The sequence below is a fragment of the Arthrobacter sp. YD4 genome, from assembly GCF_030410515.1.
In the GTDB taxonomy this organism is placed as follows: domain Bacteria; phylum Actinomycetota; class Actinomycetes; order Actinomycetales; family Micrococcaceae; genus Arthrobacter.
Genome location: NZ_JAUHHD010000002.1, coordinates 269775 through 324387, shown reverse-complemented (window position 1 = coordinate 324387; position 54613 = coordinate 269775). Strand labels below are relative to the sequence as shown.

58 protein-coding genes and 1 riboswitch (2 of these 59 only partly in view) are annotated in these 54613 nt (G+C 69.7%); of the genes, 30 read left to right on the top strand and 28 right to left on the bottom strand.

Going from position 1 to position 54613, the window contains the following annotated elements:
- The 3 genes in view from QWJ39_RS05860 to acsA are tightly spaced (each overlapping or abutting the next) and all read right to left on the bottom strand, a layout consistent with a single transcriptional unit that may run on beyond the window.
- Positions 1–214, bottom strand: the start of a protein-coding gene (locus QWJ39_RS05860) for a pyruvate dehydrogenase complex E1 component subunit beta (RefSeq protein ID WP_290256788.1). The gene continues 767 nt to the left of window position 1, outside the view; only the first 214 of its 981 coding nucleotides appear in the window; the start codon lies at positions 212–214; its stop codon lies off the left edge, out of view.
- Positions 211–1209 carry a pyruvate dehydrogenase (acetyl-transferring) E1 component subunit alpha gene (pdhA, locus tag QWJ39_RS05855; protein ID WP_290256787.1) on the bottom strand — a complete coding sequence of 333 codons (999 nt, stop codon included), beginning with the start codon at positions 1207–1209 and terminating at the stop codon, positions 211–213. The genes QWJ39_RS05860 and pdhA overlap by 4 nt, the downstream gene beginning before the upstream one ends.
- A complete protein-coding gene (gene acsA / locus QWJ39_RS05850; protein ID WP_290256786.1) occupies positions 1206–3029 on the bottom strand; it encodes an acetate--CoA ligase in 1824 nt (607 codons plus the stop codon). Before acsA ends, pdhA begins: the two co-directional genes overlap by 4 nt.
- A 178-nt stretch (positions 3030–3207) precedes the next feature.
- On the opposite strand from acsA, the gene pyrE reads away from it, so the two are divergent.
- From pyrE to QWJ39_RS05830, 4 genes are all read left to right on the top strand, one after another.
- Positions 3208–3792, top strand: a complete 585-nt coding sequence (pyrE, locus tag QWJ39_RS05845; protein ID WP_290256785.1) for an orotate phosphoribosyltransferase — start codon at positions 3208–3210, stop codon at positions 3790–3792.
- A 107-nt stretch (positions 3793–3899) separates the two neighbouring features.
- Positions 3900–4673 carry a GAF and ANTAR domain-containing protein gene (locus QWJ39_RS05840; RefSeq protein WP_290256784.1) on the top strand — a complete coding sequence of 258 codons (774 nt, stop codon included), beginning with the start codon at positions 3900–3902 and terminating at the stop codon, positions 4671–4673.
- 84 nt (positions 4674–4757) lie between these two features.
- The gene (locus QWJ39_RS05835) at positions 4758–5300 is read left to right on the top strand and encodes a hypothetical protein (RefSeq protein WP_290256783.1); all 543 of its coding nucleotides are present in this window, start codon (positions 4758–4760) and stop codon (positions 5298–5300) included.
- Positions 5301–5387: 87 nt separating this feature from the next.
- Entirely contained in the window at positions 5388–6425 is a 1038-nt protein-coding gene (locus QWJ39_RS05830) for a thioesterase domain-containing protein (protein ID WP_290256782.1), read from the top strand.
- A gap of 4 nt (positions 6426–6429) precedes the next feature.
- Here QWJ39_RS05830 and QWJ39_RS05825 read toward each other — a convergent pair whose 3' ends face one another.
- A complete protein-coding gene (locus QWJ39_RS05825; protein WP_290256781.1) occupies positions 6430–7293 on the bottom strand; it encodes an HAD-IIA family hydrolase in 864 nt (287 codons plus the stop codon).
- A 52-nt stretch (positions 7294–7345) separates the two neighbouring features.
- Here QWJ39_RS05825 and QWJ39_RS05820 point away from each other — a divergent pair, with 52 nt between their 5' ends.
- Positions 7346–8008 carry a TrmH family RNA methyltransferase gene (locus tag QWJ39_RS05820; RefSeq protein ID WP_290256780.1) on the top strand — a complete coding sequence of 221 codons (663 nt, stop codon included), beginning with the start codon at positions 7346–7348 and terminating at the stop codon, positions 8006–8008.
- Between the two features lie 21 nt (positions 8009–8029).
- On the opposite strand, the gene QWJ39_RS05815 is transcribed toward QWJ39_RS05820, so the two are convergent.
- On the bottom strand, positions 8030–9271 hold the full coding sequence (locus tag QWJ39_RS05815) for an amidohydrolase family protein (RefSeq protein WP_290256779.1): 1242 nt from the start codon (positions 9269–9271) through the stop codon (positions 8030–8032).
- A 161-nt stretch (positions 9272–9432) separates the two neighbouring features.
- On the opposite strand from QWJ39_RS05815, the gene fbaA reads away from it, so the two are divergent.
- Positions 9433–10452 carry a class II fructose-bisphosphate aldolase gene (fbaA, locus tag QWJ39_RS05810; protein WP_290256778.1) on the top strand — a complete coding sequence of 340 codons (1020 nt, stop codon included), beginning with the start codon at positions 9433–9435 and terminating at the stop codon, positions 10450–10452.
- 2 nt (positions 10453–10454) lie between these two features.
- A complete protein-coding gene (locus QWJ39_RS05805) occupies positions 10455–10880 on the top strand; it encodes a DUF3151 domain-containing protein (protein ID WP_290256777.1) in 426 nt (141 codons plus the stop codon).
- Between the two features lie 146 nt (positions 10881–11026).
- On the opposite strand, the gene QWJ39_RS05800 is transcribed toward QWJ39_RS05805, so the two are convergent.
- Positions 11027–11656 carry a uracil-DNA glycosylase gene (locus tag QWJ39_RS05800; protein WP_290256775.1) on the bottom strand — a complete coding sequence of 210 codons (630 nt, stop codon included), beginning with the start codon at positions 11654–11656 and terminating at the stop codon, positions 11027–11029.
- Between the two features lie 160 nt (positions 11657–11816).
- Positions 11817–13037 (bottom strand): cobalamin-independent methionine synthase II family protein, encoded by a 1221-nt coding sequence (locus QWJ39_RS05795; protein WP_290256774.1) that lies wholly within the window; start codon positions 13035–13037, stop codon positions 11817–11819.
- Between the two features lie 364 nt (positions 13038–13401).
- Between QWJ39_RS05795 and QWJ39_RS05790 the strand changes: the two genes are divergently transcribed.
- The 4 genes from QWJ39_RS05790 to QWJ39_RS05775 all read left to right on the top strand — a co-directional run bounded on the left by QWJ39_RS05790 (position 13402) and on the right by QWJ39_RS05775 (position 16971).
- Entirely contained in the window at positions 13402–14691 is a 1290-nt protein-coding gene (locus tag QWJ39_RS05790; RefSeq protein ID WP_290256773.1) for an adenylosuccinate synthase, read from the top strand.
- A gap of 430 nt (positions 14692–15121) precedes the next feature.
- Positions 15122–15580, top strand: a complete 459-nt coding sequence (locus QWJ39_RS05785; protein WP_290256772.1) for a hypothetical protein — start codon at positions 15122–15124, stop codon at positions 15578–15580.
- Between the two features lie 90 nt (positions 15581–15670).
- The gene (locus tag QWJ39_RS05780; RefSeq protein ID WP_290256771.1) at positions 15671–16219 is read left to right on the top strand and encodes an RNA polymerase sigma factor; all 549 of its coding nucleotides are present in this window, start codon (positions 15671–15673) and stop codon (positions 16217–16219) included.
- Positions 16216–16971 carry a hypothetical protein gene (locus QWJ39_RS05775; RefSeq protein WP_290256770.1) on the top strand — a complete coding sequence of 252 codons (756 nt, stop codon included), beginning with the start codon at positions 16216–16218 and terminating at the stop codon, positions 16969–16971. Before QWJ39_RS05780 ends, QWJ39_RS05775 begins: the two co-directional genes overlap by 4 nt.
- Positions 16972–16978: 7 nt before the next feature.
- Here QWJ39_RS05775 and QWJ39_RS05770 read toward each other — a convergent pair whose 3' ends face one another.
- The 7 genes from QWJ39_RS05770 to QWJ39_RS05740 form a co-directional block, all read right to left on the bottom strand.
- Entirely contained in the window at positions 16979–17473 is a 495-nt protein-coding gene (locus QWJ39_RS05770) for a CoA-binding protein (RefSeq protein ID WP_290256769.1), read from the bottom strand.
- The gene (locus tag QWJ39_RS05765) at positions 17473–18828 is read right to left on the bottom strand and encodes an O-acetylhomoserine aminocarboxypropyltransferase/cysteine synthase family protein (RefSeq protein WP_290256768.1); all 1356 of its coding nucleotides are present in this window, start codon (positions 18826–18828) and stop codon (positions 17473–17475) included. The genes QWJ39_RS05770 and QWJ39_RS05765 overlap by 1 nt, the downstream gene beginning before the upstream one ends.
- Complete coding sequence (gene sfnG / locus QWJ39_RS05760) at positions 18828–20012, bottom strand: dimethylsulfone monooxygenase SfnG (RefSeq protein ID WP_290256767.1); 1185 nt, start codon at positions 20010–20012, stop codon at positions 18828–18830. Before sfnG ends, QWJ39_RS05765 begins: the two co-directional genes overlap by 1 nt.
- An 8-nt stretch (positions 20013–20020) precedes the next feature.
- Positions 20021–21988 carry an acetate--CoA ligase gene (acs, locus tag QWJ39_RS05755; protein ID WP_356902891.1) on the bottom strand — a complete coding sequence of 656 codons (1968 nt, stop codon included), beginning with the start codon at positions 21986–21988 and terminating at the stop codon, positions 20021–20023.
- Positions 21989–22044: 56 nt separating this feature from the next.
- Positions 22045–22956, bottom strand: coding sequence for an ABC transporter permease (locus QWJ39_RS05750; RefSeq protein WP_290256765.1), 912 nt, complete (start codon positions 22954–22956; stop codon positions 22045–22047).
- The gene (locus QWJ39_RS05745) at positions 22956–24008 is read right to left on the bottom strand and encodes an aliphatic sulfonate ABC transporter substrate-binding protein (protein ID WP_290256764.1); all 1053 of its coding nucleotides are present in this window, start codon (positions 24006–24008) and stop codon (positions 22956–22958) included. Before QWJ39_RS05745 ends, QWJ39_RS05750 begins: the two co-directional genes overlap by 1 nt.
- Positions 24009–24183: 175 nt before the next feature.
- On the bottom strand, positions 24184–25017 hold the full coding sequence (locus QWJ39_RS05740) for an ABC transporter ATP-binding protein (RefSeq protein WP_290256763.1): 834 nt from the start codon (positions 25015–25017) through the stop codon (positions 24184–24186).
- Between the two features lie 339 nt (positions 25018–25356).
- Here QWJ39_RS05740 and QWJ39_RS05735 point away from each other — a divergent pair, with 339 nt between their 5' ends.
- The 11 genes from QWJ39_RS05735 to QWJ39_RS05685 all read left to right on the top strand — a co-directional run bounded on the left by QWJ39_RS05735 (position 25357) and on the right by QWJ39_RS05685 (position 33601).
- Entirely contained in the window at positions 25357–25782 is a 426-nt protein-coding gene (locus QWJ39_RS05735) for a CoA-binding protein (protein ID WP_290256762.1), read from the top strand.
- A 75-nt stretch (positions 25783–25857) separates the two neighbouring features.
- A riboswitch (SAM riboswitch) is annotated at positions 25858–25947 on the top strand.
- A gap of 139 nt (positions 25948–26086) precedes the next feature.
- Complete coding sequence (locus QWJ39_RS05730) at positions 26087–26899, top strand: ATP-binding cassette domain-containing protein (RefSeq protein ID WP_290256761.1); 813 nt, start codon at positions 26087–26089, stop codon at positions 26897–26899.
- The gene (locus QWJ39_RS05725) at positions 26892–27557 is read left to right on the top strand and encodes a methionine ABC transporter permease (RefSeq protein ID WP_290256760.1); all 666 of its coding nucleotides are present in this window, start codon (positions 26892–26894) and stop codon (positions 27555–27557) included. The genes QWJ39_RS05730 and QWJ39_RS05725 overlap by 8 nt, the downstream gene beginning before the upstream one ends.
- Positions 27558–27593: 36 nt before the next feature.
- Entirely contained in the window at positions 27594–29030 is a 1437-nt protein-coding gene (locus tag QWJ39_RS05720) for an NtaA/DmoA family FMN-dependent monooxygenase (RefSeq protein ID WP_290256759.1), read from the top strand.
- 28 nt (positions 29031–29058) lie between these two features.
- Positions 29059–29931, top strand: a complete 873-nt coding sequence (locus QWJ39_RS05715) for a MetQ/NlpA family ABC transporter substrate-binding protein (RefSeq protein ID WP_290256758.1) — start codon at positions 29059–29061, stop codon at positions 29929–29931.
- A 24-nt stretch (positions 29932–29955) separates the two neighbouring features.
- Positions 29956–31203, top strand: a complete 1248-nt coding sequence (locus QWJ39_RS05710; protein ID WP_290256757.1) for an acyl-CoA dehydrogenase family protein — start codon at positions 29956–29958, stop codon at positions 31201–31203.
- A 113-nt stretch (positions 31204–31316) separates the two neighbouring features.
- Positions 31317–31754: an MmcQ/YjbR family DNA-binding protein gene (locus QWJ39_RS05705; protein ID WP_290256756.1), complete on the top strand. Its 438-nt coding sequence runs from the start codon at positions 31317–31319 to the stop codon at positions 31752–31754.
- Entirely contained in the window at positions 31751–32320 is a 570-nt protein-coding gene (locus tag QWJ39_RS05700; protein ID WP_290256755.1) for a DUF1990 domain-containing protein, read from the top strand. Before QWJ39_RS05705 ends, QWJ39_RS05700 begins: the two co-directional genes overlap by 4 nt.
- Positions 32314–32916, top strand: coding sequence for a hypothetical protein (locus QWJ39_RS05695; protein WP_290256754.1), 603 nt, complete (start codon positions 32314–32316; stop codon positions 32914–32916). Before QWJ39_RS05700 ends, QWJ39_RS05695 begins: the two co-directional genes overlap by 7 nt.
- Positions 32917–32968: 52 nt before the next feature.
- Complete coding sequence (locus QWJ39_RS05690) at positions 32969–33286, top strand: putative quinol monooxygenase (RefSeq protein ID WP_290256753.1); 318 nt, start codon at positions 32969–32971, stop codon at positions 33284–33286.
- Positions 33287–33307: 21 nt separating this feature from the next.
- On the top strand, positions 33308–33601 hold the full coding sequence (locus tag QWJ39_RS05685) for a DUF503 domain-containing protein (protein WP_290256752.1): 294 nt from the start codon (positions 33308–33310) through the stop codon (positions 33599–33601).
- Between the two features lie 38 nt (positions 33602–33639).
- On the opposite strand, the gene QWJ39_RS05680 is transcribed toward QWJ39_RS05685, so the two are convergent.
- Positions 33640–34161: a MarR family transcriptional regulator gene (locus tag QWJ39_RS05680; RefSeq protein WP_290256751.1), complete on the bottom strand. Its 522-nt coding sequence runs from the start codon at positions 34159–34161 to the stop codon at positions 33640–33642.
- 89 nt (positions 34162–34250) lie between these two features.
- On the opposite strand from QWJ39_RS05680, the gene lgt reads away from it, so the two are divergent.
- Both lgt and QWJ39_RS05670 read left to right on the top strand, forming a co-directional pair.
- Positions 34251–35168 (top strand): prolipoprotein diacylglyceryl transferase, encoded by a 918-nt coding sequence (lgt, locus tag QWJ39_RS05675; RefSeq protein ID WP_290256750.1) that lies wholly within the window; start codon positions 34251–34253, stop codon positions 35166–35168.
- Positions 35158–37266 (top strand): transglycosylase domain-containing protein, encoded by a 2109-nt coding sequence (locus QWJ39_RS05670; protein ID WP_290256749.1) that lies wholly within the window; start codon positions 35158–35160, stop codon positions 37264–37266. The genes lgt and QWJ39_RS05670 overlap by 11 nt, the downstream gene beginning before the upstream one ends.
- 93 nt (positions 37267–37359) lie before the next feature.
- Here the strand turns inward: QWJ39_RS05670 and purL are convergent, their stop codons facing one another.
- The 6 genes from purL to QWJ39_RS05640 form a co-directional block, all read right to left on the bottom strand.
- Entirely contained in the window at positions 37360–39693 is a 2334-nt protein-coding gene (gene purL, locus QWJ39_RS05665) for a phosphoribosylformylglycinamidine synthase subunit PurL (protein WP_290256748.1), read from the bottom strand.
- Positions 39690–40448 (bottom strand): phosphoribosylformylglycinamidine synthase subunit PurQ, encoded by a 759-nt coding sequence (gene purQ, locus QWJ39_RS05660; RefSeq protein WP_290256747.1) that lies wholly within the window; start codon positions 40446–40448, stop codon positions 39690–39692. Before purQ ends, purL begins: the two co-directional genes overlap by 4 nt.
- A gap of 1 nt (position 40449) precedes the next feature.
- On the bottom strand, positions 40450–40701 hold the full coding sequence (gene purS / locus QWJ39_RS05655; protein ID WP_290256746.1) for a phosphoribosylformylglycinamidine synthase subunit PurS: 252 nt from the start codon (positions 40699–40701) through the stop codon (positions 40450–40452).
- A 269-nt stretch (positions 40702–40970) separates the two neighbouring features.
- Positions 40971–42164 carry a chaplin family protein gene (locus QWJ39_RS05650; RefSeq protein WP_290256745.1) on the bottom strand — a complete coding sequence of 398 codons (1194 nt, stop codon included), beginning with the start codon at positions 42162–42164 and terminating at the stop codon, positions 40971–40973.
- An 81-nt stretch (positions 42165–42245) separates the two neighbouring features.
- Entirely contained in the window at positions 42246–43232 is a 987-nt protein-coding gene (locus QWJ39_RS05645) for a hypothetical protein (protein WP_290256744.1), read from the bottom strand.
- 291 nt (positions 43233–43523) lie between these two features.
- Positions 43524–43697, bottom strand: coding sequence for a CsbD family protein (locus QWJ39_RS05640; RefSeq protein WP_290256743.1), 174 nt, complete (start codon positions 43695–43697; stop codon positions 43524–43526).
- Positions 43698–44063: 366 nt separating this feature from the next.
- Between QWJ39_RS05640 and QWJ39_RS05635 the strand changes: the two genes are divergently transcribed.
- Complete coding sequence (locus QWJ39_RS05635; protein ID WP_290256742.1) at positions 44064–44249, top strand: hypothetical protein; 186 nt, start codon at positions 44064–44066, stop codon at positions 44247–44249.
- A gap of 359 nt (positions 44250–44608) precedes the next feature.
- Positions 44609–47779, top strand: a complete 3171-nt coding sequence (locus tag QWJ39_RS05630) for a S8 family serine peptidase (RefSeq protein ID WP_290257294.1) — start codon at positions 44609–44611, stop codon at positions 47777–47779.
- Positions 47780–47958: 179 nt separating this feature from the next.
- Here QWJ39_RS05630 and QWJ39_RS05625 read toward each other — a convergent pair whose 3' ends face one another.
- From QWJ39_RS05625 to QWJ39_RS05610, 4 genes are read right to left on the bottom strand one after another with little or no spacing between them, the layout of a single operon-like run.
- Complete coding sequence (locus QWJ39_RS05625) at positions 47959–48369, bottom strand: serine protease inhibitor (protein ID WP_290256741.1); 411 nt, start codon at positions 48367–48369, stop codon at positions 47959–47961.
- Entirely contained in the window at positions 48366–49325 is a 960-nt protein-coding gene (locus QWJ39_RS05620) for a 3-methyladenine DNA glycosylase (protein WP_290257293.1), read from the bottom strand. The genes QWJ39_RS05625 and QWJ39_RS05620 overlap by 4 nt, the downstream gene beginning before the upstream one ends.
- The gene (locus QWJ39_RS05615) at positions 49318–49914 is read right to left on the bottom strand and encodes an SSI family serine proteinase inhibitor (RefSeq protein WP_290256740.1); all 597 of its coding nucleotides are present in this window, start codon (positions 49912–49914) and stop codon (positions 49318–49320) included. The genes QWJ39_RS05620 and QWJ39_RS05615 overlap by 8 nt, the downstream gene beginning before the upstream one ends.
- Before the next feature lie 28 nt (positions 49915–49942).
- Positions 49943–50404, bottom strand: coding sequence for a MarR family transcriptional regulator (locus QWJ39_RS05610; RefSeq protein ID WP_290256739.1), 462 nt, complete (start codon positions 50402–50404; stop codon positions 49943–49945).
- An 81-nt stretch (positions 50405–50485) separates the two neighbouring features.
- On the opposite strand from QWJ39_RS05610, the gene QWJ39_RS05605 reads away from it, so the two are divergent.
- Positions 50486–50710, top strand: a complete 225-nt coding sequence (locus QWJ39_RS05605) for a hypothetical protein (protein WP_290256738.1) — start codon at positions 50486–50488, stop codon at positions 50708–50710.
- Between the two features lie 139 nt (positions 50711–50849).
- A complete protein-coding gene (locus QWJ39_RS05600; protein ID WP_290256737.1) occupies positions 50850–51083 on the top strand; it encodes a hypothetical protein in 234 nt (77 codons plus the stop codon).
- A 67-nt stretch (positions 51084–51150) separates the two neighbouring features.
- On the opposite strand, the gene QWJ39_RS05595 is transcribed toward QWJ39_RS05600, so the two are convergent.
- Both QWJ39_RS05595 and QWJ39_RS05590 read right to left on the bottom strand, forming a co-directional pair.
- Positions 51151–52509: an aspartate kinase gene (locus QWJ39_RS05595; protein WP_290256736.1), complete on the bottom strand. Its 1359-nt coding sequence runs from the start codon at positions 52507–52509 to the stop codon at positions 51151–51153.
- Positions 52510–52620: 111 nt separating this feature from the next.
- Complete coding sequence (locus QWJ39_RS05590) at positions 52621–53211, bottom strand: GNAT family N-acetyltransferase (protein ID WP_290256735.1); 591 nt, start codon at positions 53209–53211, stop codon at positions 52621–52623.
- A 99-nt stretch (positions 53212–53310) separates the two neighbouring features.
- Here QWJ39_RS05590 and QWJ39_RS05585 point away from each other — a divergent pair, with 99 nt between their 5' ends.
- Together QWJ39_RS05585 and QWJ39_RS05580 are read left to right on the top strand one after the other, a co-directional pair.
- A complete protein-coding gene (locus QWJ39_RS05585; RefSeq protein WP_290256734.1) occupies positions 53311–53691 on the top strand; it encodes a VOC family protein in 381 nt (126 codons plus the stop codon).
- A 184-nt stretch (positions 53692–53875) separates the two neighbouring features.
- Complete coding sequence (locus QWJ39_RS05580) at positions 53876–54301, top strand: hypothetical protein (RefSeq protein ID WP_290256733.1); 426 nt, start codon at positions 53876–53878, stop codon at positions 54299–54301.
- 34 nt (positions 54302–54335) lie between these two features.
- Here QWJ39_RS05580 and recR read toward each other — a convergent pair whose 3' ends face one another.
- Positions 54336–54613: the 3' end of a recombination mediator RecR gene (recR, locus tag QWJ39_RS05575; protein WP_290256732.1), read on the bottom strand. Its footprint extends 322 nt past the window's final position; only the last 278 of its 600 coding nucleotides appear in the window; the start codon falls outside the window, past its right edge; its stop codon occupies positions 54336–54338.

The following is a 54613-nucleotide window of genomic DNA, read 5'->3' as shown; positions in this document are numbered from 1 at the left end:
CGAGGGCCGCCCCGATTCCGGCGCCCACGAAGCCGGACTCGGAGAGCGGGGTGTCCCGGATGCGCTCCGGCCCGAACTCCTCCAGCAGGCCCAGGCTGACGGCGAACGAACCGCCGTACGCGCCCACGTCCTCACCCATCAGGAACACCCGGTCATCGCGCTGCAGCGCGTCCCGGAGTCCGGCGCGGAGGGCCTCCCGGTAGCTGGACTTCATGGCCGGCTCCCGGCGGCGCCGGAACTCCCGGAAGCGCCGGCCTCGCTGTAGACAAACCGTTCCAGGTCCGCGACCGGTTCGGGGGCCCCGGCCTCCGCGAACGCGACGCCGGCTGCGATCTCGGCGTCGGCGTCGGCCTGGAGCTGCTCCCAATCCGCGTCGGAAAGATCGCCGGAACCCGCCAGGGATGTGCGCAACAGTGTGATCGGGTCCCGCTCCTGCCACCGCGCCACCTCGGCCTTGTCCCGGTAGCGTTCCGGGTCGAACATCGAGTGGGCCCGGAACCGGTAGGTGCGCAGCTCCAGGAAGTGCGGCCCGCCGCCGGCCCGGACCGCGTCCACCGCGCGGCGGGCGGTGTCCTCCACCGCCAGCACGTCCATCCCGTCCACCGCCCAGGCGGCCATCTCGTAGCCGGCGGCCTTGAGTGCGATGTCCGTCTGCGACTCGGAGCGGCCCAGCGCGGTGCCCATCGCATAGAGGTTGTTCTCGCAGCAGAACAGCACCGGCAGCTGCCAGAGCGCGGCGAGGTTCATGCTTTCGTGGAATTCGCCCTCCGCGACGGCGCCCTCGCCGAAGAAGCAGGCGGTGACGCGGGGCCGGCCGGCCAGCTTGTCCGCGAGCGCCAGGCCCACCGCGAGCGGCAGTCCGCCGGCCACGATCGCGTTGCCGCCGTAGAAGCGGGTGGCGGCGTCGAACAGGTGCATGGACCCGCCCCGGCCCCGGCAGCAGCCCTCGACGTTGCCGTACATCTCGGCCAGGATGGCGCCGGCGGACACCCCGCGCAGGAGGGCATGGCCGTGCTCGCGGTAGGTGGCGACGACGGCTTCCTCCGGGCCCAGCGCGGACAGCACCCCGGCGGCCACCGCCTCCTCGCCGATGTAGACGTGCAGGAACCCGCGGATCTTGGCGGCACTGTAGAGCTCGACGCATTTCTCCTCGAGCCGGCGCACCCGGAGCATCTGCCGCAGCAGGTCCACGGCGTCCGGGCCGCTCACGCCGGGTCCCCGAACGCCGGGCCGGACTCGATGGTGGAGGTGTCGCCCTCCGGAAGGCCCAGCTCGCGGGCCTTCAGCAGCCGGCGGAGGATCTTGCCGCTGCGGGTCTTCGGCAGCGCCGTGGTGAAGCCCAGCAGCCGCGGCGCCACGGCCGGGCCCAGCCGCTTCCGGGCGAAGGCGATGATGTCCAGCCGCAGCTCCTCGGAGGGTTCGACGCCGGGGCGAAGCTCCACGAACGCCTTCACCACCTCCCCGGCCACCGGGTCCGGGACGCCGATCACTCCCGCCTCGGCGACGGCGTCGTGCTCCATCAGCGAGCTCTCCACCTCGAAGGGGCCGATCAGGTGCCCGGAGGACTTGATCACGTCGTCGCCGCGGCCCACGAACCAGTAGTAGCCGTCGGCGTCGCGCCGGGCCAGGTCGCCGGTTAGGTACCAGCCGCCGGCGAAGCACTTCCGGTAGCGCTCCTCCTCGTTCAGGTAGCCGCGGAACATCGAGGGCCAGCCCGGCCGCAGCGCCAGTTCACCCATGGTGTCCGGGTCCGTGACCAGCACCGCGGCCCCGTCCCGGACCACCGGCTTGTCCGCCTCGTCCCGGACCACCAGGGCCGCCTCGATTCCCGGCAGCGGCCGCCCCATCGACCCGGGCCGGATCTCCGTCGCGGCGAAGTTGGCGATCATGATCCCGCCGGTCTCGGTCTGCCACCAGTTGTCGTGCACGGGCTGGCCGAAGGCTTCCCGGCCCAAGAGGACCACCTCCGGGTTCAGCGGCTCGCCCACGCTGGCGACGAACCGCAGCGCGGACAGGTCATGGCCGGCGGCGCGCTCCGCCCCGGCCTTCATCAGCATCCGCAGGGCCGTGGGCGCCGTGTACCAGACCGAGACGCGCTCGCCGGCGAGGATCCGGTACCAGCGGTCCGCGTCCATTTCCTCCTCGTCCACAATGCTCGTCACGCCGTGGCTGAGCGGGGCGAGGACGCCGTAGGAGGTGCCGGTGACCCAGCCCGGGTCCGCGGTGCACCAGTAGATGTCCTCCGGGTGCAGGTCCAGTGCGAAGGTGCCGGTGGCGTGGTGGGCGGTAACGGCGTCGTGGACGTGGATGGCACCCTTGGGCGTCCCGGTGGTCCCGGAGGTGAAGTGCAGCAGCGCCATGTCCTCCGGCTGCGTCGCGGCGATCTCCTCGTCCGCGGGCGCCTCCGCCAGCAGCGCGGCCAGGTCCAGCGTGCCCGGTTCCGGGTGGCCGTCCGCGTCAGCGAGTAGGACGTGCCGCAGCTCCGGCAGGGCGTCCCGCTGCGGGGCGATCTTCCGCCGGTACAGCGCCCGGGTGGTGACCAGGGCGCGGGCGCCGCCCAGCTGCAGGCGTTGCCGCACCGGCTCGGGGCCGAACGCGGAGAACAGGGGGCAGAAGACGCTGGCGTTCTTGAACGTGCCCAGCATGGCGGTATAGAGGGCGGGGCTGCGGCCCAGAAGTGAGAAGACGCGCTCGCCGCGGCCGACGCCGAGACCGCGCAGCGCCGCGGCGAACCGGTTGCTCCGCTCGGCCAGGTCCGCGTAGGTCAGCGCGTGGGCGCCGCCGTCGGCCCGGATGAACCGCAGCGCCTCCCGGCCGCCGAGCCCGGCCGCCACGTGCCGGTCCACCGCCTCGTACGCGATGTTCAGGCCCCGGCCGCCCGGCAGCCCCGAGAGCTGCCGCCGGGCCTCGTCCCAGCTGAACGCGGCGCGGGCGGCATCGTAATCGGCCAGATGGGGGCGGACCCGGAAGCTGCCGGGATCTTTCCCGATGGCCGGCCAGCGGAGCGAGGGCGCGGTTCCTGCCGTCATGGTTACATCGGACGCCCGCGCCCCGCCGGTGCCAAGAGCCGTTAGTCCCGGCGCCAGAGCGGGGGCCGGGAGCGGACAATGCGGCGGCCGGGCGGAGACAACGCGGGGGCCAAGCGGCCCCGCGTGGGGCCGGTCGGGGCGGCACGTCCGCGCCGGTACTGCCACTAAACTGGGTGCCATGACAGCCTCCACTGACACCGCGGCCGACGCCGCCGCCGCCCGCGCCCGCCTCCTGGAACTGATCAAGGAACTCGCCGTCGTCCGCGGCAAGGTCATCCTCTCCAGCGGCGCCGAGGCCGACTACTACATCGACCTGCGCCGCATCACCCTGCACCACGAGGCCTCCCGCCTGGTGGGCCAGGTCATGCTGGACCTGCTCGACGACGCCGGCATCGACTTCGAGTGCGCCGGCGGCCTGACCATGGGCGCCGACCCTGTGGGCACCGCGGTGATGCACGCCGCCGTCGACGCCGGCCGCCCGGTGGACGCGTTCGTGGTCCGCAAGGCGCAGAAGTCCTACGGCATGGGCCGCCAGGTGGAAGGCCCCTCCGTGGAGGGCCGCAATGTCCTGGTCCTGGAGGACACCTCCACCACCGGCGGCTCCGCGCTGACCGCGGTCGAGGGTGTGCGGAAGGCCGGCGGCAACGTGGTGGCCGTCGCCGTGATCGTGGACCGGGCCACCGGTGCCAAGGAAAAGATCGAGGCCGAGGCCGGCGTGCCCTACCTGTTTGCCTTCGGCAAGGACGAACTGGGCCTGGACTAAGGGTTTTCCCTGCAGCGGAATCCTCTGGACCGGGTTTGGGGCCCGACTTATCATTTCCTCAACACCCGCGCCGGCATCCCGGCGCCTGCAGCCGGAGAACACCGCCCATGCTCCCATCCCATGACCACACCGAAACCGACCCTGGAACGCTGGTGGACCAGGTCCAGGACCTCATCCTCGACAGCAGCGACTTCGAGGAGTTCCTGAACGACCTGGCGCGGTTCTCCGCACACCAGGTGGCCGGCGACGGCGAGGACGCGCTCTGCGGAATCACCCTGCTGCGCGACCGGAAGGCCGCCACGATCGGCTGGAGCAGCGACGACGCCCGGGCGATCGACGAGATCCAGTACCGGCTGGCGCAGGGTCCCTGCCTGACGGCGGCGCAGGAGGAACGCGAGGTCTACGTCCCCGACCTGCTGGACGAGGAGCGGTGGGGTCCGGAGTACGCGGACGCCGTGGCCTCATTCGGCCTGCGCTCGGTGCTCTCCGTCCCGTTCCACCTGCAGGGCGAGGCGCAGGCGGCGCTGAACCTGTACTCCGACGTCCCGCGCAAGTTCGACGGCGAAGCGGCCGACAAGGCCCGCCACTACACCCGGCAGATCAGCCAGGCGCTGCGCATGGCCGTGCGCTGCTCGCTGCACGCGGACAGCGCCAGCAACCTGCGCGCCACCCTGGAGTCCCGCACGGTGATCGATATGGCCATCGGCATCGTCATGGCCCAGAACCGCTGCGACCAGGAGACCGCGGTGCGGATCCTGACGGACGCCTCCAACCACGGGAACATAAAACTCCGTGAGGTGGCGACCTCGCTGGTGAAGTCCGTGGGTGGTTCCGGCACCCGGACCCACTATCAGGAGCCGGGCCGGCAAGCCGCGGGCTGATCCGGGAACTTGTGCCGCTAGTATTCGGCCGATAGTCTGGGCGAGGTTGAGCCGTCGGCCAAAGATACCTTCTTTGGAGTACCTATGGACCAATCCCTGAACGCTCACGTAAAGCTCGACGTCGGCCTCGACATCGTCCGGATCGATGTTATTGGCACCCTTAACCGCGAAACCCGTCCGGCCCTCCTGCAGCTGATCCAGCGCATCCGCCGCTCCGGTTTCACCTGGCACATCCGCGTGGATCTCTCCCGCTCGCCCTTCGTCGAATCTGCCGCCCTCGCCGGCCTGCGCCACGACCTCAACGCCATCGACGGCCAGAGCCGCCAGCTGGACCTCTCCGGCGCGCCGCCCCTTTCCGCCGGGGTCTCGCTGGAACTGCAGTGCTCAGCCGACGCGTCCGGCAGCGTCTTCGAGGACCTGGACTTCGCCGCCGGCGACTTCCATGCCGCCAAAATCCGTCCGCTGGGCCGGTACTCGGATGCCGAACTGCTGGCGGCCTCGGACGACGCCTTCAGCAAGCTCGACGATCCCGCCCGCGGCGCCGCCTCCGAGCTGCTGGCCCACTATGAGGACATCCGGTTCGAGATGTCCCGCCGCGAATTCGACCGCGAAACCGAAACCCTCTGACCTGTCCGGGCGCCCCGGACCCGGCGGCCCCCTACACCCTAGATCGGCGCATTTTCCCGTGGCCACCGGAGTGGTTACGGTTGTGGTGTGCCGCGTGAGACCGAAGTGACGGAGGGCGGAACCGCGAAGGCGGATGCCCGGCTCCTCCGGCACGCCGCCGAACTGGAACGGTTCTCCCGGCGGAACTTCCTGATCGGCGCCGGCACCGCGGGACTCCTGGCCGCGGACATGCTCTTCACCCGCCGCGTCCAGGCCGAGCGCCGGGTGAACAAGATCCTGACCGTGCCCGACGACGTCGCCGAACGCTACTACCCGCGCGCCAGCTGGATCCTCTTCCCGGGCTTCAAGACCAGCTGGGAGGAGGCCCAGTGGATCCTGAACTCCCTGCGTGGCGCCATGAACAAACGCGGCCAGCTGGCCGCCGTCGGCTACTCCAACGTGGGCCTGGAGATCGACAAGATCGTGATCGCCGTGATCGAGCACGTGCGCGCCCACAAGCTGGAGACCCTCTACTTTTACGGCCACAGCTTCGGCGGGATGGTCGCCGTGCAGGTGGCCGCCCGGCTGCTGGAACTGCACGGCGTCAAGGTGGCCTTCATCCTGCTGGACTCCAGCCCCGCAACCCGCAGCGACGTGCTGGACCAGAGCTGGTTCGAGGGTGTGGTGTTCCTCTACGAGAGCGGCGTCCGGTTCCCCACGGTGCTGCGCGGCGGCTACGAGCTCGGCGAACGGGTGCTCAACAAACACGAGCGCACCTGGGGCCAGATCGTCGACCAGACACTCGAGCAGCTTTCCCCGATCGCGCCGTCCAGCGTCCTGATCCAGAGCGAGTCCGCCTACATCTACCACTTCGATCCGGGCCGGTACGTGGGCAAGCTCGGCGACGCCAGGATGGCGTTCATCGGCAACCCGGCGGACCGGACCGTCAGCTACGAGACGGCCCGGGACTCCTGGATGCTGCGGTTCGCGGGCAACATGGTCTCCGACTCGCTGCAGACCGACGGCGCCCGGCCGGCCCACGCCAGCCCCCAGTGGAACCCGGGGATCTACAAGCAGCTGGTCGAGCAGCTCCAGGACCAGATCCTGCCCCTTCCGGCCGGCGGCGGCCGGAAGGTGGCGTTCTAGCGGCCTAAATCTGGTTCTTGAGGTCCGCCACCGAGTTCAGGATCTGGTTGGGCCGGAACGGGTAGGCGGCGATGTCGTCCTTGTGGGTGATGCCGCTGAGCACCAGCACCGTGTGCAGGCCCGCCTCCATGCCGGCGATAATGTCCGTGTCCATCCGGTCCCCGATCATGGCCGTGGTCTCCGAGTGGGCGTCGATCTGGTTCATCGCGGATCGGAACATCATGGGGTTCGGCTTGCCGACAATGTAGGGTTCCCGGCCGGTGGCCTTGGTGATCAGGGCGGCGATCGCCCCGGTGGCCGGCATGGGGCCGTCCTTGGAGGGGCCGGTGGCGTCCGGGTTGGTGGCGATGAACCGTGCCCCGCCCAGGATCAGCCGGATGGCCATGGTGATGGCCTCGAAGGAGTAGGTGCGGGTCTCGCCGAGCACCACGAAGTCCGGGTCCTGGTCGGTGAGGATGAAGCCCGCCTCATGCAGCGCCGTCGTCAGGCCCGCCTCGCCGATCGTGTAGGCGCGGTTGCCGGAGTCGGAGCCGCGGACCTGGTCCTTAAGGAACTGGGCCGTGGCCAGCGCCGAGGTCCAGATGTTCTCCTCGGGGATCTCCAGGCCGGAGCTGCGCAGCCGGGCGGCGAGGTCCCGCGGAGTGAAGATCGAGTTGTTGGTCAGCACCAGGAAGCGCCGGGAGGTGTCCACCCAGCGCTGGATCAGTTCGGCCGCGCCGGGGATGGGCTGGTTCTCATGCACCAGCACGCCGTCCATGTCCGTCAGCCAGCACTCGATGTCCTGGCCGCTGCGGTACACCGACGCGGTGGAACGGGTCTCGTCCGCGTCCTGCCGCTGCTCTGAGTGGTGCTCTGACTGCTCCGCCATGGTGCCCTCCGCCGATAGTGTTCCGCTACTGCTCCCAGTCTAATGTTGAGGAGTGACCCAGCCAGAAGTAACGCCAGCAGCAGAGCCTGAACCCGGGCAGGAACCGGAGATCGGCGTCGGGCCCTGGAGCGGGCCGCTGCCCGAGGGGGACCACTGGGACCCGGACCTGCTGGCCGACGGGGACCGCCGCAACGTCCTGGACAAGTACCGGTACTGGAAGCACGAGGCGATCGTCGCAGAGCTGGACTCGCGCCGCCACAACTTCCACATCGCCATCGAAAACTGGCAGCACGACATGAACATCGGCACCGTGGTCCGGACGGCGAACGCCTTCCTGGCCAAGGAGGTGCACATCATCGGACGACGGCGGTGGAACCGGCGCGGCGCCATGGTCACCGACCGTTACCAGCACGTCCGCCACCATCCCACGGTGGAGGACTTCGTGGCGTGGGCGCAGGGGGAGAACCTCGCGATCATCGGGATCGACATCTTCCCGGACTCGGTGCCGCTGGAGACCTACGAACTCCCGCGCGACTGCGTGCTGGTGTTCGGCCAGGAAGGTCCCGGCCTGACCCCCGAGGTGCACGCCGCCGCGGTGGACACCCTCTCCATCGAGCAATTCGGCTCCACCCGGTCCATCAACGCCGCCTCGGCCGCCGCGATCGCGATGCACGCCTGGATCCGCCGGCACGTCTTCAACCAGCTCCCCGGCTAGGCCGGCAGTAAGGACCGTTCTTTAGATCGGCCGGCCCGCAGCGAACACCGCCGTGACGGCCAGGTCCTCATCCAGCAGGACCGCGTCCGCCTGGTACCCCGGCGCCAGCAGCCCCAGGTCCGTGCCCCGGCCGATCGCCCGAGCCGGCGTCCCGGTCAGCGCCTTCACCGCCTCCGTCAGCGGGATGCCCGCGTCCCGCACCGCCCGGCGCAGGGCCTCGTCAAGCGTCAGGGTGGACCCGGCGATGGGGCCTTCCGCGTCCCCGGTCCCGGCCAGTCGCGCCACGCCGCCGCGCACCGTGACGGGCAGCGTGCCCAGCCGGTAGCTACCGTCCGCGGCGCCGGCGGCGGCCATCGCGTCGCTGACCAGCGCCACCCGGCCGGGGGCTCCGGTGAAGGCCAGCCGCACCATCTCCGGGTGGACGTGGACGCCGTCATTGATCACCTCAAGGGTCACGCCTGGGGAGCGGAACGCCGCGGCAACGGGCCCGGGCTCGCGGTGGTGCAGCCCCGGCATCGCGTTGAAGGCGTGCGTGAGGATGGAAGCGCCTGCGTCGAACGCGGCGAGGGCGGCGTCGTACCCGGCGGCGGTGTGTCCGACGGCGACCGCGACGCCGGCGTCCAGCAGGGTGCGGAGGGCCGCCATGGCGCCGGGAAGTTCCGGGGCGAGGGTCCACTGTCGGAGCGTGCCGCGTCCCGCCGCCAGCAGCGCAGCGACGTCCTCCGGGCCCGGGGCGCGGAGCAGGGCGGGGTCGTGGGCGCCGCGGAATGTGTCGGCGAGGAAGGGGCCCTCCAGGTGGGCGCCCAGGATGAGCGGGTCCGTTTCGGCCGCGTCGGCGACGGCGGCGAGCCGGGCTTCCAGGTCCGGCCGGGCGGCGGTGACGAGGGAGAGGACCAGCCGCGTGGTGCCGTGGCGGTGGTGGGTGGCCAGGGCCCGGCCGATCGCGGCCGCCCCGCCGTCGCCAGCCCCGGCGTCGAACGCGGCGCCGCCCCCGCCGTGGCAGTGCAGGTCGATGAAACCCGGCGTCAGCCAGCGGCCGGCCGCGTCCGTGATGGCGCACCCGGCGCCCGGAGCATCAAGACCGTCTCCGGCCCCGTTGTCGGCAAGAGCGCCGCCGGGGTGAGTGACCAGGTCCCGCCAACCGTCCCCGGACCCGACGGCCGCGACTGTGGTCCCGGCAAACGCCACCCAGGCGTCAGCGGTGATGGACCCGCCGGAGACGAGGCGGGCCGAGTGGATGATGCGGGTGGGCTGACCGGGCATGATGCTGCCACCCTATCCGCTCCGGTCCGGGGGCAGTGTTACAGCCGGGAGTGAGCGGAACCACTGCCGTCCGGCGGGAATGGCTAGGATGGTGCGTAGCCGACGAGGTTCACCCCAGGGGTCAGCCCAGCCCGCAGACGAAATTCACCTAAGGAGTCAGCATGCCCATTGCAACCCCAGAGATTTACTCCGAGATGATCGACCGCGCGAAGACGGGCGGTTTCGCTTTCCCCGCCGTCAACGTGACCTCCTCCCAGACCCTGAACGCCGCCCTCCGCGGCTTCGCCGAGGCCGAGTCCGACGGCATCGTCCAGGTCTCCACCGGCGGTGCCGCCTACTGGTCCGGCGCCTCCACCAAGGACATGGTGGCCGGCTCCCTGGGCTTCGCCGCGTTCGCCCGCGAGGTCGCCAAGAACTACGGCGTCAACATCGCCCTGCACACGGACCACTGCCCCAAGGACAAGCTGGATGGCTTCGTCCTGCCGCTGCTGGCCGCCTCCGAGGCCGAGGTCAAGGCCGGCCGCAACCCGCTCTTCAACTCCCACATGTGGGACGGCTCCGCCGAAACCCTGCAGGAGAACCTCAAGATCGCCCGTGACCTGCTGGCCCGCACCGCGGCCGCCAAGATGATCCTCGAGGTCGAGATCGGCACGGTCGGCGGCGAGGAAGACGGCGTCGAGAACGCCATCAACGACAAGCTCTACACCACGGTTGAGGACGCCCTCGCCACGATCGACGCCCTTGGCGCCGGCGAGAACGGCCGCTACATCACCGCCCTGACCTTCGGCAACGTGCACGGCGTGTACAAGCCCGGCGGCGTGAAGCTGCGCCCGGAGATCCTCAAGGACATCCAGGAGCAGGTGGGCGCCAAGATCGGCAAGGCCAACCCGTTCGACCTGGTCTTCCACGGCGGCTCCGGCTCCTCCGAGAAGGAAATCGCCGACGCGGTCTCCTACGGCGTCATCAAGATGAACATCGACACCGACACCCAGTACGCCTACACCCGCCCGGTGGTGGACCACATGTTCCGCAACTACGACGGCGTCCTGAAGATCGACGGCGAGGTCGGCAACAAGAAGATGTACGACCCGCGCGTCTGGGGCGCCTCCGCCGAGGCCGGCCTGGCCGCCCGCGTGGTCGAAGCCGCCCAGCAGCTCGGCTCCACCGGCAAGACGTTCTAACCGTGTCGGACGAATTCCGGAAGAACCTGCTGGGCCCCGAACCCACCCTCCTGCCCGCCGAGACAGAGGTCACCGCGGGCCTGGATGCCGGGCACGAGGCCCTGGACCTGGTGGAGAAGCACCCGACGTCCTCGCTGCTCTGGGCCGTGCTGGCCGAGGAAGCGTGGAAAGAAGGCCGGACCATCGATTCCTACGCCTACTCCCGCGTCGGCTACCACCGCGGCCTGGACGCCCTCCGGCGCAACGGCTGGCGCGGCGCCGGCCCGATCCCCTGGGAGCACGAGCCGAATCAGGGCTTCCTGCGGGCGCTGTACTCGCTCGGCCGGGCCTCCGCAGCGATCGGTGAGGCCGAGGAGCCGGAGCGGATCGAGAAGTTCCTGCAGGAGTCCGATCCCACGGCCAAAGCCGCCATCGAAGCGCGCGGCTGACCCAGCGCCGCCCCGGATGACCCGGGACCAGACGACGACGGCGGGTGCCCACCGAAAGGTGGACACCCGCCGTCGCGGTTCAAGCTGGCCCACGCCCGCAGGGTTCCCTGGCCGAGCTTGCGAGGTTAGGGAGCGGGTGGGGACGATCAGGCCTTCGCCAGGCCGGTGCGGGCCATCGCGTCCGCGTAGGCTACGCGCATGTCCTCGAGGTACTGCTCCTGCCGTGCAGGGGTGCCGGCGAAGGCGCGGCCGCTGAGCGAACGCACCTTGTAGGTCTTCAGGCCGCGGCGCCAGATCATCGGCACCTCGGTCTTCAGCAGCAGGTTGGCCAGCCGGTTGGCCTCGGTGCCGTGGGCGACGATCACGGAGGCGCGGGGGACCAGGGCCAGGAACTTCAGCAGCGGCTTGAGGCCGGCGGAGATCTGGTCCGGGGTGAACTTGCCGTTGGGCTCGCCCTCGACGTGCCACGGGTGGACATTCCACGGCATCACGAACTCGGGGCGCAGGCCCAGCTTCCACTGGATGCCCAGCAGACGGGTGGCGGCGTCGGAATCGCCGGCAGTGATGAACCCGGACGGGTCCGCGGTGCCGATGTTGGAGAACAGGCTCACGATGCGGCATTCGTCCACGTCGTGGGCGGGATCGACGTAGGGGACGGTGGTGCCGGCCTTGGCGGTCTGGAGGGCGTCGCACAGCTCGTTGACCGGGGCGACATTGGCCTCGTAGCGGCGGTTAAAGAGCTGTTCGCGGAAATTTTCAGTGGCCAGGGCTGTCATGTGGTGCTGGGTCTCCTGCGGGATTGGTAACGCCGCCAGACCGGCCGCGGGCGCGCCAAAGGAAGGCGCGCCGCGGCCGATGTGGTGTGGAAATGTGGTGTGGGCCGGAAACCTGTCCGGCCGTTACCAGTCTACCAAGATCCCGCCGGCCGGCCGCCGGTCACCAAAGTCGCGTGGTGGCCCGCCGTGCTCCCTCGCCCAGCGCCTCAAGCTTGGCGAAGGCGATCTGCGGGTGGACGCGGCCGCCGAGGCCACAGTCCGTGGAGGCAATCACGTTCTCCCGGCCCACCAGTTCGGCGAACCGCACGATCCGGTCCGCCACCAGATCCGGGTGCTCGACGACGTTTGTGGCGTGCGAGACGACGCCCGGGATGATCGACTTTCCTTCGGGAAGCTTGGTGTCCTCCCACACCCGCCACTCGTGCTCGTGCCGGACATTGGCAGCCTCGAAGGAGTACGCGCCGGCGTTGACCTGCAGCACCGAGCCGATGATGTCCTGGAACGGGATGTCCGTGGTGTGCGGGCCGTGCCAGGAACCCCAGCAGACGTGCAGCCGGATCTGCTCCTGCGGGAGGTCCCGGAGCGCCCAGTTGGTGGCCTCCACCCGGAGCTGGATGAACTTGAGGTAGTCCTCCAGGCTGGGCTCGGGGTTGATCTGGTCCCAGCTCTCGGCCAGCGACGGGTCGTCCAGCTGGACGGTCAGGCCGGCGTCGATGATGGCCTTGTACTCCTCGCGCATGGCGTCCGCGCAGGCGTAGAGCAGTTCCTCGTCGCTCTGGTAATACTCGTTGGCCACCCGGGCGCAGGAACCCGGGGAGAGGGAAGCGACGAAGCCCTCCGTCAGGCCCGCCGCGGCGAGGCCGGTCTTGAGGTTGGCGACGTCGGAGGCCACCAGGTCCTGGCCCGTGTAGGTCAGCGGCCCGGCGATCTTGGGCTGGGTGACGGACTTGCGGTGCGAGAGAATGCCCGAGGACGGGTCGTTGTAGGCGTCGTTGAACTTTTGCCGGTCGCGGCGGTCCGGGAAGGACGTCAGGACGATGTGGCCCGGTGAGGAGCGGTGCACCTGGGCGTCGGCCCAGCGGTCCACATTGGTCGGTTCCAGGCCGCCGAGGCGCGAGAAGGAGTAGTTCCACCAGGCGCCGTAGTCCACGGAGCTGGACATGGTGTGGCCGTATTCGCCGTCGTTGGCGATGTCGATGCCCAGGTCGCTTTGGCGCTGCACCACGTCCTTGACCGAGGTTTCCAGGAGATCCAGGAATTCGGGGGTGATCCCGTCCTTTTCCTTGGCCTCGTTCGCGGCGATCAGTTCCGGGGTGCGGGGCAAGGACCCGGCGTGGGTGACGCGGATGTGGTCGGTGTTCTGGGACGAGTGGGAGGTCATGGCTCGGTTTCCTTTCCATCGGTCCTGGCGGTAGCACCGTGGCCGGCCGCGGCAGACGCCTTGCGGGGCGGTCCGGGTCCTGCGGGGTTGCTGCGGCGTCAACGGTCCAGGTCCCTCGGCCGCTCGGGATGGTCACTCCCACTACATTCCACCCGTGCTCCGCCCGCAAGTTGTTCCCATAATGTGTCACGGGCCCGTGGTGGCGGCCGAAAACGCGCCGCCGGCTCCGTCGTCGGCTAAACTTGGGTGGTAAGAGCCCCTGACTGCCCGCAGCGGTAGAGTCGGGGCATTCTCATGAACGGTGCCGGACTGCGGAACCACCTGGTGGACCGAAGCACGGCCCGAACGAATGGGGGAGGATCCCATGCCAGCAATCGTGATCGTCGGAGCCCAGTGGGGCGACGAGGGCAAAGGTAAAGCCACCGACCTGCTCGGCGGCCGCGTCGACTACGTCGTCAAGCCCAACGGCGGCAACAACGCCGGCCATACCGTCGTCGTAGGCGGTGAGAAGTACGAGCTGAAGCTCCTTCCTGCCGGCATCCTCAGCCCCAACGCCATCCCGGTGATCGGCAATGGCTGCGTGGTGAACCTCGAGGCCCTGTTCCAGGAGATCGACGGGCTCGAGGCCCGCGGCGCGGACACGTCCCGGCTGCGCGTCTCCGCCAACGCCCACCTCGTGGCGCCCTATCACCAGGTGCTGGACAAGGTCACCGAGCGGTTCCTCGGCAGCCGCGCCATCGGCACGACCGGCCGCGGGATCGGCCCGGCCTACATGGACAAGGTGGCCCGCCTCGGCATCCGCGTCCAAGACGTCTTCGACGAGTCCATCCTGCGCCAGAAGGTCGAGGGCTCGCTGCGGCAGAAGAACGAACTGCTGGTCAAGGTCTACAACCGCCGCGACATCGAGGTGGACGAGATCGTGGACTACTTCCTCTCCTTCGCCGAGCGCCTCCGCCCCTTGGTCGTGGACAGCACCTTCCTGCTGAACACGGCGCTGGACGAGGGGAAGGTGGTCCTCATGGAGGGCGGCCAGGCCACGTTCCTCGACGTCGACCACGGCACCTACCCGTTCGTGACCTCCTCGAACCCGACCGCCGGCGGCGCGTCCGTGGGCTCGGGCATCGGCCCCACCCGGATTTCCCGCTCGATCGGCATCATCAAGGCGTACACCACGCGTGTCGGCGCCGGACCGTTCCCCACCGAGCTGTTCGACGAGATGGGCGTGTACCTGCAGAAGACCGGCGGTGAGTTCGGCGTCAACACCGGCCGCCCGCGCCGCTGCGGCTGGTACGACGCCGTGCTGGCCCGGCACGCTTCCCGCGTGAACGGCTTCACCGACTACTTCGTCACCAAGCTGGACGTGCTCACCGGCATCGAGCAGATCCCGGTCTGCGTGGCCTACGACGTCGACGGCGTCCGGCACGATGAGATGCCGATGACCCAGACCGAGTTCCACCACGCGAAGCCGATCTTCGAGTTCTTCGACGGCTGGACCGAGGACATCACCGGCGCCCGCGCCCTGGACGACCTGCCGGAGAACGCCCGCAACTACGTGCTGGCGCTTGAGAAGCTCTCCGGTACCCGGTTCTCCGCGATCGGCGTCGGCCCGGACCGCGACCAGACGATCGTGGTCAACGACCTGATCAACGACTGACGCAATGGAGGGCCGAGGCCCCGACAGCGCCCGACGGCGGCGTCCCACCCGGAACGGTGGGGCGCCGCCGTCGCCGTTTAACCCCGGGGCAACCCCGGAAAACTCCAGAAAAACCCCGGAAATCCGCGGCGGAACGGTCCTGGGAAAAAGAAATCAAAGAATTTTCCGGATCCGCGTAACCTTTTCGGCCCTCCCGGCGATTACCCCTATGTAAGCGCCGCATGGGACCTGGACCCCAACCACGTTCCGCGGCGCGGCCGCGAAGCTACCGCACGGCACCCGCCCCCATCGGGCGCCGCGGGCTTCGCCGGAAGGATCCGACGGGCACCTGCCCCCATCAGGTGCCGACGGGATCCCAACTGTAAGAGCCGGCGGGCGCCCGCCCCCATCGGGCGCCGCCGGCCCTCCACAACCAAAGGATGCAATTTTCATGAAGAGTGTTAGCAAGACCACCAAGATTGCTGTCGGCGCCGCCATTCTCGCGGTCGGAGGCTTCTCCGGAATCGGCCTGGCCAACGCGGCCCAGGTCTCGAACACCCAGCAGGCTGAAGTGAGCAACGCTACGCCCGCCACCCCGGCCGTTCCGGCGACCCCGTCGCTGCCCGCCGTTCCGGCTACCCCGGCCGTTCCGGCTGTGCCGTCCGCCCCCGCCGTTGACGGTGCCGCCAAGGGCGACGCCTCCGTCAAGGGTGCCGACGAGTCCGCCGAAGGCTCCGTCTCCGCCGAAAAGGACGGCGTAACCGTCGACGGCGCCGCCAACGCCAAGGGCGCCGCAGAGGCCCAGGCTCACGCCGGCGTCACCGTGGCCACCCCGGCCGTCCCGGGTGCCAAGGACCTCCCCGCTACCCCGGCCGTCCCGTCGGTGGATGTCCCGCAGGTGAAGAAGTAAGCACTGCCCATCTCCTTTCGGAGGTGACGGGGTGCGGCCGCTAAGATCTTGGGGGCCGCACCCCACAGCAGTAAACGGAAGGAAAGCCTCTTGGCAGACCAGCTGAGCGATGACGAACTGTCAGCCGCCTTGGCTGGCGACCCGTCAGGATTCAGCGCCGTTTACACCGTGATGTCCCCGGCAGTGCTGGGCTACTTCCGGGCCAAGGGCGTCGACGACGCCGAGGCCCTCACCCAGGATGTGTTCGTGGACATCCTGCCTCGGCTCGGCGGCGTCACCGGCGGCCACAAGGGGCTGCGGACGTTCATTTTTTCCGTGGCGCACGCCCGGCTGGTGGACCACTACCGCCGCTCGGAGCGGGCCCCGCACTACACCCCTTACGACCCCCTGACGGATGACCGGCACACGGTCTCCGCGGAGGACGAGGCACTCGGATCGCTCGGGGGCCTGACCCACACACTCTCCCTGCTCAACGAGGAGCAACGGGAAGTCCTGGTCCTGCGGATCGTCGCGGACCTCGCCATCGACGAGGTGGCCAGCATCATGGGCAAGAGCCCGGGTGCCATCAAACAGCTTCAGCGGCGCGGGCTTAGTGCCCTGCGCGAACTGGTAACAGAAAAGGACCACGCAGCATCATGACCGGCACCCGCAAACCCCAGCAGGATGGCAGCATCCAGGCGGTGCTCCGTGATGCCGGCTTGGAATCCGCCGCCGAACTCCGCGGCGCCCTGGAAAACCTCCAGGCCCTGGTCCCGGACCAGGCCCCCGCACCGCGGGCCGACCTCGCGGCGCTGCTCGCCGTCGGCGCCCCCGCGGTAGCCGGCGCCGGTGCCTCTTCCGAAGAATCCGCCTCCTCCGTCGAGGAGCCCCCGCTCCCCGCGGGCGTTGCCAGCCTGGCGGCACACCGCCGCAGCCGGGGAAACCGGCGCCGGATGGCTTTGGTGGGCGGCGCCGTCGTCGGTGCCATGACCCTCGGTGCGGGTGCCGTGGCTGCCGCCAGTCAGGACTTCCGCGACAGCGTCGGCCACACCGTGGGCAGTATTTTCCAGCCCGCCGGCAATGCCCCGGCCCCCGCTCCGTCCTCGGTCCGCCCGTCGCCGTCGGACCTGCCGGCGCTTCCGGCACCGGCCCCCGCGCCGGCCGGCACGGTGACGGCACCGACCCTTCAGGCAACGGCCCCGGGCGCGGTCCCCGAACCGGTCCGGCCCAGCACTTCGGCCACGCAGCCGGGCCTCGGCCGCGACGTCGGCCGGACCGGCGTGCTGCCGACCCCGCCGCAGCGGCCGGTTACCCCCGTGGTCCCCGGCGCCGACGGCCGGGGCATCCCGGTCAGCCCGCTGCCCACCGTCCCGGCCATCCCCGAGGTTCCGGACGGGACGGGGCAGCGCTGATCCCGGCTTAGGCCAGGACCTGCCGCTTCGAGGAGATGACTCCGGTGTCGAAGCCGGCCAGATGCAGGCCGCCGTGGAAGCGCGCGTGCTCGATCTTCACGCACCGGTCCATCACCACGTTCAGCCCGGCCGCCTCGGCCTCCTTGGCCACGTCTTCGTGCCAGGACCCTAACTGCAGCCAGAGCGTCTTGGCGCCCGCGGCGATAGCCTCGTCCAGCACCCCCGGCAGGTCATCGTGCTTGCGGAACACATCCACAATGTCCGGGCTCTCCGGCAGATCCGCCAGCGACGCGTAGCTCGGCTGGCCCAGGATCTCCTTCACCACCGGGTTCACGAAGTAGACCTTGTACCGGGTGGAGGACTGCAGGTACGTCGCCACGAAGTAGCTGGCCCGGGACGGCTTGTCCGAGGCGCCCACAATCGCGATGGACTTCGCCTGCCGGAGCAGGTTCAGCCGCTCCGGCGCGGACGGTCCGGTCCAGGTGCGGGTTTCTTCAGTCATCAGTTCGCTCCAATCGTGCACGCTTCGGCGGGCAGTTCTTCCGAGGCAGCGGATGCACCGTCGGCCGGGGCCTCGGACGCCGCGGCCAGGGCCTGGTCCAGGTCCCAGAGGATGTCCTCGATGTCTTCCAGGCCCACCGAGATCCGGATCAGGTCCTCCGGTACGCCCGCGGATTCGAGCTGCTCCGGGCTGAGCTGCTGGTGGGTGGTGGAGCCCGGGTGGATGACAAGGGTCCGGGAGTCGCCCACGTTGGCCAGGTGCGAGGCCAGTTGCAGGGACTCGATGAACTTCTGCCCCGCGGCGCGGCCGCCCTTGACGCCGAAGGAAAACACGGACCCCGGGCCCAGTGGCAGGTAGGTGCGGGCACGTTCGAAGTGCGGGTGCGAGGGCAGGCCGGAGTAGTTCACGTACGCCACCCGCTCGTCGGCTTCGAGCCATTCGGCCACGGCCTGGGCGTTCTTGAGGTGCTCGTCCAGCCGCTGCGGGAGCGTCTCGATGCCCTGCAGCAGCTGGAATGCGGACTGCGGGGAGAGCGCGGGCCCGATGTCGCGCAGCTGCTCGCAGCGCAGCTTGGTGAGGAACCCGTATTCGCCGAAGTTCCCCCACCAGGAGACGTTGCCGTAGGAGGCCACCGGCTCGGTCATGGTGGGGAACTTGCCGTTGCCCCAGTTGAAGCGGCCGCTTTCGACGACGACGCCGCCCAGGGTGGTGCCGTGGCCGCCGAGGAACTTGGTGGCGGAGTGGATCACGATGTCCGCGCCGTGCTCGATCGGCCGCACCAGGTACGGGGTGCTCAGGGTGGCGTCGACGACGAGTGGAATGCCGGCGTCGTGCGCCACCTTCGCCAGCCCGGCCAGGTCCTGGACCTCGGAGGAGGGGTTGGCAACGACCTCGACGAAGATCGCCTTGGTGTTCTCCCGGATGGCCGCGGCGTAGTCCGCCGGGTCCGTGCCGGGGACGAAGGTGGTGTCCACGCCGAAGCGGCGGAGCGTGACGTCCAGCTGGGTCACGGTGCCGCCGTAGAGCTGGGAGGAGGCCACGAGGTGGTCCCCGGCCTGGGTGAGCGCGGCGAAGGTGACGAACTCCGCGGCCATGCCCGAGGACGTGGCGACGGCGCCGATGCCGCCCTCCAGGGAGGCGACGCGCTCCTCGAACGCGGCCACCGTGGGGTTGCCGATCCGGGAGTAGATGTTGCCGTACTTCTGCAGCGCGAAGAGGTTGGCCGCGTCCTGGGTGTCCTTGAAGACAAAGGACGTGGTCTGGTAGATCGGCACGGCCCGGGCGCCGTGTTCGGCGTCGGGAGTGCCGCCGGCGTGCAGGGCGCGGGTGCGGAATCCGAAGGTACGGTCGGCCATTACGCGTTCACCTCAATCTTGGTGGCAGGGGTGGAAAGTTCGGTGCCGTGCTTGCGGGCCAGGTCGGCCTCGAGCTCGCGCACGATCGGCAGGATGTCCTTGCCGAACGCGGCCACCTCCTCCTGGAAGTGTAGGTAGCAGGTCAGGAGCAGGTTCACCCCGATCTTCTTGTATTCAACGATCCGTTCCGCGATCTGTTCGGGGGTGCCGATCAGCTGGGTCTTGAAGCCGTCGTTGTACTGGATCAGGTCCTCGAAGCTGGAGTCCGCCCACATGCCCTTGCCGTCCCTGGTGGACGCCCCGGCCTCCTGAACGGCGTCGCGGAAACCCTCGACGGCGGGCTTGTGCGCCTTGGCGACGATCTCGCGGAGGGTCTCGCGGGCCTCCTTTTCGGAATCCCGGGCGATCACGAAGCCGTTCAGTCCGAACTTCGGGAAATCGAGGGCGCCGTCGGTCCCGCGCCTGGCTTCGCCGGCCGCGGCGACGACGCCGGCGATGTTCTCCTTGAAGCCTTCCAGGTCCTTGCCGTTGGAGAAGTACCAGTCCGCCACGCGGCCGGCCGTGGCCTGTGCCGCGGTGGAGTTGCCGCCGAAGAAGATTTCCGGGTGCGCGCGGCCGGGGACGTCCACGGGGGCGGGCTGCAGGGTGAAGTCGGTGATGTTGTAGTACTTGCCGGCCTGGCTGAAGTTCTTCTCGGTCAGCAGGCCGCGGAGCACCCGGATGAACTCCTCGGTGCGGACGTAGCGCTCGTCGTGCTCCAGCCACTCGAGGCCGAAGTTTTCGAACTCGGCCTTGAGCCAGCCGGAGACGATGTTCACGGCGGCGCGGCCGTTGGAGATGTGGTCCGCGGTGATCAGGTACTTCGCCAGCACGCCCGGGTGCCACATGCCGGGGTGGACGGCGGCGATCACCTTCAGTCGCTCGGTCGCGGCCAGCAGGCCCAAGCTGAACGAGGTGGCCTCGTGCTGCTTGTCCGCGCCGTAGGAGGCGGCGTAGCGGGTCTGGGTCAGGGCGTACTCGAAACCGGAATCCTCGGCGATGCGGGCAAGCTTCTTGTTGTAGTCGAAGTCCCAGCCGGTGCGCTGTTCGATGGTGGAGACCACCAGGCCGCCGGAGACGTTGGGGACCCAATAGGCGAACTTGAGCGGTTCGGAGAGACGGGCGACGGTGCTGTTCTCGGTCATGGTGTTCCTTACTTCCGGGTTGGTTCTGTGCTGCGTTCGCGGAGGGCCTGCTGGATGCCGGCGATCGAGGGTTCGTTCTGCAGCGACGTCGTGTCGCCGAGTTCGGTGCCCTCGAACAGCTGGGTCAGGAGCCGCCGCATGATCTTGCCGCTGCGGGTCTTCGGCACGTCCGGGACCACGACGACGTCGCGCGGCTTCGCGATCGGCCCGATCGCCTTCGCGACGTGGTTGCGCAGTTCCTCGGTGGACGGGGCCCGGCCGGCGTCGCCGCCCTTGGGGACGACGAACGCGACCACCGCGTGGCCGGTTTTGGGGTCGGGGACCGGGCAGACGCCGGCCTCCACCACGTCCGGGTGCGAGACCAGTGCCGATTCGATCTCGATGGTGGAGAGCAGGTGCCCGGAGACGTTGAGGGTGTCATCCACCCTGCCCAGGATCCAGATGTCGCCGTCGTCGTCGTATTTGGCGCCGTCGCCGGCGAGGAACCAGCCCTGTTCCGCGTACTGGCGCCAGTAGGAGTCGTAGTAGCGCCGCGGGTTGCCCCAGACGGTGCGGGCGATCGCCGGGCCGGGGGCGTCCACCACGATGAAGCCCTGCACCCCGGGCGGGACCGGGGCCCCGGCCTCGTCCACGATCCGGGCGCCGACGCCGGGCAGCGGCCGGGCGGCGCAACCGGGCTTGAACGCGGTGTCGGTCGGGGCGGGGGAGAGGATGGTGGCGCCGGTCTCGGACTGCCACCAGGTATCCACCACCGGCGCGGTGCCGGCTCCCACGTTGTCCCGGAACCAGCGCCAGGCCTCCGGGTTCACGGCCTCGCCCACGGTGCCGAGCAGCCGGATGGAGGACAGGTCGAACGAGGCGGGGATGCCATCCGGGAACCAGCCCATCAGCGAGCGCACCAGGGTGGGGGCGGTGTAGTACTGCGTGACGCCGTAGCGTTCGATGATCTCGAAGTGCCGGCCCGGGTGCGGGGTGTTTGGCGTGCCCTCGAAGATCACCTGCGTGGCGCCGTTGGAGAGCGGGCCGTACAGCTCGTAGGTGTGCGCGGTGACCCAGGCGAGGTCCGCGGTGCACCAGTGGACGTCCCGGTCCCGGAGCGCCGGGTCCGGGTTGCTGAAGAGGTGCTCGAAGCTCCACGACGCCTGGGTCAGGTAGCCGCCGGAGGTGTGGACCAGGCCCTTGGGCTTTCCGGTGGTGCCGGAGGTGTACATGATGAACAGCGGCGTCTCGGCGTCGAACGCCTCGGCGACGTGGACGTCGGAGGCGCGCCCGACGGCGTCGTGCCACCACACGTCCCGGCCCGGGACCATCGGGACGGTGCCCAGGTCCTCCGGCGCGGTGGTCCGGTTGACCACCAGGACGTGTTCGACGGCGTTGTCCCCGGCGACGGCGGCGTCTGCATTGGCCTTCACCGGCACCGCGGCGCCGCGGCGGAACTGCCCGTCCGTGGTGACCAGCAGCTTCGCGCCGGTGTCCTCCACCCGGAACTTCAGCGCGTCGGCGGAGAACCCGCCGAACACCAGGGAGTGGATGGCGCCGATGCGGGCCACGGCCAGGGTGATGATGACCGTTTCGGGGATCACCGGGAGGTAGATGACCACGCGGTCGCCCTTGGTGATGCCGAGGTCCAGCAGGGCGTTGGCGGCCCGGGATACCTCGCGTTGCAGGTCCGCGTAGGTGAGGGTGCGCCGGTCGCCGGGTTCGCCCTCGAAGTACAGCGCCACTGTGTCACCGCGTCCCGCCGCTACATGGCGGTCGACGCAGTTGTAGGCGACGTTGAGCTTCCCGCCCTCGAACCAGCTGATCTGCGGACCGGTTCCGGCCGCCGGGTCCGCGGGGACGCGGCGGTGCGTGGTGTGCCAGGGCAGTCCCGCACCGGCGGACCCGGCGGGTTCCCAGTCCAGGCGCAGCGCGGCCTGTTCCCAGAATGCGATGCGTTCGGCCTCGGTCAACGGAGCCTGTGTCTGTGGTGCCACGGTGCCTTGGCCCAGGGTCTGGGGGCCCGGGGTCTGTGCCGTGGTCTCTGCTGCCGTTACGCCCACCGGTTCACCGCCCATTTCTCCGCCAGGCCGAGCAGCGCGTCGGTGATCTTGCCGATCACGGCCAGCAGCACGATGGCCAGCAGCAGCCGGTCCGTGCGGCCGTTGTTCTGCGAGTCGGTCAGCAGGAAGCCCAGGCCCATCGAGGAGGCGATGAGCTCGGCGGCCACGAGGAACAGCCACGCCTGGGCCAGGGCCAGCCGCAGCCCGGAGAACACGGCGGGAACGACGGCGGGCAGCTGCACCGTGGTGAGCAGCTTGACCCCCTTGAGCCCGAAGGCGCGGGCGGCCTCCACCAGGTTCCGGTCCACATGGCGCAGGGCCAGCGAAACGGTGGTGAAGACGGGGAAGAACGCGCCGATCATGATCAGGGTGACCTTGGAATCCTCGCCGATCTTCATCCAGAGGATCAGCAGCGGCACCCAGGCCAGAGACGGGACGGCCCGCAGCGCGCCGATGGTGGGGCCCAGCAGCGCGTCCGCCACGCGGGAGAGCCCCACCAGGGAGCCGAACAGCAGGCCCAGGGCGGCGCCGGCGGCGAAGCCGATCAGCACCCGCTGGGTGGAGATGGCCACGTGCAGGCCCAGCTGCCCGCGGCGGAGCAGGTCGAGGCCGGCGTCGAGCACCATGGCCGGCGGCGGGAGCTGGACCACGCTGAAGAGTCCCGCGGCGGTGGACAGCTGCCAGGCCGCCAGCACCGCCGCGGGGACCAGCAGTCCAAGGAGCAGACGCGCCCAGCCGCGGGCCAGGAACCCGGCGGGGGACCATCCGTTCGCCGGGGTGCCGTGTCCTCCCGTGACGGGGGAGGCCGGCCGGGCGGCGTCTGCCGGAGCTGCGGGGGCGGCTGCAGCGCGCCCGTCCGCAACGGTGGTGCCGGTGAAGGGGGAATCTCCGAGGCTGGCCATCAGGAGTCCTTGATGGCGGAGGCGTCCGCCTTCTTCACCAGCGAGTCATCGAGAAGCGAGCCGACGGCGTCGTCGATCTGCTTCTGGCTCGCCACGTCCCCGGTCTCCACGAAGGTGGGGCCGATTTTCGCGAGGACCGTGCGCTGGGCTTCGCCCGGCGCCGGGTTGACGTTGAGGTTGCTGCGCTGCAGGACGACGGTCTTGGCCACGGCCAGGTCCAGGCCGGCGGCCTCGGCCAGGATCTGGGCGGTCTCGTCCGGGTTCGCGGCCGCCCAGGCGCGGGCCTTCTCGTAGGCGTTCACCACGGTCTGCGCCTGCTGCGGCCGGTCCTTGAGGAAGGACTCGGTGGCGTTGAGGAAGCCGTAGGTGTTGAACGAGAGGTTCCGGTAGAAGAGCTTGGCGCCCTTCTGCTCGGCGCCGGCCATGATCGGGTCCAGCCCGGACCAGGCGTCCACGGACCCGTTCTCCAGGGCGGTGCGTCCGTCCGCGTGCTGCAGGTTCTGCACGGTGACGTCCTTGGGCGAGAGGCCGGACTCGGACAGCGCCTGCAGCAGGAAGAAGTACGGGTCCGTGCCCTTGGTGGCCGCGACCGACTTGCCCTTCAGGTCCGCCACCGTGCTGATGCCGGAGCCGGGCTTGGTGACCAGGGCTGCCCATTCGGGCTGGGAGAAGATGTCGATGGTCTTGATCGGGGAGCCGTTGGCCTTGGCCAGGAGCGCGGCCGAACCGGCCGTGGAGCCGACGTCCACCGCGCCGGAACGGAGTGCCTCGTTGGCCTTGTTGGAGCCGGCCGACTGGACCCACTTGACGGTGACGCCCTGGTCCTTGAGGGCGGCCTCCAGCCAGCCCTTGTTCTTGATCACCAGGCTCAGCGGGTTGTAGGTGGCGAAGTCGATGGTCAGCGTGCCGCCGCCGTTGCCGCCGGCGGCCGCGGCGGCTGCGGGCTGGCTGCCGGAACCTTCCCCGGCGACGCACCCGGTGAGGGCCAGGGCCGCAGAGGCGGCGACGGCGGCGAGGACGAAACGGCGGGACGTGGTGCGGGTGGGAGCCATGGAAGTTCCTTTTCGGGCTGTGCGAGCGATGCGAAAGAGACAGGAGAGTGATGCGGGTGGCCGCCGGCGCGGGGAGCGGGCGGCTCGGCCGGTCCGGTGCCGGGGTACCGGCGGCGCTGCCTGCCGGAAGCGGACGGACCGTTCAGGGCGTGACCGGGGCGGCGGGGCGGGGCCGTTAGTGGCCGTCGACGCCGAGGCTGGCCAGGAGCGAGGTGCGCATTCGGGCCAGTTCGGCCGAGGCGCGGTCCCGGGGCCGTCCGCCGGGGACGGTGAGGGTGCGCACGATCGTGGCGCCGGCCGGGGACGATTCGGTGTCCTCCCGGCCGAGGACGATGATGCGGTCCGCCAGCTGCAGGGCCTCGTCGACGTCGTGCGTCACCAGCAGCACCGTGGTGGGTTCGGCGCGGTGGACCTCCAGGAGCAGGTCCTGCATCTTGATCCGGGTCAGTGCGTCGAGGGCGCCGAAGGGCTCGTCGAGGAGCAGCACGCCGGGGTTCCGGGCCAGCGCCCGGGCCAGCGACGCGCGCTGGGCCATGCCGCCGGAGACCTCGCGGGGGCGGTGTTTGGCGAAGTCCTGCAGTCCCACGAGTTCCAGCAGGCGGGCCACTTTGGCCTTGCCGTCGCGGGCGCTGACGCCGGCGGGCAGGCCGATGGCGATGTTCGCCTGGAGGGTATGCCAGGGCAGCAGCCGCGGCTCCTGGAACGCGAAGGCGCAGCGGTCGTCGACGCCGCGGACCGGCTCGCCGTCGATGGCGACGCTGCCGGAGGTGGCGGCGTCGAGCCCGGCGGCGGCCCGGAGGAGGGTGGACTTGCCGCAGCCGGAGGCGCCCAGGATGGCCAGCACCTCACCGGGGACGACGTCGAAGCTGACGTCCCGGAGGACGGTGTGCGCGGCGGGGCCGGTCCCGAAGGCGCGGCCCAGGCCGCGGAAGGACACCGGAAGGGCGGGGGTGCCGGAGCCGGGCCGGGCGTCGGCCCGGGGCTGGGGCGGGTGCAGGACAGCAGTCATAGGGTTACTCCATCGGTCCTGGCAGTAGCACCCTACGGAAGCAGCCTTTGGCCCGGGTAGTCAGTCCGGACCTTTCCCTCGGCGTGCGTCCTCGTTATCGGCGGGCTCCGGGGTGGAGGTCCGTCGACCAGGGTTGCTGCGGCGTCATCGATCCAGGTCTCTCGGCCGCTCGGGATGGTCACTGTCTACTAAAACCGAACGGCGGATTTCCGCCAAATGGGCGCGTAATATTCGGAAACCTGCGGACGTGAGGTGTCTGGTCCGATCAGAAATTCGGCGCAGCGGCTGGGGCGGGTTTCCCTACTGCGGGGCCGCTGCCGGCGGACGTAGGCTGGCCGCATGAGCCACGTGAACGCTCCCGCCGTCGTCGAACGCCTCCTGCGCGCCAAGGGCCGGTGGGCCATCGTGGGCCTGAGCACCAACCAATGGCGTGCGGCCTACGACACGTCGCTGTTCATCCGCGACCGCCTGGGCATGGACATCATCCCGGTCAACCTGCCCGGCGACGACGTGCACGGGGAGGCCGGCTACCGCTCGCTGGGGGAAATCCCGGCGGAGAAACGGCCCATCGACGTCGTGGATTGCTTCGTGAACTCCGGCCGCGTCGGCGACGTGGTGGACCAGGCGATTGCCGCCGGCGCCGGCGCCGTCTGGCTGCAGCTGGGCGTCATCGACGAGGCCGCGGCCGAACGCGCCAAGGCCGCCGGGCTGGACGTCGTCATGAACGCCTGCCCGGCCAGGGAAGCGCCGCTCCTGGGCCTTTAACCGGGACTGACGGGAGCTTTACGGCGTGTGACGCGCCGCTTTCACACCGGCCGGGCGTGTGCCAGATTCGTGGGGTAACCATCCCGAGCGGCTGAGAGACCTGGCTCCGTGACGCCGCAGCAACCCCCTCGATGAGGACGGTGCTACCGCCAGGACCGATGGAGAACCACTGTTCCACGGACCCGAGAGGCCGCGCTTTGCGCTGCCCCGGCGCCGGGGGATGAGGCTTTCCTCGGGCGAGTCCCGGAGGAATCATGAACACCACAACGACGGCAGCGCCGGCCCGGATCGCGGGCGGTCCGCTGTGATCGAGATCCAGAACGTCAGCACCTCGTTCCCGTCGAAGGACGGCCGGTTCACCGCCGTCGACGACGTCACCCTCACCGTGGAGCGCGGCCGGATCCAAGGCATCATCGGGTTCTCCGGCGCCGGCAAATCCACGCTGCTGCGCAACATCAACCTGCTCGAACGCCCCACCTCGGGCCGGGTCCTGGTCGACGGCGTGGACCTGACCGCCCTGAGCGAGCCGGAACTGCGCAGCAGCCGGCACGGAATCGGCATGATCTTCCAGCACTTCAACCTGCTCAACAACCTCACCGCGCAGGAGAACGTGGAGCTTTCACTGAAGTTCGCCGGGGTGGGGCGGACCGAACGCCGGCGCCGGGCGGCCGACGCCCTGGCCGTCGTGGACCTCGCGGACAAGGCCGCCAGCTATCCTGCGAAGCTCTCCGGCGGCCAGAAACAGCGGGTGGCCATCGCCCGGGCCCTGGCCACGGAGCCGAAGGTCCTGCTCTGCGACGAACCGACGTCGGCCGTGGACCCCCGGACCACCGCCTCCGTGCTGCAGTACCTCGCGGACGTCAACGCCGAATTCGGCATCACGATCGTGGTGGTCACGCACGAAATGAACGTCATCAAGGCCATCGCGGACAACGTCGCGGTCATGGAGGACGGCCGGATCGTCGAGCAAATCGACCTGGCCGAGCTCGAACGCCCCGGCTTCCACCCCGCTACCTCGATCGGGCGGTACCTGGTCTCCGACGCCATCGAGCTGAACCGGCCCCACCGGGCAGCCGCCCCGGCCGGCCCCGCCCCGAAAGGCCTGATCCATGCTTGAGCGCATCCTATCGGTCCTGCCCGAAATCGGCGCCGCCATGGGCCAGACCCTGGCCATGCTGCTGGTCGCGATCCCGCTGGCCGTCCTGATCGGCACGCCGCTGGGCGTCTGGCTCTACACGATCGGCCCCGGCGGGCTGCGGCACCGGCCCCGCCTCCACCGGGTCCTGGACGGCCTGGTCAACCTGGTCCGGTCCTTCCCGTTCCTGATCCTGCTGATCGCCATCATCCCGGTGACCCGCTTCATCGTGGGCACCACCATCGGCACGGCCGCGGTGATCGTCCCGCTGACCATCAACGCCATCCCGTACTTCGCCCGCTTCGTGGAGCAGAACCTCAGCCAGCTCGGCAGCGGGGTGGTGGAGGCCGCCCGTTCGATGGGAGCCAGCCGGTCCCAGGTCGTCCGGGACGTGCTGCTGGTGGAGGCCCGGCCGGGACTGGTCAGCTCCATCACCATCATGACCGTCAGCTTCATCTCCTACTCGGCGATGGCCGGGCTGGTGGGCGGCGGCGGGATCGGCGACTTCGCCATCCGCTACGGCTACTACCGCTACGAAACGCCGCTGATGATCACCGCGATCATCCTGATGATCCTGCTGGTCACCCTCGTCCAGTTCGGCGGCTCCCGCCTGGCCCGCCGCCTCGACAAGCGGCTCTGACCGCGGCCCCGCCACCCCACTTCGGAAAGCAGACCCATGACTTCCCCAGCCAGCCCCCGCTTCGACGGACCCCGCCCCCGCCTGCTCCTCAGCGCGTTCGTCATGAACACCACCAGCCACATCATGGGCGGCCAATGGCGCCGCCCCGAGGCCCAGCAGCACCGCTTCAACGAACTGCAACTCTGGACCGACCTGGCACGGCAGCTGGAAGAGGCGAAATTCGACACGATCTTCTTCGCCGACGTCGTGGGCCTCTACGGCGACTACGACGGCGGCTGGGCCTCCCACCTGAGGAAGGGCCTGCAGGTGCCCTCCAACGACCCCCTGATCCTGCTTTCGGCCCTGGCCGCCGCCACCCGGGAGATCGGCCTGGCCGCCACCTCCTCCGTGATCCAGAGCCACCCCTTCCAGTTCGCCCGGCAGATGTCCACCCTTGACCACATCAGCAACGGCCGGGTGGGCTGGAACATCGTCACCAGCGTGCTGGAAAACTCGCACCGGAACTTCAACTCCACCGAGCTGACCAAGCATGACGAGCGTTACGACTGGGCGGACGAATACGTCGAGGCGGCCTACAAGCTGTGGGAGGGCTCCTGGGCGGACGACGCCCTGGTCCGGGACAAGGAGGGCGGGGTCCACGCGGACCCGGAAAAGGTCAGCAAGATCTACCACAGCGGGCCCCGCTACTCCATCGACGGCCCGCACCTCGTGGCGCCGTCGCCGCAGCGCACCCCGGTGCTCTTCCAAGCCGGCAGCTCCGGACGCGGCCAGCAGTTCTGCGCCGCCAACGCGGAGGCGACCTTCACCTTGGCGCCCAGCACCGCGATCGCGGCCGCCTACACGGCCGCCGTTCGCGAGCAGGCGGTGGCCGCCGGACGTCGTGCCGAGGACGTGAAGTTCCTCCAAGGCATGCACTTCGTAGTAGGCGGTACCGAGGCCGAGGCAGCCCGGAAAGCGGCCGAGCTGGAGGACAGCCTGGACATCGAGGCCCTGCTGGCCCACGTCGGCGGCGGATTCGGCGTCGACCTGGGCGGCCTGCCGCTGGACACCCCCCTGGGCGACATCCAGACCGAGGGCAGCCAGGGACACCTGGAAGCCATCCGGGCCTCCACCCGCGGCGGCAACCCCACGCTCCGAGACATCGCGCTGTACCGCAGCCGGGCCAACCGGGTGGTGGGAACACCGGAACAGATCGCGGACCGGCTCGAAGAATGGCAGGACGCCGGCATCGACGGGATCAACATCATCAACCAGACCATCCCGGGGTCCTACACCGATTTCATCACCGGGGTGCTGCCCGAACTGCGGGACCGCGGCCTCGCCCAGACCGACTACGCGCCGGGAACCCTGCGCGAAAAGCTCTTCGGCGACGGCCCCCGACTCAACGGCCGGCACCCCGCCGCCGCCTTCCGCGGTGCCTTCACAGCGTTCTCCGCGGCCGCCGAAAACACTCCCGCCGCCGTCGGCGTCTAACCCCCCCCCACGACAAAGGACACCCGCCATGCACCGCAGAAATTTTCTCAAGTTCGCCCTCGCCGGAGCCGGCGCCGCGTCCGCCACGGCCCTCACCGGCTGCGGCCTGGTCAACCCCGGCGGCGCCAACGCCGCCTCGGGCGGGAAGACCATCAAGATCATCGTCACCGAGTCCGCGCCGTACCAGGAGCCAACGAAGATCGCTAAGAAGCTCCTCGAGGCCAAGGGCTGGACGCTGGAGCCCACCTACGTCACGGACATCATCCAGCCCAACCTGGCGGTGGCGAACGGTGAATTCGACGCCAACTTCTTCCAGCACAACGCCTACCTGAAGCAGTTCAACCAGGACAAGGGCCTCTCCAACGTCGGCCTGTTCTACGTCTACAGCGCGCCCGGCGGGATCTGGTCGGACAAGTACAAGTCCCTCAGCGAGCTCCCCGACGGGGCCAAGATCGGCATCCCCGTGGACCCGGCCAACAACGGCCGCGCCCTGTTCATGCTCCGCGACGCCGGGCTGCTGGAGCTCTCCGACGCCACCGTCATCCACACCTCGCAGAAGAACATCACCGCCAACCCGAAGAAGCTGCAGTTTGTGGAAGTGGACCAGCAGTCCCTGGCCAAGACCCTCCCGGACGTCGACGCCGGCTTCCTGATCGCCCGGATGGCGGCCGACGCCAAGCACACCCGGGCCGACGCGCTGGCCTTCGAGCCCGACGCCAACCAGGTCCCCTTCCGGATCGTCGTTGCCGGCCGGCCCGAGTTCGCCGGCACGGAGAAGGCGGCCGCGCTGAAGGAGGCCTACCAGTCGCCCGGGGTCAAGGCCTGGTTCGCCGGCTACCAGAACGGAATCCTGCCCACCCCGTGGGACCAGGACCCGGCCGCCGACGCGGAGAAACTCTAGCCGGCCCGGGGAACAGGAGACGCGATGAGCACCTCAACAGAAACAACGACGACGGCGGGCGCCACCACGGAGCACGGCTACCAGGCACTGGCCGGGCGGTTCCGACCGGTCTTCGCCCGGATCGCCGAGGGCGCCCTGGACCGGGAGCGGGACCGCGTCCTGCCCTTCGAGCAGGTCCGCTGGCTCAACGAGGCCGGGTTCGGCCGGCTGCGGGTCCCCGTGGAACACGGAGGGGACGGGATCGGCTTCGACCCGTTCTTCCGGCTGCTGGTGGAACTGGCCGAGGCCGACTCCTCGGTGGCGCACCTGTACCGCTCGCACTTCGCGTTCGTGGAGACCGTGGGCCTGGAGGGTCCCGGCTTCCAGGACCGCTGGTACCCGCGGGTGGTGGCCGGCGAAATCTTCGGCAATGCGGCCACCGAACAGTCCGGCAACGTCCTCGGCGCCACCGGAACCACGCTGACCCCGTCCGGACCGGACTGGGTGCTCAACGGCCGGAAGTTCTACACCACCGGGACCATCTTCGCCCGGTGGATCGCCGTCACGGCCAGTACCGCGGGCCGGGAGGGCCGCCAATACGCCGTCGTCAGCACCACGGCGCCCGGGGTGGAGATTCTCGACGACTGGGACGGGTTCGGCCAGCAGCTCACCGGGACGGGCACCACAATCTTCCGCGACGTCGCCGTGCCCGCGGAGCACATCATCCAGCGCTCGGTGTCCACCACACACGAGCCGGCCTTCTTCCAGCTGGTCCTGCTGGCGGTGCTGGCCGGGATCGGGCGGGCGGCCCTGGCGGATGCGAAGGCACTGGTCCGGGACCGGAAACGCACCTTCAACACCGGCTCGGGTGAGCTGTTCCGGCACGACCCGCTGATCCTGCAACTCGTGGGGCAGCTCTCCGCCAAGGTCTTCGCCGCGGAGTCCGTGGTCCTGGCCGCCGCCCGCGAGCTCGACGCCGCCGCCGATCCGGGCCTGGACCTCGCCCCCGCCGAGCGGTACAGCAGGGGAGAAGCGGCCGTGGGGAAGGCGCAGCTGCTGGTCCCCGAGCTGGTGCAGTCGGCAGCCCAGCAGCTCTTCGACGTCACCGGCGCCTCCGCCACCTCGAAGGCCAAGGCACTGGACCGGCACTGGCGGAACGCCCGCACGGTGGCCACACACAACCCGGCGGTCTTCAAGGCCCGGATCCTGGGCGACTACGAGGTCAACGGGACCACACCGGAGGGGCTGCACAGCATCGGCGACGCGCCGAAGGCGCCGGCGGCGGGGGAGTAGCGTCCATCCAGCCGCGCCGCTTCAGCACACCGGGGAGACTTGGCCTCACCGCGGAGACCTGGCCTCCCGGGTTCGGGCTGCCCGATGTCCGGCCCCGGACGTAAGCTCGGACCATGGACGCGGACGCACTGCGAGAGATCTGCCTGGGCTTCCCCGGCGCCTTCGAGGACTACCCGTTCGGGCCCGAGACGGCCGTGTTCAAGGTCCGCGCCGCCATTGCCGGCGGGGCCCGGCACCAGGCGAAGGTCTTCGCCCTGTCCGCCATGGACCCGGAGGACTTCAGCGTGAGCCTCAAATGCGAACCGGCGCTCGCGGAACAGCTCCGGCAGGTGCACCCCGAGATCACCGGCGCCTGGCACCTGAACAAGCGGCACTGGAACGGTGTCCGGCTGGACGGTGCGCTGCCGAACGACATGATCCGGGACATGGTGGAGGATTCCTACGACCTGGTGGTGGCCACCCTGAGCCGGGCCCAACAGGCGCAACTGGGCTGGTCCCGGCTGGCACGGGGTGGGGACCGGGGCAACGACCGGATCGGGGACCGGCCGTGAGGGGCGGGGACCGGATCGCCGCGGGCGAGCTGACCTATTCCGGCGTCGGTGCCACCGAAAGCGGCCGGCTTCCCGCAGGTGGCCACGGCATCGTCACCCGGGCCCACATCGGCGACGGGGAGGCGGCCTACCGCCGGGCGGTGCACGGCCTGATGACCTGGCAGCTGCACCGCGGCGCGGGTCTGCGGGTCCGGGCCGAATCCGACGTCGCCCCCGGCGTCCGGGTGGTCAGCGGCTTCGGCGTCGGCCCGTTCCGCGTCGACGCCCCCTGCGAGGTGGTCTGGGTGCACCCGCCCCGCCCCGGGGCCGGCCCGCAGTCGGCCGGATTCGGTTACGGCACCCTGCCCGGGCACCCCGTCCGGGGCGAGGAGTCCTTCGAGATCTCGCTGGATGAGGCCGGCCGGGTGCTGATCACCATCACCGCCTTCGGTGTCCCGTCCACCTGGTTCTACGCCGCCGGCCGCCCCGTCACGGACCGGGCGCGCCGGCTGGTCACTTCCCGGTACGTTAGGAGTGCACAGGAACTGGCCGCCGGCGTGAACCGAGCAGGAGTGAGTGGATGCTGAACCAACAGAACCTGGACCTGATCTGGAACTTCGACAATCCCGGGCTCTCCGAAGCCCGCTTCCGGGAGGCACTGGAGGACCCGGCATTCGACGCCGATGAACGCGCCGAACTTGCCACCCAGCTGGGCCGGGCGATCGGGCTGCAGGGCCGGTACGAGGAAGCCGACGCACTGCTGGACGCGGTCGACGCCGACGAACCCACCGTGGCGGTGAGGGTCCTGCTCGAGCGCGGCCGGGTGCTCAACTCCGGCGGCCACCCCGAGATGGCCGTTCCCCTTTTCGAGCAGGCCGCGGAACTCGCGGACCACCTTGGCGAGGACTTCCTGGCCGTGGACGCGCTGCACATGCTGGCCATCGCGGACACCGCCCACGCCGAAACCTGGACCCGCAGCGCCCTCGAGTACGCCTCCACCGCCGGCGACGAACGCACCCGGCGGTGGCTGGTGGCACTGCACAACAACCTCGGCTGGTCGCTGCATGAGGCGGGCCGCTGCACCGAGGCTATGGTCGAATTCCAGCTGGCCGAGCAGTGGGCCGAACGGGTCGGCACGCCCCGGCAGCAGGAGCTCGCCCGGGCCGCCATCGGCGCCTGCTGACCGGCCCAACTGAAATACTGAAAGACCGTATCCGTACCGAAAGGGACCGTCCATGATCTTCATCGTCGTCAAATTCAAGGTCAAGCCCGACTGGTCCGAGCGCTGGCTCGGCCTCGTGGAGGACTTCACCTCCTCCACCCGCAAGGAAGCCGGCAACCTCTGGTTCGAGTGGTCACGCAGCGTCGAGGACCCGAACGAGTTCGTCCTCGTCGAGGCCTTCAAGGACGACGCCGCCGGAGACCACGTCAACAGCGCCCACTTCAAGAAGGCCATGGAGGATATGCCCCAGGCCCTGGTGGAGACGCCCCGGATCATCAGCCGCCAGATCGACGGCGACGGCTGGGACCGGATGGGCGAGCTCACCATCTAGCCCGGCCGCTACGCTGGGGCCATGTGGATCGGCTGGATTGAGTTCGACCTTCTGCTGGGCGACGTGCACAGCCTGAAGGAAAAACGGTCCGTGGTCCGGCCGCTACTGGCGGAGCTGAAGCGGCGCTTCGACATCTCCGTCACGGAGGCCGGATACCAGGACCAGTACCGCAGGGCCCTGGTGGGCGCCGGACTGGTCGCCGCGGACCGCGCCCACCTCATCGAGGTGCTGGCCGCCGTCGAACGCTTCGTCGCGGCCCGGCCGGAGGTCGAACTCCTCAGCGCCCGCCAGCGCGAACTCCGCAGCGACGACTAGGCCCGGCGCACGGCCTCAGGGCGCGGGGCTACGCGAGGTCAGGCGTCCCGGGACGTCGGGCCGCCGCCGTTGGGATCCTGGTCGTCCGCCTCCAGCAGGGCGGCCAGGGCGGCCAGTGCCGGAAGTGCATCCTCGATGGCCTGCTGCGAGGAATCGGGCAGCCGCCGGAGGGCGTCGCCCAGGCGGCGGTCATTGGCGTCCTGCCAGGCGGCGAGGACCGCGGCGCCCCGCTCGGTAAGGGTCAGCGTCACCGAACGCCGGTCACCCGGCCGGGTCAGCCGCTCCACCAGCCCCGACACCACCATCTGCTGGACCAGGTTGCTCACCGTGTTGACGGCCAGCCGCTGCCGCGAAGCCAGCCCGCTCACGCCGATTCCCGGTTCCTCGGCCAGCCGCTGCAGGACCTCCACCTGTGCCATCGGCAGCGCCTCCCAGGGAAACTCCTGCCGCACGCTGGAGCGCAGCACCCTGCGCAGGCGGGTGATCACGCCGGTCAGGGACCACGCGCCGGAGTCCCGGCGGGCCGCTGCCTCCGGTGCGGATTCCACGGCCCTCATCATCCGCCCAGTTTAGCCGGATACAGTCAGACCTAGAATAGTTCTGTGGCAGAACCAATTACCGTGCCGCGCACTTCTTAGACAGGACCGCCATGACCGCCGGAGATTCGTTTTTTCCGTCCCCGACCGTCAGCGCCTTCCACGTGGGACCGCTGACCATCCACTTCTATGCCCTCTGCATCCTGGCCGGCATCGCGGTGGCCATCTGGCTGGGGTCCCGCCGCTGGATCGCCCGCGGCGGCCTGCCAGGCCAGGTCCTGGACATCTGCGTCTGGGCGGTCCCGGCCGGGATCATCGGCGGCCGGATCTACCACGTCATCACGGACCCGGAGCTGTATTTCCTGCCCGGCCGGAACCCCTGGAATGCTTTTGCCATCTGGGATGGCGGGCTAGGCATCTGGGGAGCGATCGCGCTCGGCTGCGTGGGCGCCTGGATCGGCTGCCGCCGGGCCGGGGTGTCCTTCGTGGCCTTCCTGGATTCCGTGGCGCCCGGGGTGCTCTTTGCCCAGGCCCTCGGCCGCTGGGGCAACTGGTTCAACAACGAGCTCTACGGCGACCCCACCACCCTGCCGTGGAAGCTGCAGATCCACCAGATGGACGCCGCCGGAAACGCGGTCACCGATCCCTCCGGCGCCGTCGTGGTCCTGGGCTACTTCCAGCCGACCTTCCTGTACGAGTCGCTCTGGTGCGTCGCCGTGGCTCTCCTCATCCTCTTTCTGGACCGGCGGTTCAAGCTCGGTGCCGGCAGCGTGTTCGCCCTATACGTCGCCGGGTACACGGCGGGCCGCTTCGCCTTCGAACTGATGCGCTCGGACTACGCCAACCTGATCCTGGGGCTCCGGGTCAACACCTGGGTGGCCGCGCTGATCTTCCTGGGCGGAGCGGCGGGCTTCCTGCTGACCTTCCGCCGGAAGCGTTCGGTGGCGATCCCGGGCGCCGCGCCCGACGGCGGGGACGAGCCTCCCGCCGCCGACGCCCCCGCGACCCGGGAACATCCCGATGCCCGCTAGGCGATCCCTCTGGCGCGCGGTACTGGCCTTCATCGCGGCCGGGACCGTGTGCGGCGTGCTGGTGGCCGGTCTCTTTATCCCCGCCACCGCCATGGCGGGCGCGGTGGTCAGCGACTCGATCGGCATGTTCGACAAGCTCCCCGATGACTTGAACCTCAACGCCCCGCCGGCCACCTCCACCGTCCTGGCCAACGACGGTTCCGTCATCGCCTCCTTCTACGCGGAGAACCGGGCGCCGGTCAGCCTGGACAAGATGTCCCCCTTCATCAAGGACGGCATCGTCGCCATCGAGGACGCCCGTTTCTATCAGCACGGCGGCATCGACACCACCGGCATCCTGCGCGCCCTCGTCGCCACCGCGCAGGGTGGCCGCCAAGGAGCGTCCACCCTCACCCAGCAGTACGTCAACAACATGATCATCGAATCCCTCGTGGCGCAGGGGAAAAGCGAGGACGTCAAGCTCGGCTACGCCAAGACGGTGGGGGACAAGCTGCGGGAGATGAAGCTCGCGATCGCCCTGGAGAAGACCTACTCCAAGGACCAGATTCTGCAGGGCTACCTCAACGTGGTCTACTTCGGCAACGGCGCCTACGGGATCGACGCCGCCGCCCACGAATACTTCAACGTCAGCGCCGCGCAACTGACCCTGCCGCAGGCGGCGGCGCTGGCCGGCGTCGTCAACAGCCCGGTCTACTACGACCCGCTCACCCAGCCGGACCACGTGGTGTCCCGCCGCAACGAGGTCCTCGACAAGATGCTCCAGCAGGGCAAGATCAGCCAGGCCGACCACGACGCGGCGGTGCAGGCACCGATCGGCCTCAACGTCCACCCGGCCAGCCAGGGCTGCGCCGGTGCCGTCTCCGCGCCCTACTTCTGCGACTACGTCCAGCGGCTGATCCTCAACGACCCGGCCTTCGGGCCCGACGAGGACGCCCGGAAGAAGCTGCTCTACCTGGGCGGACTGACCATCCGCACCACCCTGGACCCGGCGCTGCAAAAGGTGGCCCAGGACCAGGTCAACGCCTCCATGTCCGCCACCGACCCGCTGCAGCGCGGGGCGTCCCTGGTCAGCGTCCAGCCCGGCACCGGCAAGGTGCTGACCATGGCGCAGAACACCAACTACAACCCCACGGCGGGTCCGGGCAACTACACCGGCAACTTCGCGCTGCCCGAACGGGACGCCAACGGCCAGCCCCTCGATGGCGCCGGCGGCTTCCAGATCGGCTCCACCATGAAGCCGTTCGTCTTCGCCGAGTGGCTGCGCGCCGGCAAGTCCATGGGCACTGTCCTGGACGGCGCGGTGCGCCTCTACCGGCCCGGCTACCCCTGGCAGAACTCCTGCGGCCGCACCACCGGATCCTATGACCCGGCGGCAGGGACGCAGCTCCTGCCCAACGACGACGCGAACCACTACGTCAGGATGAGCGTCCTCCAGGGCCTCTACCAGTCGATCAACACCATCACCTTCCAGTCCGCCGCGCAGCTGGACTTCTGCAACATCCAGAAAATGGCGACGGCGGCCGGCGTCGCCGACGGACACACCAACAAGCCCTACGACGTTTCCAGCATCGCCAGCCTGATCGGCACCCAGGACGTCGCCCCGCTGACCATGGCCGACGCCTACGCCACGTTCGCCGCCGGCGGCAAGCACTGCGACCCGATCGCCCTCGAATCGGTGACCGGCCCGCACGGCAAGGCCTACCCGGTCCCGGACGCGCACTGCCAGCAGGCCATCGATCCTGACGTCGCGGCCGGGGTGACCTACGCGCTGAAGAACGTGCTGACCCGGGGCTCCGGCTACAACATCCCGGTTTCCAAGGCCACGGACATCTTCGCCAAGACCGGCACCACGGACGGCAACACCATGACCTGGACCGTGGGCGGCACCTCCGGGATCGCCACGGCCTCCTGGTTCGGCAGCTACCAGGGCATCGGGCCGCGCTGGGTGAACCAGGACATCACCATCAACGGCCGCTACTACGTGGGCGTGGACGGCGCGGACATCGCCGGCGGCCAGTGGGGCCGGCTGATGGACGCCGCGGCCCAGCGCTACCCCGGCGAAAAGTTCGCCACGCCCCCGGCGTCGATGACCCGCTGAGCGCCGGACGCCGCCTGACCGGAGGCAGCGTTTAACTGAACGGCCGCCCCTCCAGTGGAGGGGCGGCCGTTCAGTTCAGGCGGTGGGTGAGCGTCAGCCGAAGTACTTCGGCAGTGTCCCCTCGTGCGCCTCGCGGAGCGCGTCCAGGCTCAGGGTGTCCACGCCGTTGATCTCCAGCGTGCCGCCCTCGGCGTCGACGACGCCGATCCGGACGTGCGCGAAGCCGCGGGCGGTGCACATGTCCTTGAAGCGGATCTCCTCCGAGCGGGGCACGGCCACGACGGCGCGCGCCTGCGACTCGGAGAACAGCGCGGTGAAGAGGTCCACGCCGTCGCGGTCCATGACGTCCTGCAGCGAGATCCGGGCGCCGACGCCGTAGCGCAGCGAGGATTCCACCAGGGCCGCGGCGAGGCCGCCCTCGGAGACGTCGTGGGCGGAGTCCACCATGCCGTCGCGGGAGGCGTTGATCAGGATCTGGCCCAGCTCGCGCTCGGCGGCGAGGTCAACCTTCGGCGGCCGGCCGCCCAGGTGGCCGCGCATGTTGGCCCATTCGGACCCGTCCAGTTCGGAACCGGTGGTGCCGAGGAGGTAGATCGCCTGGCCGTCCTCACGCCAGCCCGACGGCGTGCGGCGGGCGACGTCGTCGAGCTTGCCCAGCACCGCCACCACGGGGGAGGGGTGGATGGGGGTGGTGCCGGTCTGGTTGTAGAGCGAGACGTTGCCGCCGGTGACCGGGATGCCGAGCTCCATGCAGGCGTCGGAGAGGCCGCGGATGGCTTCGGCGAGCTGCCACATGACGTCCGGGTCCTCGGGGGAACCGAAGTTCAGGCAGTCGCTGACGGCCATCGGGATGGCGCCGGAGGTGGCCACGTTGCGGTACGCCTCGGCCAGGGCCAGCTGCGCGCCCTGGTACGGGTCCAGGTAGGTGTAGCGGCCGTTGGCGTCGGTGGCCAGGGCCACGCCCAGGCCGGTCTCCTCGTCCACCCGGACCACGCCGGCGTCGTCCGGGAACGCCATGGCGGTGTTGCCGCCGACGTACCGGTCGTACTGGTTGGTGATCCAGGCCTTGCTGCACATGTTCGGCGAGGCCACCAGCTCGGTGACGGCCGCAGCGAGCTCGGACGGGGCGGCCGGGCGGCCGGCGTCCTGCACGGAGCCGGTGAAGGCATCCGCCTGGACGGAGTCCTGCCACTCGGGACGGGCGTAGGGGCGGTCGTAGACCGGGCCGTCGTGGGCGACGGTGCGCGGGTCGACGTCGACGATCACTTCGCCGTCCCAGGTGATGATCAGGCGGCCGGTGTCGGTCACCTCGCCCAGCCAGGAGTACTCCACGGCCCACTTGTCCATCACGGCCTCGAACGCCTCGACGTTCTCGGGGGTGACCACGGCCATCATGCGTTCCTGCGACTCGGACATCAGGATTTCGCCCGGGGTCAGGGTGGGGTCGCGCAGCAGCACGGAGGTCAGCTCGACCTGCATGCCGCCGTCGCCGTTGGACGCCAGTTCGGAGGTGGCGCAGGAGATGCCCGCAGCGCCGAGGTCTTGGATGCCCTCCACCAGGGAACCCTTGAAGAGCTCCAGGCAGCACTCGATCAGGACCTTCTCCGCGAACGGGTCGCCCACCTGCACGGCCGGACGCTTGGAGGGCTTGGTGTCGTCGAAGGACTCGGACGCCAGCACGGACGCGCCGCCGATTCCGTCGCCGCCGGTGCGGGCACCGAACAGGACAACCTTGTTGCCCTTGCCGGAGGCGTTGGCGAGGCGGATGTCCTCATGCCGCATGACGCCGACGGCGAGGGCGTTGACCAGCGGGTTGCCCTGGTAAACGGAGTCGAAGACCATCTCCCCGCCGATGTTCGGCAGGCCCAGGGAGTTACCGTAGCCGCCGATGCCGGCCACGGCGCCGTGCATGACGCGGGCGGTGTCCGGGTGGTCGATCGCGCCGAAGCGCAGCGGGTCCATGACGGCCACGGGGCGGGCGCCCATCGAGATGATGTCGCGGACGATCCCGCCGATGCCGGTCGCGGCGCCCTGGTAAGGCTCCACGAAGGAGGGCGAGTTGTGCGACTCGATCTTGAAGGTCACGGCCCAGCCGTCGCCGAGGTTGGTGACACCGGCGTTCTCGCCGATGCCCACTAGCATGTCCTTCTTCATCTCCTCGGTGACCTTCTCGCCGAACTGGCGCAGGTGGTTCTTGGAGGACTTGTAGGAGCAGTGCTCGCTCCACATGACGGAGTACATGGCCAGCTCGGCGCCGGTGGGGCGGCGGCCGAGGACCTTGACAACCTCGTCGAACTCGTTCTGCTTCAGGCCCAGCTCGGCCCAGGGCAGCTCGGTGTCCGGGGTCCTGGCCGCGTTCTCCACCGTGTCGATGTTGAACTTCTTGCCGGACTCCGCGGGCTTGGCCACGGCGGGGGTCTCGGTCATTTGTTGTCTCCCACGATCTTGTTCAGGACAGAGGTGAAAAAGCCCAGGCCCTCGGTGCCGGAGCCGTTCTCCGGACCGAAGCCCGCCTCGATGGCGTGCTCGGGGTGCGGCATGAGGCCCACCACGTTGCCCGCCTCGTTGGTGATGCCGGCGATGTCGCGGCGGGAGCCGTTCGGGTTCCAGCCGACGTAGCGGAACACCACGCGGTTCTCGGCTTCCAACGCGTCGAGGGTCTTCTCGTCCGCGATGTACTGGCCGTCCTGGTTCTTCAGCGGAACGGTGATTTCCTGGCCGGCGGTGTAGTCGCCGGTCCACGCCGTGGCGGTGTTCTCCACGCGGAGGACCTGGTCGCGGCAGAGGAACTTCAGGTGGTCGTTCTTGATCATGGAGCCGGGCAAAAGGTGCGACTCGGTGAGGATCTGGAAGCCGTTGCAGATGCCCAGGACCGGCAGGCGGGCCTCGGAGTTGGCGGCGTCGATGATCTTCGACATGAGCGGGGCGAACCGGGCGATCGCGCCGGCGCGCAGGTAATCACCGTAGGAGAAACCGCCGGGGATCACGACGGCGTCGACGTCGGCCAGGGTGGTGTCCGCGTGCCAGAGGGCCACGGGGGTGGCGCCGGCCAGCCGGACGGCGCGGGCGGCGTCGCGGTCATCGAGGGTGCCGGGGAAGGTGACGACGCCGATCCTTGCGCCAGCGAGCCGGGGCTCGGCGGCGATCGCGACGGCCTCGCCGATCAGGGGTTGTTCAGTCATTTCAGGCCTCGACGACCTCGACGTTGACGACATCCTCGATCACCGGGTTGGAGAGCAGGGTCTCCGCGGCGTTCCGGGCCTGGGCCAGGATCTCCTCGGTCACCTCGCCGTCGACGGTGAGTTCGAAACGCTTGCCCTGGCGGACGCCGCTGAAGGCGGTGAATCCGAGGCGGGGCAGCGCTCCGACGATCGCCTTCCCCTGCGGGTCCAGAATCTCGGGCTTGGGCATGACGTCGACAACGATCCGGGGCATCCGGCAACTCCTGTGCGTGAGCGTTGGGTAAGGGCGCAGCGGAGTGGTGCCGTCTCACGCCGGTCCCGCTGTGATGAAACAGGAATGTTCCAGGACGGCGTGGTTCGGGCGCTCCGCGAGCTTGCACGCTTATTCTACCGGGCCTGCTCCGCCGGGCGTATTCGTGACCGCTGGAGCCTGGCTGGCCCTGTGCGCGCGGATGTCCGGGGACGCCATGGGGCGTCCCCGGACAGCTCACAGGACGGTTAGTCCTTTACTGGGGCCGTTGCTTAGGCCGACCGCTTGAGCCGCATACCGAGCAACATCAGCAGTCCCGCGCCGAGGAACAGGCCCGCGAGCCATAGTGCGTTGGCGTTGGCTCCGGTGTAGGCGAGCGTGGTGGCCCCGGCGGGGACACCTGACGGCGCCGAGGCGGCGGACACGATGACCTGCGAGGTACCGGTGGCGCCCTGGTTTCCGGGCTGGACGGCGGCAGGCGTCTCCGCCGCCGGGGGAGTAACCACTGGCGGTGTGACGACCGGCGGGGTAACCACCGGGGGAGTCACGACCGGCGGGGTGACCGTGGGCGGGTTGCCCGTTGTGGCCGCAGAGCCGCCGCCGACGCCCACCGAAGTGGCGCCGAGCGAGATCGGCGCGCTGATGGGTGCGGTGATCTGGGTTCCGGAGAGAATGCCGCCCGCGCCCGTCGTTGCAGGACCCGATGCGGGGCCCGCTGCTGCCTGGCCCGTGCTGCCGGAACCCGTGGTGGCGGTGGCGTCGCCCAGTGCTCCCACGGAGGTGGCGCCGAGGTTGATCGGTGCGCTGATGAGCGCGGTGACCTGGGTGCCGGAGAGGATTCCGTCCGCCCCGGTGGTTGTCGGACCCGCGGAGGTGGATCCGGCCGGTGCGGTCCCGGTAGTGGTTCCGCCGGTGGTGGCGGTGGAGTCGCCCAGTGCGCCCGCGGAGGTGGCGCCGAGGTTGATCGGGACCGTGACTGGTGCGGTGACCTGGGTGCCGGAGAGGATTCCGTCCGCCCCGGTGGTGGTCGGACCCGCGGAGGTGGATCCGGCCGGTGCGGTACCGGCGGTGGTTCCGCTGGTGGCGGTGGAGTCGCCCAGTGCGCCCACCGAGGTGGCGCCGAGGTTGATCGGGACCGTGACCGGTGCGGTGACCTGGGTGCCGGAGAGGATTCCGTCCGCCCCGGTGGTGGAGGTTGCTCCAGTGGGCGTGGATCCGGTGGGAGCCGCCGGTGCGGCCCCGGTGGTGGGCCCGCCGGTGGTGGCGGTGGAGTCGCCCAGCAGTCCCAGGGACGTCGCCCCGAGATTGACCGGAATCGAAATCGGCGCGGTGACCTGGGTGCCGGAAAGGAGTCCGTCCGAGCCGGTGGTGGTCGTGTCGGCCGCTGAGGCGGCCGTGCTTCCGAGGGCCAGCAGGCCGCCGGCGAAGAGGGTGCCGAGCAGGCCTCGGCGAAGGTTTTGATGCATGACAAAGTCTCCTGAAAAAGTGGTTGAGCGGCCGCTGGGGCCGTGGATGCCGTGGCCGCGCCCGGGCGCGGCAGGGCTCAACTAGTCAGGAGACGACCCCGGGTCAAAGGACACCGGGGAGGGCGGCGCGAGCAGGTCTCCCCGCGCCGGAATGTTGAGGGCGCCCGCGAGGTGCAGGCGGAAGCTGGAGAGCCAGGCAGGGTTGGCGTTACCGCCGGAGAGTGCGCCGGATCCTGAGCCGCTGCCGGGAGCCCCTGGTGCGGGGTCCGGGGCGCCCGGCGCCCACTCATCGGCCGGATCATCGGCGAGGGACATCATTGGGGTCTCAGCGTGGTTCGGCGCCGCAGACTGCTTGCAGGGTATCGCGGAGACCGTCGCCGCGACGGCGTCCCGGGCTGCGGCCGAAGCGGCAGGGGCAGGCTCTATGTCCGCAGAGGGGCTCTGGGTGCTGCCCGTAACGGCTTCGGCCGGAGGGTCGAGGGTTGCCGCCACGGCAGCCCCGCCGGGCAGTTCCGATGGGAGGGCCGGCAGTTCCGACGGGACGGCGGGCAGCGCCGGAGGCGTGACGACGGCGGCAACCGGCCCGGTCACGGTGCCAAGGACAGGGCCCACGCCGTCGACGACGGACGCGACGGCAGAGTCAGCGGAGACCACGACGGCGGACACGGCACTGTCCGCGAGGCCCAGGACAGGGTCTGTGACCGGAGTCAGCGGCGGGAGCATGAGGGCCGAACCGACCACCGGAACGTCGGCCACCGGGACTGTTGCCGCCAGGGCATCCGCCCGGGACGACACCCCACCGGCCAGAGGCTGCAGCTTCGGCACCACGGAGAGAAGCCCCGGTGCGGGAGCGTCACCGTTGGGCCGGGAAGCCAGCGGGAGTTCGACGGCCACATCGGGAGCGGCGATCGCCGTTACGGTGGACAGGACCTGCCCGGCGAGCGGCCCTCGGTCGGTGGGGGCGTCGGCAGAGGCTGCCGTGGCCGAGATGGCAAGCCACGAGGTCGCGGCGGCAGCCGCGAGGAGCACTGGCCGGACCACGCGCCACAAGGGCCGTGAACTTTCCATCTCAAAACACCTCCCCCACGGAGCAGCGATATGCAAGTGAACCCAGCATACGGATGATGAAGGAGTAATTTCCAGAGATTTCTGTAGAAAGTCTGGCAAATGGATTAAAGGCAGCGAGCACTCCTCTTCCGCCCGGCGAGGCACCTTCGTCCAGTCAGGGCGGGGCGGTGAAATGACGCTCGCGCCGAATGCTGGCCGAGGCACCCCGGGAAGCCGTCGCGGACCAGGCATGAACAAAACCGGGAGGCGTCCCCCAAGGACGCCTCCCGGTTTACTGCAGTGGTGCGCTGGTTAGCCCTTGAACGCGTCCTTGACGTTTTCGCCGGCCTTCTTCACCGAGGCCTTCGCCTGGTCGGCCTGGCCCTCGGCCTCGAGCTCTTCGTTGTGGGTGGCCTTGCCCACCGTTTCCTTCAGCTTTCCGCCTGCGGATTCAGCTGCGTTCTGGATCTTGTCTCCGATACCCATGATGTACACCTTCCTTGTTCGTTGCTGCGGTTACGTACTTCTGTGCATTCACCCCGGCGGGGGGAGTTCTGTGTGCAGACCTACTTAGCGGCCTGTGCGGCCTGACGTGCGGCCTAGCGGCGCGCAGGGGGCTGTGTGCCCCCGCGGCGGCCCAGCCGTCCCCTGAGCCAGCCGGCCAGCGCCGTGACAACTGCTGCAATGATCTTGTTGCGCATGGTTCTCTCTTCCGTGGTCGGGAGAGCGCCGGATTGAATCGCTCTATATAGGTAAAGACGCGCCCCGGCGGCGGATCGTCACGGTCCGGTCCTGACTTTTCTGGAGAAAATTTGCCGTGACCTTGACGGGGCCGATCAGTAGGATGAGCGCATGGCTCAGAATCCCAGGTCCGTGGTCCTTCCCGTGGTCGCCGCCGCCGTCTTTGCGGGCCTCGGCCGGATGGTCCTGCAGAAGGTCCTGGCCGACCGAGCCGCCCGCGAGACGAATGTTGCCGGGCCGCTGGATGAGAAGACCAGGGCCTGGATCAGCGAGGTTGTGCGGACGCCCCGCCAGTAGCGGATCGGACCACCCCAAGACCCTCCGCGGAGGGCACAAAGAGACTGCCAATACCGAAATCCGGACGGTCGCAGACCGCCCGGATTCCGCGCGCCCCAACCGCGACAAGAGTTGTCGAATCGTTTGACCAAAGTTAATTCGTTACCTGTGGTCTATGTCATATCCGGCTCTCAGTCTGTACTGTGTGAAGCGGCTGGTATCCGCCGGGCCGCATGTGACAAGAGTTGCTCCAGCGCCCGTTCCAGACCACAGTCCCCGGCCTCCGCGCCGGGACCGTTCCTTCTGAAAGGTTCAAAACACTCGTGAAATCACCAGGAAAGAGCTTCCTTCGAAGCGGGGGACTCCGGAGGGCCGCGGCACTGACCCTGGGCTTGCCGGTTCTCCTTTCAACCGTTGCCATCGCGCCCGCCACCGCGGCCACGGCACAAGGCGCCACCGTCGCCGGCGTCGCCCAGAAGAATCTGGACCCGGCCAACTACCCGGACGGCCGCTACATCGTCATGCTGGCCGAGCAGCCGGCGGCCAGCTACGAGGGTTCCACTCCCGGCCTGCCAGCCACCAAGCCCGCGCCGGGCAAGAAGCTTGACCCCAGCAAGGGCGAAGTCAAGAACTACCGCGCGCACCTGGAGCAGAAGCAGGCCGAGGTCGCCGGCAAGCAGAACGTCAAGATGGGCCGTCAGTTCTCTGCTGCGGTCAACGGCTTCAGCGCCAAGCTGACCACGGACCAGGCGATCAAGCTCGCCAAGGACCCCAGCGTCCTGGCGGTGGCTCCGGACACGGAGAACGCCCCGGACTACTCCACCACCGACTTCCTCAAGCTCAGTGGTCCTAACGGCACCTGGAACACCACCTTCGGTGGCCAGGACGGCGCCGGCAAGGGCGTCGTCGTCGGCGTCATCGACACCGGGTACACCCCGGACAGCGCCTTCTTCGCCGGCGACCCGGTCAAGCCGCTCTCCGGCGCCCCCGTGGTCGGCGTCCCGTACCGCGCGGCGGATGGCAAGATTGCCATGCTCAAGGCCGACGGCGAGACGTTCACCAGCGACTGCCAGAAGGGCGTCGACTCCGGTGCATCCTTCGACGGCACCGCCTGCAACTCCAAGGTCCTCGGCGCTCACTACTTCGCGGACGACTTCCTCAGCTACGTGGCCCCGGGTGACCGGTCGCCGCTGGAGCAGCTCTCCCCGGTTGACGTGGCCAGCCACGGTACCCACACCGCCAGCACCGCGGCCGGCAACGCCAACGTCGAATCCTTCGTGGACGGCCGCAGCTTCGGCCTGACCAGCGGCATCGCCCCGGCTGCCAAGCTCTCCATCTACAAGGTCTGTTGGGAAGACACCGATCCCAACACCGGCGGCTGCTACAGCTCCTCCTCCGTCGCCGCCGTCGAGCAGGCCATCGAGGACGGCGTCGACGTCCTGAACTACTCCATCTCCGGTTCCGCGACGTCCGTCATCGACCCGGTCTCCATCGCGTTCCTGAACGCGTCGGCCAGCGGCATCTTCGTCGCCGCCTCCGCCGGCAACTCCGGCCCCACCGCCAGCACCGTCAACCACGGCGCCCCCTGGGTGACCACCGTGGCGGCCAGCAGCTTCTCCCAGGAACTGCAAGGCACGGTCGAGTTCGGTGACGGCAGCAAGTTCCGCGGAGCCAGCATCATGAACCGCGAGGTCAAGGACGCCGGAGTCGTGCTGGCAGCCAACGCCGCAGCGGCCAACGCACCCTCCTCGCCGGCCCTCTGCGGCCCCAACACGCTGGACGGGACCAAGGTCGCCGGCAAGGTCGTCGTCTGTGACCGCGGCGTCGTGGACCGCGTCGCCAAGAGCGCCGAGGTTGCCCGAGCCGGCGGCGTCGGCATGATCCTGGTCAACCTCACCAACTCCTCCCTGGACGCGGACCAGCACGCGGTGCCCACGGTGCACGTGAACCCGCCCGCCACCCAGACCATCAAGGACAAGGTCGCGGCCAACCCGGGCATCAAGGTGTCCCTGGTCAACAAGGACACCACCGGTCTGCCCCTGGAGGCGCAGCCGCAGATCGCCGGGTTCTCCTCCCGCGGACCGCTGCTGGCCACCGATTCGGACCTGCTGAAGCCGGACGTCACCGCCCCCGGCGTTGCAGTCCTGGCAGGCGTCTCGCCGATCGGTGAAAACGGTGCCAAGTTCGGCTTCATGTCCGGTACCTCGATGGCTTCCCCGCACGTGGCCGGCTTCGGAGCGTTGCTGCTGGGCAAGAACCCCACCTGGTCCCCGGCCGCGGTGAAGTCCGCCATGATGACCACCACCTCCGACGTCAAGCTCGCCGACGGCACCAAGAACACCGACGTCTTCGCCACCGGCGCGGGCGAGGTGGACCCGGCCCGCATGGTCGACCCGGGCCTGGTGTACGACGCGAACACCCAGGACTACCTGAAGTTCATCCAGGGCACCGGCGTGGACCTGGGCCTGAAGTCCAGCACCAAGGCCCGTGACATGAACGTCCCGTCCTTCGCCCTGGGCAACCTCACCGGGAAGATCGAGGTCACCCGCACGGTGACCGCCCTGACCCCGGGTGTCTACAAGGCCAGCGTCAACGTCCCCGGCATCAAGGTCAGCGTGGCTCCGGCGGCGCTGAACTTCAAGGCCGCCGGCGAACAGCGCACCTTCAAGGTCACCTTCGAGAACCAGGGTGCCCCGCTGGGCCAGTTCGCCATGGGCTCGCTGTCCTGGCAGGGTGCGGGCAAGACCGTCACCTCGCCGATCTCGGTCCGCCCGCAGTCCGTGGTGGCTCCGAAGGACGTCACCCTGACCACCAACCAGGGCACCGGCTCCGGTGACATCAAGGTGGTCTCCGGCACGAACAACCCGACCAACATGACGCTGGACGGCCTCTCCAAGGCCGACGCCACCGCCATCTCGCTGGTCCCGGGTCCGTTCACCGCCACGGCCGATGCCTCGACCTATATCAAGACCGTCCAGGTTCCGGCCGGCGTGCCGCTGGCGAAGTTCTCCGTGATCTCCTCCGATCCCGCCGCCGACTTCGACATGTACGTGGTTACCCCGCGCGGCGTGGAGCAGGTCGCCACCTCGTCCTCGAGCGAGACCCTGTCCATCCCCAACCCCGCCGCCGGTAAGTACACGATCTACGCGAACCTGTACGCCAGCCCGGGCGGCAAGGCCACCAAGGCCTCGGTTGAGGCGGCGGTGCTCGGCGCCAACGTCGGCAACGCCTCGGTCTCGCCGAACCCGCTGAAGCTGACCAACGGCAAGGCCGGCAAGGTCACGCTGAATTGGAAGGACCTCGCAGCCGGTTCGTACATCGGCCGGATCACCTTCGAAGGTTCCAGCGACCCGACCTTCGTCACCGTCATGGTGAGCCCCGACGGCACCACCGCCGTGGCCCCCACCGCCGAGGACCAGGCCAGCAACACCGGCCCGGGCGACGAGGCGGGCACCGGCGACGCGGCCCAGCTGGAGAAGGGCGCCCAGGTCAAGAAGGAACAGGCCAAGGTGGTCCCGCAGGATCCGGACAGCCCGAACAACGCTATCTAGCGGTAGCGCGTAACACCTGAACACAGCAGTGGCCGGCGGTCTTACCACCGGCCACTGCTGTGTTCTCCTGCTGTTTGTTCAGTGTGCCTTGGCGCCTTGGCGCGTTGGGGCCCAGGGCCGGGCGCCGAGAACGGGGCCTCGGGCGCCGAGGGCCGGGCGCCGGTCGGCCGCTGCGGCGCTTAGACCGCGCCGGTGGAACCGGCCGTCCCGCCCAGGAGCGGGGCCATGGACTTCCACCGGGAGATCTCGCAGCCGTCGGTACGGCTGAAGCGGGCCTCGACGCCGCGGCCCCGGTACGTGCCGGTGACCACCGCGACCTGCGGGCCGCCGTATTGCTGGGTGCAGAGCTTCGGCGGCCCGGGCACGGGGAAGAAGATGGCCTCGCCGTGCTGCCGGACGGCTGCCAGCGCGGCGGCGGGGTCGGGGAGCGTGGATCCAGGGCCGGGCTCCTGGCCGTCGGCGACCAGCCGGAACACATGCTCCGGGCCCCCCGGCGCCTCGGTCAGCGTGATGGTGAGGTCAATCTCGGGATTCGTGGTCCGGTCCTGGGGCGAAGCTGCCGGCTCGCCGGCGCCATTGGTGGCGGTCATGGCGTTCCTTCCTGGGCTGCGGTGCGGCGCTCTAGGCGGGCGGCGGCCGTGAGCAGCGGGTCGAGTTCCTGCAGCAGGCGGCCCCGCAGCTCCTGGGCGGCGTCCGCGAAGCCGCGCTGCCGGTCCACATAGTCGGCCTTGCCCTCGGCGGTTTCGATCCTGATGGGCGGGTAGCCCCACTCGCTGAGGTCGTAGGGGGAGGCCTGCATGTCCATGGCCCGGATCTGCCAGGAGAGTTCGAAGCAGTCCATCACCAGTTCGCTCGGCAGCACGGGCGCCAGCTTGTAGGCCCACTTGTAGAGGTCCATGTTGGCGTGCAGGCAGCCGGGCTGTTCGAGGTCCCGCTGGTTTTCCCGGCTCGGCGAGAGGCTGTTCAGCGGCACGGCATCCGGGGTGTAGAACCGGAAGGCGTCAAAGTGCGAGCAGCGGATCCGGTTCTCCTCCACCACCTGGTCCGTGCCCGCGGAGCCCAGCCGCAGGGTGAGGTATTCGTGGCGGAGCGCAAACTTGTCCTGGCGGTAGACCATGGCCCATTCGTGCAGGCCGAAGCAGCCGAACTGTGCCGGCCGGGCCGCCGTGCCGGCCAGGATGATCCCGGCGAACTGCACCGCCTCGCGCCGTTCGGCCAGGAAGCGCTCGACGTCGACGGTCACCGCGGGGACGCCGTCGGGCACGCCCGCGGCGGCGCGTTCGGCGTCGTCGGCCGCGCGGTAGTACTTCCAGTCGGTGCGCGCGGCGGCGGCCGGGCCGGAGAGCACGACGCCGGCGCCCGGGTGCCAGCGCAGCAGCTGCCCGGGTTTCTGGGTGTAGTAGGTGAAGAGGAAGTCCTCCACCGGGTGCTTGCGTCCGGCCGACCGCCGTGCCAGGTAGGGGTCGGCGTAGGTCCGGACGCGTTCCTGGTGGGCGGCCTCCCGCCGGGTCCACTGTTCGTCTGTCAGGTGCTGCAGTTTAGCCAGCCCCGCCGCTCGAGCCCAGAACGTCCTTGGCGGCGTTCCATTGGGCGATTTCGCAGCCGTCGCGCAGGCTGAAGGTGGCTTCGACCGGCCGGTCGTCCACCGAGCCGGTGACCGTGGCCTCCTGCGGGCCGCCGTACTGCTGGGTGCAGGCCTTGTCCGTGGGCCGCGGCGCCGGGCTGAGCAGGGCGGCGTTGGCCTTCAGGGCGGCGCAGGCGGCAGTGGCGGAGGGGTGCTGGCTTTCCGCCGCGGGGACGCCGTCGCGGCAGACCAGGGTGTAGTTGGCCGGCTGGCCGATGCCGCCGGGCTTGACCATGATGGAGAGCTCGGCGTTGCCGGCGCCGGGGCCGGGCGTGGGTGCCGGGGCCGAGGGGGACGGTGCCGCCGCGGTGGTCTCGGCGTCCGCGGACGGGGTGCCGCTGGTACCGCTTGAGGGGGTGCCGGAACTGCCGGTGGAGCTGGAGTTGGAGCCGGCGGGGGACGAGCCGGTCGGGCCGGGGGCGCCGGGGCCGCCGGAGCCGCCCGGCGAACAGGCGGCCAGGGCGGTGGCTGTGGCCGCGATCAGCAGCACGTGCATCAGGGGTTTGCGCATGGCGGACCTCCTCGGGTTGAAATCCAGTCTATCGCCGGGTGGCCGCGATCAGCCGGGTCATGGCGGCATGGAGTTCGGCCACCTGGTCCCGGCTCAGCCCCAGCCGGGCCATCATGGTGCCGGGAATCGCCGTCGCGTCCCGGCGGAGGGCCGCGCCGGCCGGGGTGAGTCCGACGGCGAGGCTGCGTTCGTTGCCTTCGGCCCGTTCCCGGGTCACGTAGCCCACGGCCTCGAGCCGGCGAAGCAGCGGGGAGACCGTAGCCGGGTCCAGGTCCAGGGCATCGCTGATCTCACGGACGGTGCGCGGGCTGGATTCCCAGAGGGTCAACATCACCAGGTACTGCGGGTGGGTGAGGTGCAGCTTGTCCAGGACGGGCTTGTAGGCGGCCACCACATTGCGCGAGGCGACGGTGAGGGCGAAGCAGAGCTGGTGTTCCAGCAGCAGGTCTTCGTCGATGAAGTCGGGGCTGGCGGTGGCGCTGTCGGTCATGGAGCTCCTCGGGGCGCGGAAATGATTAGTGCACTAATCATTAGCGTACACTGGTGGCATATCCGTTGCGAAGGAGTGGTGATGGCGAAGGAATCCGCCGCCGAGCGGTTCATGCGGGCAACCGGGAAGTTGCGGGCCGTGTTCGGTCCCGCCAGCCGCGGCTCTCTGGGTCACGACATGACCGAGCAGAACCGCCGGCTGCTGGCCCAGCGGGAGGCAGAGACCCGGCAGTGGGAGACCGTCCGCCGCCCCGACGGCAGCACCTACGTGGTGCCGCGGGACCCCGGGGACAAATCGCTCCGCTAGGCGGGAAGCCCCGGCTCATTTCCCTCCGTCGGGCGTAAAATTGAGGCACCGGCGGCCCCGGCCCGCTCGCAGGAAACGACGTCCCGGCCGGCGCGCCGTCCTTCCGCTCATCCTGTCAGCAGGGGAGGAGGTGGAAACCATGGCACATGCACTGCGCAGGGCCGCCCACAGCAGCCGGCTGCACCCGTCCACCTGGGTGCGGTTCGTCTTCGGCCCGGCCTCACGCGGAGACTGCGCCGCCCCGGTGGTGCACCGGCACGACGACTTCGAACTCGCCTCCGAGCAGGAGCTCGCCGGCTTCGAGATTGAGACGGATGCGGCGGGGCATCACTACGCCGTCCGCCGCGAAGACCTTCCCAAGGAACAGGTCTGACCCGCTGTTCAACGCGAAAGGGAGCGGCAGGCTGCCGCTCCCTTTCGTATGTCCCGCGTGAAGTGCCTTAACGTCCGGTGCCGCCGTAGACCGTCGCCTCGTCCTCGCTGTCGAGGTCGAAGGCCTTGTGGATGGCCCGCACGGCGTCATCGAGCAGGTCCGCGTGGGTGACCACGGAGATGCGGATCTCGGAGGTCGAGATCATGTTGATGTTGATCCCGGCCTCGGACAGGGCGGCGAAGAACCGCGCCGAGACGCCCGGGTGGGAGCGCATGCCCGCGCCGATCAGCGAGAGCTTGCCGATCTTTTCGTTGTATTCGATGTTCTCGAAGCCGATCTCGGCCTGGGCGGCGCGCAGGGCGGCCAGGGCGTCGGCGCCCTCGACGATCGGCAGGGTGAAGGAGATGTCCGTCCGGCCGGTCCCGTGGGTGGAGACGTTCTGGACGATCATGTCGATGTTCGAGTGCGCATCCGCGATGACCTGGAAGATCGCCGCCGCCTTGCCGGGGATGTCCGGGACGCCGACGACGGTGACCTTGGCCTCGGAACGGTCGTGTGCAACGCCGGAGATGATTGGCTGCTCCAAGGCAACTCCCTCTTGAATCGTGATCTTGTCGTCGGCGCTGGGCAGCACCCAGGTGCCTTCGTGCTGGCTGAATGAGGAGCGGACGTGCAGCGGGACGCCGAAACGGCGGGCGTACTCCACGCACCGCAGGTGCAGGATCTTGGCCCCGGAAGCGGCGAGTTCCAGCATTTCCTCGCTGGAGATGCTGTCGATCTTCCGGGCGGAAGGGACCACGCGCGGGTCGGCGGTGTAGATGCCGTCAACGTCGGTGAAGATCTCGCAGACGTCGGCGTCGAGGGCGGCCGCCAGGGCCACCGCCGTCGTGTCCGAGCCGCCCCGGCCCAGGGTGGTGATCTCGTTCGTGGTGCGGCTCATGCCCTGGAAGCCGGCGACGATCGCGATGTGCCCCTTGTCCAGCGCCGTACGGATCCGGTGTGGGTCGACGTCGATGATCCGGGCCTTGCCGTGGATGCCGTCGGTGATCATGCCGGCCTGGGAACCGGTGAAGGACTGGGCGGAGGCGCCGTATTTGTTGATCGCCATGGCCAGGAGGGCCATCGAGATGCGTTCGCCGGCGGAGAGCAGCATGTCCATTTCGCGGGCCGGGGCGGAGTCGGTCACCTGGGCGGCCAGGTCGAGGAGTTCGTCCGTGGTGTCACCCATGGCGGAGACGACGACGACGACCTCGTCGCCGGCGTTGTGCGCGTCGACGACGCGGCGGGCGACCCGCTTGATGCCCTCGGCATCGGCCACCGAGGAGCCGCCGAACTTCTTCACGACGAGGTGTTTGGTGGCGCCCGGGATAACCGGCAGCCCCTGCGGCTGCGGTCCGGGGTGGACTTCGGTAGTGGGCAGACTCATGCGCGCACCCTCACTGGATCATCGGGGTTCTGGGTGAAGCAGCCAAACGGCGCGACCGAGTGGTGCGACGGCTGCTTCAGCCCAAGTTTATCGCCGCGGCCGGTCCGGCGTTCAATTGTGACCGGCGGGCGGACCCGCCGCCGGTGACCGGTCCAGCCGGTAGCGCCAAGAGGGGAGGCCCTTCCCGGCGCGGTCCTGGGCCGCCGTGAAGTAGTGGTCCGGGACGAATCCCAGCGTCTCAAGCAGCCTGCGGGAGGGGAGGTTGGGTTCGTAGACGCCGGCGAGGACCGTGCCGACGCCCCGGTCTTCGAACAGCCAGCGCACCAGGGCGCCCGCCGCCTCCCGCCCATAGCCGTGGCCGTGGTGGTCAGGGTGGATCAGGTAGCCGAGGGCGGCGGCGCCGGCCGGGATGGGTCCGGGGGCGGGCGGCGCTTCGGCGGTCCAGGTCCGGGCATCGCCGATCACCTCGCCGGTGGCGCGCAGGACCACGGCCCAGCAGAGGTCGAAGTGTTCCGGGGTGGAGGCCTCGGCCCGGGACAGCATGGTGTGCAACCGAGTGGAGTTCTCGGCGGGACCCAGCGGGGCGTGCGAGAGATACCGGGTGACCTCCGCGTTGCCGCGGAACCGCAGCAGGGCGGCCTCGTCCCCGGCCGTCAGGGGCCGGAGAGTCAGCCGTTCGGTGGGGATGGGGTCCGGGATCATTGTCCGGAACTCTACCGCCCGGCCTGTTCCGGGCTGTTCCGGCCGGCGGCAGGAGTGCAATACTGGCCCGAAAGTCGGAACCGCACTGTGGGGGTTGCTATGAGCCAGAGGCCAGGGTTGAGATTGTCCGGCGTCGTCCTTGACGCCCCCGATGCCCGCGAGTTGGCGGACTTCTACCGCCGCCTCCTGGGCTGGGAGCTCGGTCAGGATGAGCCCGAATGGGTCACGCTGGTCTCCCCGGACGGCGGCGCGGGGCTCTCATTCCAGAGCGAGGCCGGGTACGTGCCGCCGATCTGGCCCGCCGGGCCCGGGGCGCAACAGATGATGATGCACCTGGACATCGCCGTCGTGGATCTGGCCGAGGCCTCCACCCACGCGCAACAGGCCGGCGCGACGCTGGCCGACTTCCAGCCCCAGGACGACGTGCGGGTGCATCTTGACCCGGCCGGACATCCGTTCTGCCTCTTCCTCGACGCCTGAGCCGCGGCGGACACCGACGGTGCGGGCCTCACGGAAGGCGCTGAGGACGTGGGGTCGGAAACACCCGTACCTCGGTGCGTTGATCGGCCTGGTGGTGTTAGCCATCGTGAGCACCTCCGCCTGGCTGGCCCTTTCCGGGCGGGAGCCAGGACCCGTCATCTTTAGCGGGCTTTGAAATGTCGTCGTGTATTGGCTGATCACCGTTGTCTATCTGCGCGCGACGCGGAAGGAGCGAAAGGAACTCGCCGGGAAGGGACAACTGCGCGCCTTTCTTCGCTACCCGGATTCCCTGCCGGGTTCCCTGAGCGGGATCTGGAATCCCGGCATCGTCACCCCCACCGAGGGAGCGCTGCGGTTCCAACCCGCCGCCTACGAGACCCGTGAATCGTCCGGGCGCTCGACGAACTTCACCGTCGCGGACGTCTCGGAGCGCTGGACGATCACCGGCAAAGACCGGAAATACCTGCCGGCGTCGGCTGGCTATGAAGCGGTCACCCTGGCCACCGATAAGGGGAGGGTGGAACTCGCGGCGAGTCCGGAGTCGCTGGACCTGTTGGCCGTGATCCGGCCGCCACTCGGACAGGACGGTCCCGGACCGCGCGGTCACTGAGCCGGGCGCCTCCCTTTCAGGGGCCCGCTTCGGCCTAGCTGAGGGCGTTGCGGCGGCCCTCGAAGGCTCGGCCCAGGGTGACCTCGTCGGCGTATTCGAGGTCGCCGCCCACGGGCAGGCCGGAGGCCAGCCGGGTAACGGCGATGCCGATGGATTTCAGCATCCGCGCCAGATAGGTGGCCGTCGCCTCGCCCTCCAGATTGGGGTCCGTGGCGATGATGATCTCCTGGATGGCGCCGTCGTTCAGCCGCGTCAGCAGCTCTCGGATCCGCAACTGTTCCGGGCCCACCCCGGCGATCGGATTGATGGCGC

Bases quoted from the DNA above. Each gene is read 5' to 3' on its own strand.
- QWJ39_RS05625 (WP_290256741.1), bottom strand. From the start codon at position 48,369: ATGACCGCCACCAATGGCGCCGGCGAGCCGGCAGCTTCGCCCCAGGAC.
- QWJ39_RS05750 (WP_290256765.1), bottom strand. From the start codon at position 22,956: ATGGCCAGCCTCGGAGATTCCCCCTTCACCGGCACCACCGTTGCGGAC.
- QWJ39_RS05735 (WP_290256762.1), top strand. From the start codon at position 25,357: ATGAGCCACGTGAACGCTCCCGCCGTCGTCGAACGCCTCCTGCGCGCC.
- QWJ39_RS05670 (WP_290256749.1), top strand. From the start codon at position 35,158: ATGCCCGCTAGGCGATCCCTCTGGCGCGCGGTACTGGCCTTCATCGCG.
- QWJ39_RS05695 (WP_290256754.1), top strand. From the start codon at position 32,314: ATGCTGAACCAACAGAACCTGGACCTGATCTGGAACTTCGACAATCCC.
- QWJ39_RS05610 (WP_290256739.1), bottom strand. From the start codon at position 50,404: ATGACCGACAGCGCCACCGCCAGCCCCGACTTCATCGACGAAGACCTG.
- pyrE (WP_290256785.1), top strand. From the start codon at position 3,208: ATGACAGCCTCCACTGACACCGCGGCCGACGCCGCCGCCGCCCGCGCC.
- QWJ39_RS05600 (WP_290256737.1), top strand. From the start codon at position 50,850: ATGGCACATGCACTGCGCAGGGCCGCCCACAGCAGCCGGCTGCACCCG.
- QWJ39_RS05685 (WP_290256752.1), top strand. From the start codon at position 33,308: ATGTGGATCGGCTGGATTGAGTTCGACCTTCTGCTGGGCGACGTGCAC.
- QWJ39_RS05790 (WP_290256773.1), top strand. From the start codon at position 13,402: ATGCCAGCAATCGTGATCGTCGGAGCCCAGTGGGGCGACGAGGGCAAA.
- QWJ39_RS05765 (WP_290256768.1), bottom strand. From the start codon at position 18,828: ATGGCCGACCGTACCTTCGGATTCCGCACCCGCGCCCTGCACGCCGGC.
- QWJ39_RS05720 (WP_290256759.1), top strand. From the start codon at position 27,594: ATGACTTCCCCAGCCAGCCCCCGCTTCGACGGACCCCGCCCCCGCCTG.
- QWJ39_RS05650 (WP_290256745.1), bottom strand. From the start codon at position 42,164: ATGCATCAAAACCTTCGCCGAGGCCTGCTCGGCACCCTCTTCGCCGGC.
- QWJ39_RS05635 (WP_290256742.1), top strand. From the start codon at position 44,064: ATGGCTCAGAATCCCAGGTCCGTGGTCCTTCCCGTGGTCGCCGCCGCC.
- QWJ39_RS05595 (WP_290256736.1), bottom strand. From the start codon at position 52,509: ATGAGTCTGCCCACTACCGAAGTCCACCCCGGACCGCAGCCGCAGGGG.
- purS (WP_290256746.1), bottom strand. From the start codon at position 40,701: ATGCCCCGGATCGTTGTCGACGTCATGCCCAAGCCCGAGATTCTGGAC.
- QWJ39_RS05690 (WP_290256753.1), top strand. From the start codon at position 32,969: ATGATCTTCATCGTCGTCAAATTCAAGGTCAAGCCCGACTGGTCCGAG.
- QWJ39_RS05680 (WP_290256751.1), bottom strand. From the start codon at position 34,161: ATGATGAGGGCCGTGGAATCCGCACCGGAGGCAGCGGCCCGCCGGGAC.
- QWJ39_RS05605 (WP_290256738.1), top strand. From the start codon at position 50,486: ATGGCGAAGGAATCCGCCGCCGAGCGGTTCATGCGGGCAACCGGGAAG.
- QWJ39_RS05825 (WP_290256781.1), bottom strand. From the start codon at position 7,293: ATGGCGGAGCAGTCAGAGCACCACTCAGAGCAGCGGCAGGACGCGGAC.
- QWJ39_RS05795 (WP_290256774.1), bottom strand. From the start codon at position 13,037: ATGACCTCCCACTCGTCCCAGAACACCGACCACATCCGCGTCACCCAC.
- QWJ39_RS05740 (WP_290256763.1), bottom strand. From the start codon at position 25,017: ATGACTGCTGTCCTGCACCCGCCCCAGCCCCGGGCCGACGCCCGGCCC.
- fbaA (WP_290256778.1), top strand. From the start codon at position 9,433: ATGCCCATTGCAACCCCAGAGATTTACTCCGAGATGATCGACCGCGCG.
- QWJ39_RS05615 (WP_290256740.1), bottom strand. From the start codon at position 49,914: ATGCGCAAACCCCTGATGCACGTGCTGCTGATCGCGGCCACAGCCACC.
- QWJ39_RS05840 (WP_290256784.1), top strand. From the start codon at position 3,900: ATGCTCCCATCCCATGACCACACCGAAACCGACCCTGGAACGCTGGTG.
- QWJ39_RS05705 (WP_290256756.1), top strand. From the start codon at position 31,317: ATGGACGCGGACGCACTGCGAGAGATCTGCCTGGGCTTCCCCGGCGCC.
- QWJ39_RS05640 (WP_290256743.1), bottom strand. From the start codon at position 43,697: ATGGGTATCGGAGACAAGATCCAGAACGCAGCTGAATCCGCAGGCGGA.
- QWJ39_RS05800 (WP_290256775.1), bottom strand. From the start codon at position 11,656: ATGACAGCCCTGGCCACTGAAAATTTCCGCGAACAGCTCTTTAACCGC.
- QWJ39_RS05835 (WP_290256783.1), top strand. From the start codon at position 4,758: ATGGACCAATCCCTGAACGCTCACGTAAAGCTCGACGTCGGCCTCGAC.
- QWJ39_RS05645 (WP_290256744.1), bottom strand. From the start codon at position 43,232: ATGGAAAGTTCACGGCCCTTGTGGCGCGTGGTCCGGCCAGTGCTCCTC.
- QWJ39_RS05775 (WP_290256770.1), top strand. From the start codon at position 16,216: ATGACCGGCACCCGCAAACCCCAGCAGGATGGCAGCATCCAGGCGGTG.
- sfnG (WP_290256767.1), bottom strand. From the start codon at position 20,012: ATGACCGAGAACAGCACCGTCGCCCGTCTCTCCGAACCGCTCAAGTTC.
- acsA (WP_290256786.1), bottom strand. From the start codon at position 3,029: ATGACGGCAGGAACCGCGCCCTCGCTCCGCTGGCCGGCCATCGGGAAA.
- QWJ39_RS05725 (WP_290256760.1), top strand. From the start codon at position 26,892: ATGCTTGAGCGCATCCTATCGGTCCTGCCCGAAATCGGCGCCGCCATG.
- QWJ39_RS05745 (WP_290256764.1), bottom strand. From the start codon at position 24,008: ATGGCTCCCACCCGCACCACGTCCCGCCGTTTCGTCCTCGCCGCCGTC.
- QWJ39_RS05785 (WP_290256772.1), top strand. From the start codon at position 15,122: ATGAAGAGTGTTAGCAAGACCACCAAGATTGCTGTCGGCGCCGCCATT.
- QWJ39_RS05710 (WP_290256757.1), top strand. From the start codon at position 29,956: ATGAGCACCTCAACAGAAACAACGACGACGGCGGGCGCCACCACGGAG.
- QWJ39_RS05585 (WP_290256734.1), top strand. From the start codon at position 53,311: ATGAGCCAGAGGCCAGGGTTGAGATTGTCCGGCGTCGTCCTTGACGCC.
- QWJ39_RS05770 (WP_290256769.1), bottom strand. From the start codon at position 17,473: ATGACTGAAGAAACCCGCACCTGGACCGGACCGTCCGCGCCGGAGCGG.
- purQ (WP_290256747.1), bottom strand. From the start codon at position 40,448: ATGACTGAACAACCCCTGATCGGCGAGGCCGTCGCGATCGCCGCCGAG.
- purL (WP_290256748.1), bottom strand. From the start codon at position 39,693: ATGACCGAGACCCCCGCCGTGGCCAAGCCCGCGGAGTCCGGCAAGAAG.
- QWJ39_RS05715 (WP_290256758.1), top strand. From the start codon at position 29,059: ATGCACCGCAGAAATTTTCTCAAGTTCGCCCTCGCCGGAGCCGGCGCC.
- QWJ39_RS05815 (WP_290256779.1), bottom strand. From the start codon at position 9,271: ATGCCCGGTCAGCCCACCCGCATCATCCACTCGGCCCGCCTCGTCTCC.
- lgt (WP_290256750.1), top strand. From the start codon at position 34,251: ATGACCGCCGGAGATTCGTTTTTTCCGTCCCCGACCGTCAGCGCCTTC.
- QWJ39_RS05590 (WP_290256735.1), bottom strand. From the start codon at position 53,211: ATGATCCCGGACCCCATCCCCACCGAACGGCTGACTCTCCGGCCCCTG.